Genomic DNA, 50196 nt, shown 5'->3' with positions numbered 1-50196 from the left:
ACCGTTCCTGCCGTCGCGGTGAGGATCAAGGCGTCACCCGCGGCGACCTGGAGGGCCGCCTGGCTCACCCCCCGGCGCGAGCTCAGGATGTCTACCGTGGCGTGCACCCAGGTCGAGATCGCAGCGTCCAACGACTTCGACGTGACCGCGCCCACGTCCTCGTATCGGCCGCTCCGTCGTTCGGCGGGGATCATCGCGAACCGTTCCGTGCGGGCCTTGACAGCAGCCAGCACCGATCGAGGCGCCTGCAGATGGTCCCGGTCCTGCAGGAGTGGCAGGGACACCGTGGCCACGGCGTGAACGATCGAGACGACGTTGGCCTGTAAGCCCTCCAGAGCAGCCCGGTCCACATCGGTGCGCGCCGGTTTCTCGCCAACCAGCAGGTCCGCGATCAGCCCCAATCGGAGCGCCAGCTCGCCCACCGCCGGATCGGGCTTCAGGGACGCTGCTGCGGAACCGTTGTCGGCCGTGGCCTCGAGCACCCCTCGCCCGACTTGGCCCAACACCAACCGGACGGACCCCATGTCGTCCAGCCATGCCGGTTCCACTGGCACCGCGTCCAGGACGCGGAGAGCTGCGGTCGCCAACCTGGGCCATACCGCCAGAACCTCCAGGCCGCGCTCGCCGTAGCGATTCTCGGCACGCCGGTCCTCGAGTTCCGCACACAGGTCCCAGGCGCGGGTGTGGACGTCGTCCAGCAGCATCCCGACCGTGGTGGTCATCGTGCTGCCCTCGCCCGCACCGCCTGTAACGCGGCCCACAAGGCCAGCGGCACCACCTGCCGCGCTGCGACCAACACATTGGACGCGGCGTCCAGCGACGCGATCGCGTCCAAGCCGGGATCGACTTGCTGTGGCACGACCCCGAAGTCACCGAACAGGCCCTCCAGGTCCAGACACTCCGCCGCCAGGAACAGCGATTCCCCGGTTGGGTCGTCCGCCGACACGAACGCGACCACCGCGCTCCGCACGTGACCCAGCGCCAACCCCAGTGCCAACAACTCATCCATGCCGTCCCGCCCTTCCAGTAGCTCTCGCTAACCAGAAGTGCCGAGCAGGGGTGTCGACGGACACCGGGCAGGACACGAGTTCTCGGAGGGCGCGGAACAAGCACCTCCAAGTTCCCCACGAGTTCCCCACCGAGGCATGAAAAAACCCCCTGCCCTAGTGGGAGGGGGTTTTTCGTGGTGGGCCTAACTGGACTTGAACCAGTGACCTCTGCCTTATCAGGGCAGCGCTCTAACCGTCTGAGCTATAGGCCCGCTGTGCGGTGCACCGGAGGATCACTCTAGCGTCCCACCCGGCACGCGCTCAAATCGGGCCGGTACTCGCAGCCAACTCGACGTCAACCACGCGTGGAGCGCACGAAGCGGCGTCCCTTGGCGATGTAGTCCACGGCGGCGATGAGATGCAGGACCACCCCGACGACGAGGAGAGTCTGGCCGATCGCGTTGGCAGGCTCCCAAACGGTGATGCCCATCACGATCAGCACCGCCGCGACGAACAGGACAGCCGTCCGGGTCTTGCCGACCCAGCTCACGCTGAGCTCCCCCGCCCGCGCCACGCGCGCGGCCAGCACGGCGACGAACATGTCGACCACGAAGATCACGATCAGCACCCACCACCCGATCACACCCGACGCGCCGAGGGTCAGGGCCAACCCCCAGATGCCGAGCCGGTCGGCGAACGGGTCCAGCCACGTCCCCAGCTTCGACGTCTGGTTCAGCTTGCGGGCGAGCACGCCGTCCACCCAGTCGGTGGACGCCCACAGCCCCAGCAGGATGACCGGAAGCCAGGATCCCTTGTCGCCGGTCCAGATGAACCAACAGACGGGAACCAGCAGGAGCAACCGGAGGAGCGTGATCGCGTTCGGGATGGTCCAGGGCCGCAGGCCCTCGATCCGCTCAGCGATGGTGCGCTGGTCCACCGGCGGCTCGGTCATGTCAGTCCTCTGCCAGTGTCAGCTCCAAGCCGCCCAGCATGCTGGCGGACAGGTTGTACAGGAACGCGAAGATCGTGCCCAAGGCGGTGAGGATCACCACGTTGACCACGGCGAACAGGGTCGTGAAGCCCATGACCTTGTTGGTGTTGACGAAGTCCTCGACCCGGAAGGGGCTCTGGTCCTGGTCGCTGCTGAGCAACTGGGTGAGGATGCCGTTGATGGCCTCGATCATGCCGGAGGCCCCGATGAGGGTCCACAGGACGTACACGGCGACCCACAGCATGATTCCCGCAGCGATCGCGAAGAGGAACGACGTCTTCATCACCGACCAAGGATCCACGTGCGAGATGCGCAGGCGTGCCCGTCGCGTCCGTGTGCTCACCCGGGTCCGCGGGGTGGCGGCCGGCGTCTTGTCCCGGGCCGGCCCCAGCCGCATGCCGGACGACGTCCGTACCCCCTGCTTCTGCGTGTCAGTCACCGGAGTCCTCCTCGGCCGGGACGCCGTCGGCGACGTCCGGTGAATCAACCGTAGCTGCTGTCGTTGCTCCCGTCGTGTCGGCGGCACCATCGGAACCCGCGTCGGCAGTCTCGGCAGCGTCGGCAGCCCCCTCGGCTTCCTCTGGCTCCTCGGCCTCCGGGTAGAGCGCGATGACGGTGACGGTGTCGTCGCCGGTCAGGCCGACGAACTTCACGCCCATGGTGTCGCGGCCCTTGGCGGGCACGTCCGACACGGACGACCGGATGACCTGGCCGGACTGCTTGATGGCGATCACCTGGTCGTCCTCGCTCACCACGAGCCCGCCGACGAGCGACCCGCGGTCCTCGTTGAGCTTCATCGCCTTGATGCCGAGGCCGCCGCGCCCCTGGAGACGGTACTCGGACACGGCCGTCCGCTTGGCGAAGCCGCCGTCGGTGACGGTGAACACGAAGCGGTCGTCCTCGGGGGTGTCGGCGTCGATGACGGCCATGCTGAGCAGTTCGTCACCGTCGCGGACGTCCCCGGCGACGGAGTTGGCCGGGGCCTGACGGAACCGCATGCCCGTCACGCCGGACGTCGCCCGGCCCATGGGCCGCAACTGCGCGTCGTCGGCGCGGAACCTGATCGCCTGACCCTTCTTCGAGATGAGCAGGACGTCGTCCTCCTCAGAACAGATGGCGGCGCCGATGAGCTCGTCGCCCTCCTCCCGGAAGTTCACCGCGATGAGGCCGGCGGCGCGCGAGCTGTCGTACGCCGTCAGGTCGGTCTTCTTGACCAGGCCGTTCTTGGTCGCGAGCAGCAGGTACGGCTTGTCCTCGTACCCACGGATGGTCAGGACGGACGCGATGCGCTCGTCCGGCAGGAACGACATCAGCCCCGCGACGTGGCCACCCTTCGCGTCCCGGGACGCCTCGGGCAGCTGCCACACCTTGGTGCGGTAGACGCGTCCGAAGTTGGTGAAGAACAGCAGCCAGTCGTGGCTCGACGCGGTGAACAGGTGCTGCACCTCGTCCTCGCTGCGCAGGGACGCCCCGCGCACCCCCTTGCCGCCCCGCTTCTGGACGCGGTACTGGTCCGAGCGCGTCCGCTTCACGTAGCCGCCGTAGGTGATGGTGACGACCATGTCCTCGTCGGGGATGAAGTCCTCGTCGGAGAGGTCGCCGTCGGCCGCGATGATGCGGGTGCGCCGCTCGTCGCCGTACTTGTCGGTGATCTCCTGCAGCTCGGTGGAGACGATCTGGCGCTGGCGCTCCGGCTTGGCGAGGATGTCCTTCAGGTCGGCGATCTGTCGCTCGTAATCGGCGAGGCGGTCGATGATCTTCTGGCGCTCCAGCGCGGCGAGCCGGCGCAGCTGCATCTCGAGGATGGCGCTGGCCTGGACCTCGTCGATGTCGAGGAGCTGCATGAGGCCGGTGCGGGCCTCCTCGGTCGTCCGGGAGGCGCGGATCAGCGCGATGACCTCGTCGAGGGCGTCCAGCGCCTTGACCAGCCCGCGGTAGATGTGGGCGTCCCGCTCGGCCTGGTCCAGGCGGTACTGCGTGCGCCGCTGGATGACCTGCACCTGGTGGCGGATCCAGTACCCGAGGAACTGGTCGAGGCGCAGCGTGCGCGGCACCGAGTCGACCAGGGCCAGCATGTTGCAGCCGAACGTGTCCTGCAGCGGGGTGTGCTTGTACAGGTTGTTCATCACGACGCGCGGCTGGGCGTCCCGCTTCAGGACGATGACCAAGCGCTGGCCGGTACGGGCGGACGAGTCGTCGCGGATGTCGGCGATGCCCGTCAGGCGGCCGGAGTTCACCAGCTCGGCGATCTTGAGCGCCAAGTTGTCCGGGTTGCACATGTGGGGCAGCTCGGTGACGACGAGCGAGGTGCGACCCTTGCTGTCCTCCTCCACCTCGATGACCGCCCGCATGGACACCAGCCCACGACCGGTGCGGTAGGCGTCCTCGATGCCCCGACGGCCCACGATGAGCGCGCCGTTGGGGAAGTCCGGCCCCTTGATGCGCTGCATGCACGCCTCAAGGTTCTCCTCCTTGGACGCCTCGGGGTGCGCCAGCATCCACTGGACGGCGTCGTTGACCTCGAGCAGGTTGTGCGGCGGGATGTTCGTCGCCATGCCGACGGCGATGCCGGTCGAGCCGTTGACCAGCAGGTTCGGGAACCGCGCCGGCAGGACGGTCGGCTCGGTGTCCTTGTTGTCGTAGTTCGGCTGGAAGTCGACGGTGTTCTCGTCGATGTCGCGGACCATCTCCATGGCCAGCGGGTTCATCTTGGACTCGGTGTACCGCATGGCGGCCGCGCCGTCGTTGCCCGGCGAACCGAAGTTGCCCTGCCCGTCGACGAGCTTGTGCCGCATCACCCACGGCTGCGCGAGGCGGACGAGGGTGTCATAGATCGCGGTGTCGCCATGCGGGTGGTACTTGCCCATGACGTCACCGACGATGCGGGAGCACTTGTTCCAGCCGCGGTCGGGGCGGTAGCCACCGTCGTACATCGTGTAGAGCACCCGGCGGTGCACCGGCTTGAGGCCGTCACGGACGTCCGGCAGAGCACGACCCACGATGACGCTCATCGCGTAGTCGAGGTAGCTCCGCTGGATCTCGTCGTTGAGGTCGACCTCTTCGATCTTCCCGTTGAGCTCGACGATGGCATCCTTGTCGGGCGCCACGGCCGCGACCGGCCGCTCCCCCGGGTCGGGGACGAACGCGTCGTGCTTGTCGAGCTGCTCGTTGATCTCCGCGCTCACCTCGGGCGGGGAGTCCGGCGAGACGGGCGTGTCGGGGGTCAGCGGAAGCTCGGGCGTCGTGTCGTCGCCGTCCACCGGCGGCTCGTTGGGTGTGTCACTCATCAGTCAGTCTCTTTCGGTGGATCAGATGTCGAGGAAGCGGACGTCCTTGGCGTTGCGCTGGATGAAGTTCCTGCGCTGCTCGACGTCCTCGCCCATCAGGATGCTGAACATGTCGGACGCCGCCGCCGCGTCCTCGAGGGTCACCAGCGCGAGGGTGCGCTGGTCGGGATCCATGGTGGTGTTCCACAGGTCCTCGGCGTCCATCTCACCCAGGCCCTTGTACCGCTGGATCGGGTTCACGTTCGGCAGCTTCTTGCCCGCGGCGAGACCGGCGTCGCGCATCGCGTCGCGCTCATCGTCGGAGTAGGCCAGCTCGTGGGGCGCGTTCGTCCAACGCAGGCGGAACAGCGGCGGCTGGGCCAGGTAGACGTGGCCGGCCGCGATGAGCGGACGCAGGAACCGGAAAAGCAGGGTCAGCAGCAGCGTCCGGATGTGCGCGCCGTCGACGTCGGCGTCCGCCATCAGGACGATCTTGTGGTAGCGCAGGCGGTCGATGTCGAAGTCGTCGGAGAAGCCCGTGCCGAGCGCGTTGAAGATCGCCTCGACCTCCTTGTTCGCCAGGATGCGGTCCAGGCGGGCCTTCTCGACGTTCAGGATCTTCCCGCGGATCGGCAGGATCGCCTGGGTGCGCGGGTCGCGTCCGCCCTTGGCCGAACCACCGGCGGAGTCACCCTCGACGATGAACACCTCGCACTCGACGGGGTTGCGGCTCGAGCAGTCGGCCAGCTTGCCGGGGAGAGACGTGGAGCCCAACAGGCCCTTGCGGTTGCGGGCCATGTCGCGGGCCTTGCGGGCGGCCATGCGGGCCTGCGCTGCCGCCTGGGACTTGCGGATGATGTCCTTGCCCTCGGCGGGGTTCTTCTCGAACCAGTCCCCCAGCAGGTCGTTGACGACCTTCTGCACGAAGCTCTTGGCCTCGGTGTTGCCGAGCTTCGTCTTGGTTTGACCCTCGAACTGCGGTTCACCGAGCTTGACCGAGATGATGGCCGTCAGGCCCTCGCGGATGTCGTCGCCGGAGGGACGGTCCTCCTTCTTCTTGATCATGCCCCACGTCTCCCCCCACCGGTTGACGGTGTTGGTGAGCGCGGCACGGAAGCCCTCCTCGTGGGTGCCGCCCTCGTGGGTGTTGATCGTGTTCGCGAACGTGTGCACGCTCTCGGAGAACGAGGTGTTCCACTGCATCGCGACCTCGAGCGACAGCTTGTCGGCGGAGTTCTCCGCGTCGATGGCGATGACGGTGGGGTGGATCGTGTCCTTGGTGCCGGTCAGGTACTTGACGTAGTCGATCAGGCCGTCGTCGTACCGGAAGGTGATCTCCTCCTCGTGGCCGTCGACGTCGTCGACGAAGTCGGCCAGCTCGTCCTTCTCATCGGACTGCGTGGGGACGGGGCGGGCGTCGATCAGCCGGATCGTGAGGCCCTTGTTCAGGAACGCCATCTCGCGGAAGCGCGTCGACAGGGTCTGCCAGTTGTAGTGCGTGGTCTCGAAGATGTGCGGCGACGCGTGGAACGTGATCGTGGTGCCGACCTCGTCGTCCTCGGTCAGCGGGTCGAGGCGCTTCAGGTCGTAGTCGGGGACGCCGAGGCTGAACTCCTGGCGCCAGTGGTGGCCGTCACGGCGGACGTCCACCTGGAAGTGGTCGCTCAGCGCGTTCACGACGGATGCGCCCACGCCGTGGAGGCCGCCGGAGACCTTGTACCCGCCGTCGCCGAACTTGCCGCCCGCGTGCAGGACGGTCAGGGCGAGCGTGACGGCCGGGATCTTCTCCTTGGGGTGGAGGTCCACCGGGAAACCACGGCCGTTGTCGGTCACACGGACGCCGTCGCCGGGCAGCAGCTCGACCGTGATGAGGTCGGCGTACCCCGCGAGGGCCTCGTCGACGGAGTTGTCGACGATCTCGTAGACGAGGTGGTGGAGGCCGCGCTCACCGGTCGAACCGATGTACATGCCGGGACGCTTGCGGACCGCCTCCAAGCCCTCGAGGACGGTGATGGCACTGGCGTCGTAGACGCCCGCCTCCACCGAGTGCGAGGAACCGTTGCGGGGCGCGGACTGGTTCTCTGCCGTCACAGGCTTCATCTCTCCTTGCATGCGGACGCCGCCCACGGCGATGGTGCGGGGCGGCGACCCTTGAACTCGTCCATCCTACTAGGAAGGCCCGGACAATCTGCGCTCTGTGAGCGGAGACTTGGCCGTGGGCGGGCCTGTGGGCCGGTTTGGACGCCCGTCCTCCCCCGAATCCGACCCCCGATATGGATCCGGGGGGTGAACGGACGCCCAGCGGCCTGCGACGGGAAGGTGGCGCGCAAGATTTCCACACGCGGAATATGGTTGAAGGATCAACCGTTGAGGAGGCATGACCAGCACGCAGACCTTGCCCACGACCACCCGCATGGGCGGCGTCGCGCTCGACGTCGCCGACCTCGACGGCATGAGTGCCTTCTACCGCGAGGCCCTGCTGCTCGACCACGTCGCCGATCGCGGCGACCAGGTTGACCTCGGCCGCGACGGCGAGACGCTCGTCACCCTGCGCCACCGCCCCGACCTGCCCCGCGGCGAACGTCGCGCGGCCGGGCTGTTCCACACCGCGATCCTCCACGAGACACCCGCCGCGTTGGCGACCACGCTGGCGGCGTTCGCGGTGAGCCCCTACGTCCACCTCTTCACGGGCCCCGGCGACCACCTCGTCTCGCAGGCCTTCTACCTGGACGACCCCGAGGGCAACGGCGTCGAGATCTACTACGACCGCCCCCGCGACCAGTGGACCTGGGTCGACGGCCGCGTCCAGATGGCGACGCTGGGCATCGACCCCAACCAGTTCCTCGCCGAGCACCTGACGCCGACCGCTCGGGACCTGGTGGAGACCGCCCCCGACCGCCGCGGCTCCCTGCCCGACGGCACCACCGTCGGCCACGTCCACCTGAAGGTCGGCAACACCGCCCAGGCGAAGGACTTCTACGTCGACACCCTCGGGTTCGACATCACCGCCGAGATGCCGGGCGCCCTGTTCGTCTCGGCCGGCGGGTACCACCACCACATGGCGATGAACACGTGGGCCTCCGAGGGCGTCGGGCTCCGGACGCCGGGGCTCGGCCTTGGCCGCGTGGACATCGTGCTGCCGACGCCCGCCGACGTGAACGCACTCAGCGAGCGGGCCCGCGGACGCGGCCTCCAGGTGCGCGAGACCGGGGCGTCCGTCGAGTTGTACGACCCGTGGGGCAACCTCATGCTGGTCTCCGCCTGACGAAGGTCGGTGTCTCGGACCCCGCGGGCGGGTTCCCCGCGGGGTCGTCCGAGCGGTGTTCCCGCCCGAGCGCCTGCTCCGCTAGCGTCGGCAGCGCCGCAACGACGCCCCGGACGGACCCCCCATGCCCCCACCCACGTCCACGGACACCGAAGCCCTCAGGTTCGCGCTCGCCCACGAGGGCGTCCGTTTCCATGTCCTCCAACCGATGCTCGGGCTCGCCGTGGGCGACGTGGCCGCGTCCGTGAACCGGCTGGCGCGCCACGGCCTGGTCCAGCTGCGCTGCACACCCCGGGGCGAGACGGTCGTGCTGCCGGGCCGTCCCCCCTGCGCAAGCTGTTGGCGCGCGACGACCTGCCCCAGGAGCTGCGGCGCCTGCTGGTGGTCCGGACGTGCCTCCAAGCGCTGGGCGAGCGGGATCTGCCGGGCTCGGTGCGCCTGCGGGACGCGGTGGAGATCTCCTCGCGCATGGACGCGTGGCGGCGTGGCGCGCGCCGCCGGTTGGTAGCCATCCACGACCTCGTCGGGGGACCCCACTTTCGGACCCCTCCCTCGTCGGCGCCACCATGAACGAGGTGCTGCGCTACCACGCGCCCTTCCCCGTCGCCGGGCGGGGTGTGACGCGCGACGTCGAGGTGGGCGGCGTCACGGTCCCCGCGGGGGCGCAGGCGGCCGTGATGATCGCCTCCGGCAACCGCGACGAGCGCCACTACGACGACCCGGGCTCCTTCCGCATCGAACGCAACCCGATCGACCACCTGGGCTTCGGGTACGGCATCCACGGGTGCGCGGGCCAGGGCCTCGCCCGGCTCGAGGTCCAGGCGGCCCTGACCGCCCTGGCCAGGCACGTGAAGTCGTTCCGCATCGGCTCCCGGACGCCGCGTCTCACCAACATGACCCGCGGCTGGGAGAGCATCGAGGTCCTGGACGTGGTCCCGGCCTGACCCTGTGCTGCACGGCTCAGCCGTACGTGTCCCGCGGTCCGCGCCCCTTCACGGTGCGCGGGCCGTGCCGCCAACTGGGTGCCTCGGGCCCCAGGATCCGGACGGCCTTGACCGTGCCGTCACCCAGGGTCGCGTTCATCTTCGCGACGATCTGGGGGGCCATCAGCCGCAGCTGGGCGGCCCAGTTCGTCGATGTCGTCCGGACGACCACGACCCGCTTGTCGTAGGCCTCCGGGTGGGAGTGCTCGGCGACGGCGTCCCCGACCAGTTCGGGCCATCGCCCGAGCAGCAGGTGGACGTTCACCTGCGTGCCCCAGCCGCGGCGCTCGATCATGCCCTCCAGCGCCTCGCCAAGGCTGAGCGGGTCGGCCTTCTCCCGGCCGGACGCCCTGCGCCCGCCCCCGGCCTTCTTCCGCGGCGTGGGCTGGCGCGCCGGCTGGGTCGGCACCGCACGGCCGGCCGCCGCCGCGATCCGGCGGGCCAGGTCGAGGCCCGTGGGATCGAACGGGATGGGGTCCAGGCCCTCCTCGTCGTCCTCACTCGGCGTCATCGGCGTCCACCCCCTCGCTCCGATCACCGGCCCCCGCGTCGGCGCCTGGATCGCTGTCCTCCTCGTGCACGTCCAGCGTGACGGTTCCATCGGCGATGATCCAGCGTTTGCCGGCCAGGGATTCGGGGACGTCCGAGGCGACCGCGGCCGTGATGAGCACCTGTTCGGCGCCGGCGATCCGGTCCGCGAGTCGCGAACGGCGCACCTCGTCCAGTTCGGCGAACACGTCGTCCAGGACCAGGACGGGCTCCACCCCGTCCGCTCGGAGCAGCGCGTAGGCGCCCAGGCGCAACGACAGCGCGAAGGACCAGGACTCGCCGTGGCTCGCGTAGCCCTTGGCGGGCAAGGGGCCCAGCGAGAGCACCAGGTCGTCACGGTGCGGGCCGACCAGCGTGACACCGCGGGCGATCTCGTCGTGGCGGCGCTCGGTCATCCGCTCCCTCAGCCGTGCTGTGAGTTCGTCCGGCGTGGCGTCCAACGTGACGACCTCACCGGGCGCGGGGTCGAGCCCGAGCGAGCTCGACCGGTAGGCCACCGTCGCCACGTTGTTGCTCGGCGCGATCGCGAGGTAGGCGTCCGCGACGTACGGAGCCATGTCGGCGAGGGTCTGCAGCCGGGCCGCGACGATGTCGGCGCCGAGCCGGGCCAGCGAGTCGTCCCAGACGTCCAACGTGGCCGCGGCGTCCGGCTGGACGGGGCCGCGGCGTCCGGACAGGGACTTCAACAGCATCGACCGCTGCCGCAGCACCCGGTCGTAGTCGGCACGGACGCCCGCCAGGCGGGGCCAGCGCTGGGTGATGAGGTCGTCCAGGAAGCGCCGGCGGTCGGACGGGTCGCCCTTGACCAGGGCGAGGTCCTCGGGCGAGAAGAGCACGACGCGCAGGGCGCCGAGGATGTCCCGCACCCGCCGCAGCGGACCTCGGTTGATCGACGCCCGGTTGGGCTTGCCCGCGTGCAACTCGACCTCGAGCGCAAGCGCGCGGGGATCGTCCACGCCGGCCTGGACGCGCGCCCGCACGATGGCGCGCGAAGCCCCGAACCGGATCAAGGGCGCCTCGGACGCCACGCGGTGCGACCCCAGCGTGGCCAAGTACTCGACCGCCTCGACGAGGTTGGTCTTTCCCTGCCCGTTGCGCCCGGTCAGCTTGGTGACGCCGGGTTCCAGCGAGAGTTCGGCGAACTCCCAGGACCGGAAGTCCGCCAGGCTCAGGTGGGTGACGAACAACCTACTGGGGGAGGCGCATCAGCATGATGACGTGCTTGTAGTCGGGCGACGGGTCACCGTCGATCTCGAGCAGCGGCGTCAGCAGGCAGGGCTTGCCCGGGGCGGTGAAGGAGAAGTTCACGTACGGGGTGTCGAGGGCGTTGAGCGCGTCGAGCAGGTAGTGCGGGTTGAAGCCGGCGGCCGTCATGGACAGCCCGCCGCCGGTCTCGTCGACGACGGTCGCCTCGACGGCCTCCACGGCCTGGGCCTGGTCACCGGTGGCCGCCTCGAGGGTGATGTGGTCCTCGGCGATCACCATGCGCAGCGACGTGTTGCGCTCGGCGACCAACGCGACGCGCTTCACGGCCGCCACGATCTCGGAGGTGTTCGCCCGGACGGTCACCGTGGGCTGCACGTTCATCAGGTGCCGGACCTTCGGGAACTCACCGTCCAACAGGCGGGTGGTGATCTGGCGGACGCCGTTGGTGCCCTCGCCCTCGAAACCGATCAGGCCGTCGCCGCCGTCGCCGGCCGACAGGGACAGCGAGATCCTGTCACCGGCCGTCATCGACTTGGACGACTCCGCGAGCACCTTGGCGGGGACGAGCGCGGCGGCCTCGGTGTTGCGCGAGGTCGGGTTCCAGGGCAGTTCCTTGAGCGCCATGCGGTAGCGGTCGGTCGCCAGCAGCGAAAGCGTGTCGCCCTCGATCTCGACGCGGACGCCGGTGAACACCGGGAGCAGTTCGTCCCTGCCGGCGGCCACCACGACCTGGGAGACGGCCTGGGCGAACGTCTCCGGGGTGACGGTGCCGGTCGACACGGGCATGTCGGGCAGGTTGGGGTACTCCCCCACCGGCAGCAACTGCAGCGTGAAGCGCGCCGAGCCACACACGATCTCCATCTTGGAGTCGTCGGACGTGAGGTCCACCGGCTTGGCCGGCAGGCTGCGTGCGATGTCGGCCAGCAGGCGGCCGGAGACGAGCGCGAGGCCGTCGTCGTGCACCTCGGCGGAGATGGTCACCTTGGCGGAGGTCTCGTAGTCGAAGCTCGACAGGACGACCTGGTCACCCGACGCCTCGATGCGAAGGCCCGCCAGGATCGGCACGCTCGGCCGGTTGGGCAGGCTGCGCGCCACCCACTGGACGGCGTCGGCCAGGACGTCACGCTCGACACGAATCTTCACTGATGGCTCCCAGGTCGGTTTCGCACCCGGACGGACACGGGTGGCTGCGTTGCTGATCCTATCGCGCTGCCCGGGTGTGTCCGGCTACCCACACATGGGCGGGGTCGTGAGGTTTAAGGGATTGAGTTGTATCTCCACTCTTCATCGTCTTAACGGGTGTGGATCTCGTGGACAACGGACGTCGGTGCTTGTGACCTCGGCGATTCGCGGGCCGGGATGTTGTGGGCAAACCGAAATGACACGGGGAGGATTTGTGGACCAGCGACGGCCTCCCAACACTGTCCACAGCCAACCCCACTTGTCCACAGGGTGTTTGGGGAGAACCTGCCGAGCGATTGGACGGAGCAGCGGGGCGCGCGGGACAGGCCTCCCGGCGATTGGACCGGAGAGGGGCGACCAGGAGTGGCGGGGGCTCGGGTCAGCGCGCGGCCGCGGACTGCTTGATGCGGTTGGTGAGCTCGGTGACCTGGTTGTAGATCGTCCGTCGCTCGGCCATCAACTGCCGGATCTTCTTGTTGGCGTGCATGACCGTGGTGTGGTCGCGGCCGCCGAAGAGGCGTCCGATGGCGGGCAGGGAGAAGTCGGTCAGCTCCCGGCACAGGTACATGGCGATCTGCCGAGCCGTGACCAGGACGTGGGTGCGGGCCGGGCCGCACAGGTCGTCGACCGTGATGTTGAAGTAGTTGGCCGTCTGGCTCATGATCAGGGCCGGCGTGATCTGGGCGTCCACCCCTTCGGGGATGAGGTCCTTCAGCACCTCCTCGGCGAGGCGGAGGTCGACGGGCTGGTGGTTCAGCGAGGCGAACGCGGTGACGCGGATCAGGGCGCCCTCCAGTTCGCGGATGTTCGTCGCAATCTTGCCCGCGATGTACTCGAGCACCTCCGGCGTCGCGGTGAGGTGCTCGGACGTCGCCTTCTTCCGGAGGATGGCGATCCGGGTCTCCAGGTCGGGCGGCTGGATGTCGGTGAGCAGCCCCCACTCGAAGCGCGAACGCAGCCGCGGCTCGAGCGCCTCGAGCGCCTTCGGCGGACGGTCGGACGTCAGCACGATCTGCTTCTGTGCGTTGTGCAGCGTGTTGAACGTGTGGAAGAACTCCTCCTGCGTCTGGATCTTGCTCTCCAGGAACTGGATGTCGTCGATCAGCAGGACGTCGATCTCGCGGTAGGTGCGACGGAACTCGACGGTCCGGTTCTCCGAGATCGCGTTGATGAAGTCGTTCGTCAGCTCCTCGGTGGAGACGTACTTGACCTTCACCTGCGGGAAGTACTGCCGCACGTAGTGGCCGATCCCGTGCAGCAGGTGGGTCTTCCCCAGGCCGGAGGGCCCGTAGATCATCAGCGGGTTGTACGACTTCCCCGGCGCCTCGGCGACGGCGACGGCTGCCGCGTGCGCGAAGCGGTTGGACGAGCCGATGACGAAGTTCTCGAAGGTGTACTTCGGGTTGAGGCGGTCACCGTTGGTCGATCCCGGCACCAGGGAGGCTCCCGCGCCCAGGCTAGAGACCTCGAGGGGCAGCACGGGAGAGGCGGTGGTGTCCTCGAGGTCGGTCTCCAGGGACGGGTCGACGGACACGGCCAGGTGGATCGGGCGTCCGAAGTGCCCGGCGAGCGTCGACTCGATCCAGTCGCGGTGCTTGACCGCGACGCGCTCCCTGGAGAAGTCGTTGGGAACGGCGATCACCAGGGTGGACTCGTGGAGCGCCAGTGGCTTGGCGGCCTTCACCCATGGCTTGATCGGGGTGCCGGCCAACTCACAGACCTGGTTCCATGCCCCCCTCAGGGCGTCGATGCCGTCCTGGGTCATGGATCACTTCCCTCGGTTGTCCGTCCATCCACATCTCTGTCCACACAGTGTGGACAACTATGCATGATGTGCGACGCCTGCGACAGGCGAGGCGCTCTGTGGCGGTTCGTGTGGAGAGACACGCTAGCCCGAAGCCGCCGCGGCGGGCAAATGTTTCGGACGCCGTATTGACCACCGACCGGCGTGTCGGCTCGACTTGGGACGGGAGAGCGGTCAGTTTGCCCCGGTCCGGGTTCTCCGCGTATCGTTGGACAGTCGCCGACCCTGGCGACGCCTGTGTCCATGTGGGCACAGCCGATCCGCACCCGTGGTCACAAGTTAAAGGGAGATTGGCGTGAGCAAGCGCACTTTCCAGCCGAGCAACCGGCGTCGCAGCCGCACCCATGGCTTCCGCCTCCGCATGCGCACCCGCGCCGGACGCGCCATCCTGGCGGCTCGCCGCCGCAAGGGCCGCGTCGAGCTCGCCGGCTGACGTATTCGACCGTCGCGGTGTTGCCCGCTCCGCATCGACTGCGCGCCTCGGACGAGTTCCGTTCCGTGGTGCGCAGCGGCATCCGGGTGGGCAGACCGACGCTGGTGTTGCACGCTCGTCCCACGCCCAGCCCGCCGTCACGGGCGGGCTTTGTGGTGTCCAAGGCCGTCGGCAACGCGGTGACGCGCAACCGCGTCAAGCGACGCCTGCGCCACTTGGTGGCCGCTGCGCTCCCGGCGTCCCCGATCTCGCTGGACGTCGTGGTGCGCGCGCTCGCACCCGCGGCGTCCGGCCCGTTGGACCAGGACTTCGCGTCGGCCTGGGCGTCCGCCCTGGGCAAGCTCGGGCGGACCGCATGAGGGGTGGTCTCTTGTGAGATACGTGCTCATCGGCCTCCTGAAGGCCTACCGTGCCGTCATCAGTCCGCTGTACGGCGACGTGTGCAAGTTCCACCCGACCTGCTCCGCTTACGCGCTGGACGCGGTCCGAGTCCACGGCTCCATCAAGGGATCGTGGCTCACCCTCAAGCGCCTCGTGCGCTGCCATCCCTGGTCGCTCGGCGGTTACGACCCCGTGCCGGCCTCTGAAGCACAGAAGGTGCATCGTGCTTGAATTCCTCGACACGCTCATGCAGCCCATCTACTGGGTCATGTCGGGCATCCTCGTCGGCGCCCACTCCTTGTGGAGCACCGTCCTCGACCCCAACTCCGGTTGGACGTGGGTGCTGGCGATCGTCTCCCTGACGGTGGTCGTGCGGACGCTGATGATCCCGCTGTTCGTCCGGCAGATCAACAGCTCGCGCGCCATGCAGCTCATCGCTCCCAAGACGCGCGCCCTCCAGGAGAAGTACGGCTCCGACCGTGAGCGCTACGGCCAGGAGGTCATGAAGCTGTACAAGGAGGAGGGCGTGAACCCGGCGGCCTCCTGCCTGCCGCTCCTGTTGCAGATGCCGGTGTTCCTGGGTCTGTTCTACGTGCTGAACGGCGCCGCGACCGGCCAGCCGAAGGGTTTCTGGTTCGAGACGAACCTCCCATTGGTCGATTCGCTGCGGGAGTCGACGATCTTCGGTGCCAAGATCTCCGCGACACTGGCTCAGAACGGCTTCACGGTCGGTCCGACGATGTTTGTCGCCGGCTTCCTGGTGATCGCCATGGTCGTTTCGCTGTTCTTCATGCAGCTGATGCTCATGCGCAAGAACATGCCGCCGGAGGCGCTCGAGGGCCCGTTCGCCCAGCAGCAGAAGATGATGCTCTACCTCTTCCCGGCCATCTACCTGTTCACCGGCTACGCCTTCCCCATCGGCGTGATGATCTACTGGCTGGCCTCGAACCTCTGGACGATCGGGCAGCAGACGCTCCTCATCCGGAACAACCCCACGCCCAACACCCCGGCCTTCATCGAGTGGGAGGAGCGGATGCGCGCCAAGGGCAAGGACCCGGCCGAGATCATCCGCTCGCGCACGTCCAAGGTCCGGCGCAAGCGTGGCACCCCCGTCGCAGAGACCGCCGACCCCACCAAGGTCGCCCGGCAGGGATCGGGCGGAAGCACCGCCGTGGCGTCCGCCGAGACGGCCCAGGCGGGCGATACGGACACGTCGCGCGTCCGTCGGCAGCAGCCGACGCGCAACACGCGCGCCAACCGCAAGCAAGCACGCCCGCGCCAGTCGGGCGGCGGCACGAAGGAGTGACACATGAGTGACGACATGCAGGTCCCGGCGCCCGACGACGTCGCCGTGGACGATGTGGACGATGCGGAGGATTCCGAGGCGCCGCGCGTCAGCAAGCGCGAGGAAGCCCTCAACAACGAGGGTGAGATCGCCGCGGACTACCTGGAGGAGCTGCTCGACATCGCCGACCTCGACGGTGACATCGACACCTTCAACGAGGGGGGTCGCGCCCACATCTCGATCATCACCGACTCCGAGGCGCTCGTCGGCAAGGACGGCGAGGTGCTGGACGCGCTGCAGGAGTTGGCGCGCCTCGCTGTCATGACCGAGACGGGCCACCGCTCCCGCCTGATGCTGGATGTCGCCGGGTTCCGGGATCGCCAGCGCGCGACGCTGCAGGACCTGGCGGGCGACGCCATCGCCGAGGTGCGCGAGACCGGTGAGGCGGTGCGCCTCGCCCCGATGAACCCCTACCAGCGCAAGATCGTCCACGACGCGGTCGCGGCGGCCGGACTGGTGAGCGAGTCCGAGGGCGAGGAACCCCACCGCCGCGTGGTCGTCCTGCCCAAGGCCTGACGCCGATGGGTCTGCAGGGCCCCGACACGCCTGACGCCGCGGTCCCTCCGGCCGCGGCGTCCGTGTTCGGTGACGAGGCCGGACGCGCTGCGCTCTACGCCCGACTGCTCGCCACCAAGGGAATCGAGTGGGGCCTGATGGGCCCCCGTGAGGTGGATCGCATCTGGGACCGCCACGTCCTGAACAGCGTCGCGGTCGGCGCTGCGATCGACCCGGGCGCCTCGGTCGTGGACGTCGGCAGCGGCGCCGGGCTGCCCGGCATCCCCCTGGCGCTGGCCCGTCCCGACCTGCGCGTGACGCTGCTGGAGCCGCTCCTGCGCCGGGCGACGTTCCTGACCGAGGTGGTGGACGAGCTGGGCCTCGGCGACCGCGTCACCGTCATCCGTGGACGGGCGGTCCCCGCCGGCGACAGGGATCCGCTGGGCCACCACCACCTGTATGACGTGGTGACGAGCCGGGCCGTGGCGCCGCTGCCCCGGCTTCTCGAGTGGTGCCTCCCGCTGCTGTCCCCCACCGGCAGGCTCGTGGCGCTCAAGGGCAGCTCGGCCGAGGCCGAGGTGGAGGAGGCGGGCGATGCCCTGCGCCGCAGCCGCCTCCGGGCCGAGGTCCGGACGGTGGTGACACACTCCGGAGCCGACCCGACGCGCCTCATCGTGTGCGAGAGGATTCGGTGATGGTCACCAGGAGCTTGCACACGCGTGTCGTGGACGCGCTGGGCGAGAGGATTGTCGCCGGCCGGCTGGCGTCCGGCTCCACCTTCACCACGGCGGACGTGGAGCAGGAGTTCCAGGTGTCCCGGTCGGTGGCCCGCGAGGCCATCCGCGTGTTGGAGAGCCTCGGCCTCGTCCGGGCGAGCACCCGGGTGGGCTCGACAGTCCTGCCGAGCGAGAACTGGAACGTGCTCGCGCCGCAGGTCATCCGGTGGCGTGTCGCGGGGCCGGAGAGCCGCGTCCAACTCCAGGCCCTCACCGAACTGCGGTCGGCGATCGAGCCGGTGGCGGCGCGCTTCGCCGCCCGGCGTGCGTCGTCGGGCCAGGTGCGCGAGATGGTGCGCGCCGCCGAGGAGATGGCGGAGCTCGGCCGGAGCGGACGCGGGGACCGCCCCGAGTTCCTGGCGGCCGACGTGATCTTCCACAGCACGATGCTGCACGCGACGGGCAACGACGCGTTCAGCGCGCTGGTGGAGAGCATCACCGCCTGCCTCGAGGGTCGCAATGCGGTGGGACTCACCCCGGCCGACCCGGCGCCCATCAACCTCGAGCGGCACCTCGATCTCGCGACGGCGATCGGCCGACGCGATGAGGACGCCGCCGAGGGCTTCGCGCGGGGCATCGTGTCCGTGGTGAGCCTGGAGATCGACTGAGCCTCGAGATCGACTGAGCCTCATCACCAACTGAGCCTCGTGACCGACAGAGCCTCGTGACCGACAGAGCATGTGAGAAGGCCCCCGCCGAATGGCGGGGGCCTTCGCGACTCGCGTCAGGACAGCTTCAGCATCACCTTGGACGACCCGGTCGAGCGATCGCCGGCGACGGCGAAGGCCTCGACGGCGTCCTCGAGCTCGTACTCGTGGGTCATCAGCGGGGAGACGTCCACCGTGCCGTCCATCAGGGCCACGGCTTCGCTGATCTCGTCGACGAAGCGGTAGGACCCCTTGAAGTCGATCTCGCGCGTGATGATGTTCCCCAGCACGGCCTTGACCTCGCCGCCGGGCAGGTTGCCCACCTGGACGAGGGTTCCACCGCGCCGCACGGAGGAGATGACGCCGCCCAGCGCGCCGGGAGCCCCGGAGGCCTCGATGGCGATGTCGACGTCCACGGGCAGCCCCTCGCCGTCGGCGACGCGGACCACCCGGTCCGCGCCCATGGCGGCCGCGATGTCGAGGGCCGCGTTCGAGAGGTCGGACGCGTACACCGTCTTGGCACCCTTGGCCTTCGCGGCCGCCACGGCGAGGGCGCCGATGGGCCCGGCCCCGTTGACGAGGACCGTGCGTCCGGCGACGTCACCCGCGCGGTTGACCGCGTGGAGGGCGACCCCGAAGGGTTCGGCCAGGGCGCCCCCCTTGGTGGAGACACCGGCGGGCAGGAGGCGGATTTGGTCCGGGCGCACCGCGCGCAGGCGGGAGAAGCCTCCCTGCTCGTGCGGCTGGAACGCCGCCGAGCCGAAGTAGCGGACCTGGGGCCAGAGGTTGGTGCGGTGGGCCACGTCCTCGGGCATGTCGAACTCGCCGACCTGGGTGGCGGGGTGGATGGTCACCCGGTCCCCCACCTGGACGCCGCTGACCCGCTCTCCGACCTCGGCCACCGTTCCGTCGACCTCGTGGCCGAGGACCAGGGGATCGCGCAGGACGGCCGTCCCCGAGGTGCCCGACCGGACGTACGCCACATCGGAGCCGCAGACGCCGCCCCACTCCATGGCGACCAGGACCTGGTCGGGCCCGCAGGTCGGGTCCGCGATCTCGTCGACGCGGAGGTCACCCGCCGCATGCACCACTACTGCCTTCATGGTCAGCCTCCTCAGAGCATCTTCTGGATCTGGTCCCACAGGCCGAGCGCACCCACGGCGAACACGGCGACGGCGGAGATCCACAGGTACACGTACCAGGCGCCGTGGCCCTTGATGCGCGGGTCGGTCTCGGTCTTGTTCAGGTAGAGGACGGCGACGACGACAGCCATGAGGAAGAGCGCGTTGCCGATGCCTGCGATGATCAGGAGCTCGAGCGGCGACTTGAAGACGACGGCGAACAGGCCCCAAGCGATGGGCAGGGCGACGACGAGGCCCCGCATCCACTTGTCGCGGGCGACGAGGTCGGTCCAGTCGAAGACACCGAAGACGGCGAGGGTGTTGCTCACCTGGCGGGAGAAGCCGGGGGCGTTGGCGAGGATCGTCTTGAACAGGGCGACCGCGGCACCGACGAGGAACACGACGCCGGCCCAGCCGCCCATCGAGTCGGTGAAGATGCGGGAGATGGTCTCGAGGACGGCGTTGCCCTTGGGCAGGAGGCCCTGCGGGTTGAGGACCGTGGCACCGAGGATGTAGGAGGAGGCGGTCGAGATCGTGTAGATCACCCAGGAGACCCAGGCGTCCAGCTGCATGACCTTGACCCAGCCGCGGGCGCGGGCCGCCCACGCCTCCGAGCCGTCGTTCTTCCCGGTCCAGGCGGCGTAGCCCTTCTCGACGCACCAGTAGGTGTAGGCGGTGATCTCGCCGGCGCCGACGCCGGTCAGGCCGAACATGGCGAGGGCGACGCCCATGGAGCCGGCCGCGATCTGGAAGGTCAGGCCGGTGCCGAGGTCGCTGGCGGTCCAGTTGAAGGGCGTGAACTGGACGCCGAAGAGCATCGCGACCACGAGCACGGTCACGAGGACGACGAGGACGGTGGAGACCTTCTCGACGATGTCGTACTTGTTTGCCGCGTGGATCACGATGGAGAGGACCACCATGAGTGCGATCCAGAAGCCCAAGGAGACCGTGGACAGTGGGTCCCCGCCGATCGGCAGGATCATCGACATCGCCAGGGCGGCGGCACCGAGGACGCCCGCCTGGCCGATGAGGATCTGGAGGAACATGAGCAGGCCGATGTAGGAGATCCAGCCGCGCTTGCCGATCTTCGGCGGCACCTGGTCATAGCCGGTCATGGCCACCTTGCCGGTCGAGATGGACCAGCGGGCGAGCTCGATCTGGACCGCGACCTTGACGAAGGTGGAGATCAGCACGATCCACAGCAGGATGAAGCCGACCTGGGCTCCCAGCGTGGTCGCGGTGATGAGCTCTCCGGAGCCGACGACGGCGGCGCTGGTCACCATGCCGGGGCCGAGGTACTTCAGGCTCGAGCGCCACCCTGTGGGCGGCTCCTGGACCTTGGCAGGATCCAGGACGTACGGGTCGTTCTTGAGGGCGAGGTCCTTCTCGCCTGTGACGGTTGTCGTCATAAGTTCTGCTATCTCATGAGCCCGAGGCGCGCCGATGCGGTCTCGGGATGGGGCCTACCTGCACCTTCCCCGGGCGACATATTATGTCGGACGACTGAGACGTAATAAGCATACGAAGGGATGGGGTGTTGTGCAAATCGAGCCACGGTGTCGGTGCGCGGTAGGCTCCGGGCATGCGACCGGTTGACCACGTGCTGCGCGTCTTCACTGATGAAGAGGACCGCTTCGGCAACTTCTTGGGGGCCTTCGTCGACACCGCCGACTGGACGGACGACGCCTGCCAGGCGCGGGCGAGCGACCTGGGGTTCAGCGAGACGATGTTCATCGACGATGTGGCGCAAGGACGCATGCGTATCTTCTCCCCCACCGTGAAGCTGCCGTTCGCCGGCCACCCGACCGTCGGTGCTGCGTGGCTGATCGATCACCTCGGGCACGAGGTGCACTCCCTCCAGTGTGATGCCGGCTTGGTGTACTGCGTGGCCACGCGCGAAGGTGCCACCGTGCTGGCGGATCCGGCGTGGAGCCCGGCGATCGACTTGACCCAGGTCGAGTCCTCTGAGGTCGTCGACTCCTACCGGCCGTGGGAGGGGTCCCATGAATACGTCTGGGCCTGGATCGACGAGCTGAACGGCCAGGTGAGGGCTCGTGCCTTCGTCGATGAGATCGGCGTGAGTGAGGACGAGGCCACCGGGTCCGCGGCGATGCTGTTGGCCCACCACTTGGGGCGTTCGGTGCGGATCTGGCAAGGGTTGGGCTCCCGGATCGCGGCCGGTCCGACGCACACGGGCAAGGTGGCGCTGAGCGGCAACGTGTCGTTGGATCGCTAAGCAATAGAGTGACGTAGATCTTTATCGACATAAGGCTTTGTTGTTTCGCATCGTCTACGTGTGGGGCCGCTATTTCCGTAGTGGCGTGTCCTGGTTGACCCACGATTCCTCGCCTTGCATCCACGGGCCTTTTCACGCCCCGGCTCAGCGTCGCATGAGCAGCGGCGCGAGGAGCCCGTTGCTCTAACTGCACTACGCCCGTGGGCCTGCGCGGGTGTGCGCGTGGGACTCCGGTAGATTGTCACGCGTCCCCTGCGAGCCCTGAAAGGTAGGCCAGTAGTGACCAGCTCCCCCACCACACCCCGGCGCGTCGCCTTCGATGAACCTGAGGAGCCGTCCACCCACAGCTTGGCCCCCGATGACCTGGCCGTCGGTGTTTCACGTGAAACGCCGACACTCCCGCCGCCGGCCTCACCGCGCGTGATGGTGGTGGCGAACCAAAAGGGCGGCGTCGGCAAGACCACGACTTCCGTCAATATCGCCGCCGGCCTCGCGGCTGGCGGACTCAAGGTGCTGGTGGTGGACATCGATCCACAAGGCAACGCCTCGACGGCGCTGGGCGTGGACCACGGTGAGGGCACGATGGGGACCTACGAGGTGTTGATCGATCAATTCCCCCTGGTGGACGCCCTCCAGCGGAGCCCAGAGCTTCCCAACGTGTGGGTACTTCCGGCCACGATCGACCTCGCCGGGGCTGAGATCGGCTTGGTGGACACTGTTTCACGTGAAACACGCTTGAAGTCCGCCTTGGGAGCATTCTTCGATCGCTACCACGTGGACTACGTCCTCATCGACTGTCCCCCGTCTCTGGGTCTGCTCACCCTCAATGCCTTGGTCGCGGCTCATGAGATCCTGATCCCGATCCAGTGCGAGTACTACGCCCTCGAGGGCGTAACGCAACTGTTGAAGACGATCGACTTGGTGAAGGGCCGCCTGAACGACAAGCTGGTGCTTTCGACCGTCCTCCTCACCATGTACGACGCCCGCACCAACCTGTCGACGCAAGTCGCGGATGAGGTCCGGCGACACTTCGCGCGAGAGACGCTCGACACGGTGATCCCCCGCTCGGTCCGCATCGCCGAGGCCCCCTCGTACGGACAGACGGTCATCACGTACCAACTCCAATCCGTGGGCGCCCGGGCTTACCTCGCCGCAGCGAGAGAACTTGCCGAACGCGGAGCCAGCGGCTTCTGACCGAAAGGAACATTCATGGCAGCACCCCGTCAGCGCACGGGCTTGGGTCGCGGACTGGGCGACCTCATCCGCACGACCGCTCCCGAAGCGGAAACGACCACACAGACGCAGGAACGCGACCACGACGTCGATCTGGTCGAAGCGCCCGCCGGCGCCGCGTTCATGGAGGTGCCCGTGGACCGGGTCACCGCCAACCCGCGTCAGCCGCGCCAGGTCTTCGATGAGGACGACCTGCACGAACTCGTGGAGTCGATCCGCGAGGTGGGCCTCCTCCAGCCCGTCGTCGTACGGCGTGTCGGCGACGACTACGAACTCGTCATGGGCGAGCGCCGCCTCCGCGCGACGCGCAGGGCGGGTTTGGCGACCATTCCCGCCATCGTCCGAGACACGGCAGACCACGACCTGCTGCGTGACGCCCTCCTGGAGAACCTCCACCGCGTTCAGCTGAACCCCTTGGAGGAGGCCGCCGCCTACCAGCAGATGCTGGATGACTTCGGCTGCACCCAGGAGGAGCTGGCGTCCCGGATCAAGCGGTCGCGCCCCCAGATCTCCAACACGATCCGGCTCCTACGCTTGCCGGCACCCGTGCAGCGCCGGGTCGCCGCCGGCGTCCTGTCCGCGGGCCACGCCCGGGCTCTCCTGACCCTGTCGGATCCAGCCGCACAGGAACGCCTGGCCCAGCGAATCGTGGCCGAGGGCCTGAGCGTCCGCAGCGTGGAGGAGATCGTCGCCATGGGGGAGCGCCCGGAGCGCCCGCGGCGTTCCCCGCTGACCCGGGCGCAGTCGCCGCGGGCGGTCCATCTCGCGGAGAGCCTCACGGACTCCCTCGACACGAGGGTCAACGTTCAAATCGGCCGGAACAAGGGGAAGATCACCATCGAGTTCGCCGGCGAGGAAGACCTGGATCGCATCTTGACCGTCATGCGCGCCGGTGTGACGACTGAACGATAAATCGACAAAGCGATGTAAAGTCTGACCGACAAAAAACCGATCCCCCAGCCCGTGGGCTGGGGGATCAAGGCTCGATCGATCAAGCCAAGCGGCGAAACTCACGCAGCGAGACTCAGGCAACGAGACTCAGGCGGCGTCCTTGGAGGAGGCCGGGCCGTTGCCGACCGCAGCGAGCCGCGCGCGGACGTCCTTCGTGGCGTGGTGCTCGGCGACGAACGACAAGAACGGAATCGTGCCGGCGAGCGCGATCAGGATGAGCCGCAACCAGGGCCAGCGGACACGACGCCCGAGGTCGTAGGCGGTGATGAGCAGCACCATGTAGAGCCATCCGTGGGGGACGCCGGTCGCCACGACGACCGCATCGTTGCCGCCGAAGTACTTCAGGGGCATGCCCACCAGGACGAGTACGGCGAGCAGGATGCCGACGACCCAGGCCATCACCCGGTAGCGCGTCAACGCTCCCCGGATTCCGGGCACCTCGTCGGCCTCGATGGGGCTGGTGTCGAGCGACATGCTCATGAAGGGTCCTCCTCGTTGCGGCGCGCCCCGGCTTCAGCGGCGCGTCGTTCCTTGACGCCCATGCTGTGGGCGATCTTGATGGCCATGCCGAGCCCGAAGGCGGCGAACACCCACCACTGGAGGGCGTACCCGCTGTTGCGGGCCGACCCCTCACCGGTGGGGAGACTGACGGGTGCGGGGGCGAGGCCGTGGGCCGCGGCGTCCGCCTCGTCGAGCGTCACGAAGCCGGGCACGAGCCGCTGGGGCCACAGTTGCGCCAGTGCGGGCATGCGCACCGAGGCCAACTGACCCTCCGGGACCTCGACGGCGACGTTGCGCTCGTCCTTCACGTCGCCCTCACCGGGCAGGAAGATCCCGGTCTCCACCCGTTCGCCCGCCGGCGGGGGGCTGATCGGCGCCCCGTCCGCCGCGACGCCCCGGACGACCGGCAGAGTCCGCCCGTCACGCACCTGGAAGGCGGCCAGGACACGGTGACCGTCCTGGGCGGGGATCAGCACCTGCTGGTCGAGGTAGTGACCTGAGATGGTCACGCGCTTGCCGTAGATGTCGCCCACGGCGCCATCCGAATCCATGTGCTCGTCCAAGGGTACCGGGGCCTGCGTGGCCCGGTCCTGGACCGTCTTGTTGCCCTGGTCCACGAACACCTGCATCTGCCACAGACCCAGGAACACCATCACCAGCGCCACGACCGCGGCGACAGCGACGATGAGGAACTGCTTCAGGCGGGTGCTCATGCCCGGTCGGCGCCTCCGGCACGCGCCCGAGCGCGCCGGACGAGAGAGGAGCAGACGGCGGCGAACGTGTCGTCCGACGCCTCGATCGCCAGGGGCAACGTCGACGTCTCGGTCATGCCCGGGGCCACGTTGACCTCCAGGAAATAGGGCAGGCCGTCGCGGACGATGATGTCGGTGCGCGAGAGGTCACGCAGCCCGAGCACCTGGTGGGCGGTCAACGCCATCGCGGCGCAGGCCGCGGCCACGTCGGCGGGGAGCTCGGCGGGGGCGAGGAAGCGGGTCTCACCGGCCGTGTAGCGCGCCCGGTAGTCGTAGATGCCCGAACGCGGCCGGATCTCCACCACGGGCAGGGCGCGCAGCGTCTCGCCGTCGTCGATGACCGACACGGCGACCTCCGTGCCCTCGATGAACTCCTCGACGATCGCCACCTCGCCATAGCTGAACGCCGCGACGACCGCGGCGGGCAACTCGTGCGCACTGTTGACGCGCGTGCAGCCCAGCGCGGAGCCGCTGCGGGCGGGCTTGACCATCATCGGGAAGCCGATGCGCTCGCCCAGCGCGGCCACCAGGTTGGCGGCGCCGAGCTCGCGGAACATGTCGTGGGGCAGGGCTGACTGCCGCGGCGTCCGGAGGCCGGCCTGGGCCACGATGGGGGAGGCCACCGACTTGTCGTACCCGATGCGGGACGCCGGACCCGTGGAGCCGACGTAGGCCGTCCCCAGCAGGTCGAACACCGAGCGGAGGGCACCGTCCTCGCCCGCTCCGCCGTGGAGCACGGGGAAGACCACCGGATCGGCCACCGAGGCCAGGGTCGTCAGGAGGTCGGCGTTCACGTCCGCCTCGAGGACGGTGTGGCCCGACTCGCGCAGCGCCTGGGCCACCCGCCGGCCCGATCGGAGGGAGACGTCGCGCTCGTGGGAGAGCCCACCGGCCAGGACGATCACGTTGTCGGTCAAGGGAACTCCTCAGGAGACGTCCGGCGCGGGGCCGAGGTTGCGGTCGGTGTGGACCTGGGTGGCGGCGCCCAGGCCGAAGGTCCTGTGCATCTCGAGCTCGTCCGCGACGGCCTTGCCGAGCCGGCGCGTGCCCTCGTAGATGCGCTCGGGCGTCGGGAAGCAGTAGGACAGGCGCATGTTGCGGCTGCCGAAGCCGTCCGCGTAGAAGGCCGTGCCGGGGACGTACGCGACGCGCTCGTTGACGGCCCGGGGGAGCAGGGCCTGGGAGTCCAGCCCCTCGGGAAGCGTGACCCAGACGAAGAAGCCACCGTTCGGCGTGGTCCACGTCGTGCCGGGCGGCATGTGGGCGGCGAGGCCGTCCAGCATGGCGTCGCGGCGGGCCTGGTACATGCCTCGGAAGGAGTCGATCTGGCCGCGCCAGTCGAAGTTCTCCAGGTAGGTCGCGATCGCGTACTGGCTGAACACCGGCGGCGACAACACGGCCGCCTCCTGGGCGATGGTGAGTCGCTCGCGGACGGCGTGGGGCGCGAGCACCCAGCCGACCCGGAACCCGGGAGCGAACGTCTTGGAGAACGAGCCGAGGTAGATCACCTCGGGGTCCATCGCGCGCATCGCGTCGATGGGCTCACCCTCGATGGTGAGCAGGCCGTACGGGTTGTCCTCCACGACGAGGACGCCGAGCTCGCGGGCCACCGCGAGCAGTTCCCGGCGCCGCTCGAGCGGCTGGGTGATGCCGGTCGGGTTGTTGAAGTTCGGGATCGTGTACAGGAACTTGACTGCCTTGCCCGCGGCCCGCAGCGCCACGACGGCGTCCCGCAGCGCGCCGGGGACCAGGCCGTGCTCATCCATCCCCACGTGGTGGATCTCGGCCTGGTAGGCGTTGAACGTACCCAGCGCGCCGACGTAGGAGGGCGCCTCACAGAGGATGATGTCGCCCGGGTTGATGAAGATGCGGGTCACGAGGTCCAGGGCCTGCTGGGAGCCACACGTGATGACGACGTCGTCGGGGTTGGCCTGGATCGACTCCTCGGCCATGACCTCGACGATCTTCTCGCGCATGAACAGCTCACCCTGGCCCGACCCGTACTGCATGGCCTGGGCACCGCGGCTCTGGACCAGCTGGTCGAAGCTGGCCCCGAGCCGGGTGAGCGGGAGGTCGGCGATGTTCGGCATGCCGCCGGCCAGCGAGACGACCTCGGGACGGTTGGCGACTGCGAAGAGAGCTCGTACGGCAGACACGGTCATCGATCCTGTGCGATCGGCATACTGGTCGATGTACGGGTCCAGCCGCGTGTCGCGGCGGGACGGTTCGAGTGAGCTCACCCGTCCATTGTCTCACCGGATGGAGGGGAGTCCCAAAGGAGGCGACGGTGCGGTCCTTGGTGGCGCTGGACAGTCGTGACCTGCGGGAATTGGCGTGTCCCTGGTGCGGTCGGACGCCGCGAGGTGCGTCCGCGGGCTTCAAGGCGGTGCGGGACGACCGCGTGGTGGGGGTCATCGCCTTCGCGCCGGCGTCCGACCTCGGGGGGATGTACCCCGTCAACAGTGTCGTCGTCCTGCAGCTCTGGGTCCGCCGTGAGGACCTCGGTGAGTTGATCGGGACCCAGCTCGTCCAGAGGCTCGCGGCGGCGGCCCCGCGGCGCGTCCGGTTCGTCGTCGCGCCCGGCACGCACGGTGCGGGCGACTGCCGCCACCTGCCCGCCGCCTGGCTCGAGGGTCGAGGCTTCGTGGAGTCCGTGGCGGGCGTCCAGTGGAAGCTCGACCTGCGCCGCACCCTGCGCGTCCCTGATGCCGTGCGAGGCGTGACCGGCGCCCTCGGTCGGCTGCTGCGCCCAGCGCGTCCGGCCCCGGCGAGCCGCAGCGGACGCCTCGGGCGCTGACCCGGGTCCGGGCCGGGGTGGGGGAGGGCGGACCCCCGAGTGCAACCTCTACACCGTAGAAATAGCGTTGACCTCGTGACCTACACCGTAGAAAAGCGCTTGTCCCACGTCGCCCCCATCGTGTCGCGCTACCGCCACCCCTTCCTGTTCTTCTTCCTCGCCACGGCCATCCCGTGGGTCCTGTGGTTCACCGCGGGTGCGATCTCACGGCAACCGGCGGTCACGCCCACCGGCTGGGTGGTGATCCTCGTCCTGGCCCTGGCCGGGCTCTCCGCGCCGATGGTCGTCGCCGGCGTGCTCATCAACCGCGACCCCGTCCTGCGCCGCGACGTCCTCCACCGCCTGACCAACGTGGGCGAGGTGCCGTGGTGGGCCTGGGTGCTGGCCGTCGCCCTGCTGCCGGGAGCCCTGCTCCTCGCCACCACCCTCTCGATCCCCCTCGGCTACCCGGCCGACCAGTTCCTGCCGCGCGAGGGCTTCTCGTTCACCTCGGGCCTCGCGCCCGCCTGGCTGACCCTCGGGCTGGCGTCCATCCTCGAGGAACTCGGCTGGAAGACCTACGGGACCGATTCCCTGGCCTCCCGCTGGACGATCTGGCGCACCTCCCTCGTCTTCGGCGTCGTGTGGTTCCTGTGGCACGTGCCGCTGTCGACCATCCAGGGCATGTACCAGGCGGAGGTCGTCGAGACCGGCGTGCTGGCCACCCTCAACTTCGGGCTGTCGATGTTCCCGTTCATCATCCTGATGAACTGGCTCTACTACCGCAGCGGCCGGAGCATCCTCGTGCCGATCCTGTTCCACCTGGCGGCGAACTTCGGCAACGAACTCCTCAACACCCACCCCGACACCAAGGCGATCCAGACAGCGATCCTGCTGGTAGTTTCGGGAATCGTGGTGTGGCGCGAGCGCGAGTTGTTCTTCACGAAGCCGGCGAGGTCGCTGGCATGACCCCGAGCCGTCCCACCCTGGGCAGGACCGAAATCGTGGACGCCGCGATCGCGCTGCTCGACCGGGACGGCCTCGAGGCATTCTCCATGCGCAGGCTTGGCGCGGAACTGGGTGTCGACCCCATGTCGGTCTACCACTACCTGCCCAGCAAGGACGCGCTGTTCGACGCCATCGTCGACGACATCTGGGTGCGGACCAAGCCGGCACCCCCGGCGTCCGACCTGGGCTGGCGGCAGGTCGCGGCCCAGACCTTCCACGCCCTGCGCCACCAACTGCTCGCCCACCCGGGGGTCACCCCGATCCTGGGCACCCGTCCGATCGTCACCCCCCACATGCTCGACCTGACCGACCGCGCACTCGGCTGGCTGGACGCCGCGGGCCTGCCCCCGGCGTCCGCCATGCAGCTGCTGGACTGCCTGATGGGCTACACCGTGGGAAAGGTGTTGGCCGAGGTCCGCGGAGGGGACGACCGGGCCGGCGAGGCGGGCGCCGCCTTCGAGGGGCTCTCACCGGAGACGCACCCCTGGCTGGCGGGCGCCTTGCTCGGCGGCTACGGCTGGCAGCCCGAGGAGGAGTTCTCCCGCGGCTTGGACGCCATGCTGGCCGGCTGGGCGGACTCCTAGTCGAGGAGCGCGGCCATCTGGTCGGCAATGATCGCCGGGTCGTTGAACGAAAGCAGAAGGGGGCCGACCCTCGCGGATCGACCCCCTACCGGACGTGGTGTCAGCGCTCGTCCATCGGGGTGTAGTCGCGCTCGGTGGCGCCGACGTAGATCTGCCGCGGGCGGCCGATCTTGGTGCTCGGGTCCTTGATCATCTCGCGCCACTGGGCGATCCAGCCCGGGAGGCGGCCGATGGCGAACAGCACGGTGAACATGTCCGTCGGGAAGCCCATCGCGCGGTAGATGAGGCCCGTGTAGAAGTCCACGTTCGGGTAGAGCTTGCGCTCGACGAAGTACGGATCGCTGAGCGCCGCCTCCTCGAGCTCCAGGGCGATGTCGAGCAGCCTGTCGTTGCCGCCCGCGCGGTTGCGCAGGATCGCGTCGGCGTGCTTCTTGATGATGGCGGCGCGCGGGTCGTAGTTCTTGTACACCCGGTGCCCGAAGCCCATGAGGCGCTCGTTGGAGGACTTGTCCTTGACCTTGTTGACGTAGTCCTTGACGGAGATGCCGCGGGCGGCGATGTCGTCCAGCATCTCGAGGACGGCCTGGTTGGCGCCGCCGTGGAGCGGGCCGTAGAGGGCGTTCACGCCGGAGGAGATCGACTGGTAGATGTTGGTCTGGGCGGAGCCGACCAGGCGGACGGTCGACGTCGAACAGTTCTGCTCGTGGTCGGCGTGCAGGATCAGCAGCACCTCCATGGCCTTGACGATCTCCTCATCCAGTTCGTACGGCTGGGTGACGGTGCCGAAGGACATGCGGAGGAAGTTCTCGACGTAGGAGAGCGAGTAGTCCGGGAAGAGGGTCGGCGAGCCGATCGAGTTCTTGTAGGAGTACGCCGCGATCGTCGGCACCTTCGCCAGGAGGCGGTGGGTGGCGGCGTCGATGCGCTCGTCGTCGAAGCCGATGGTGTCGGTGGAGAAGAGGCCCAGGGCCGTGATGCCGGCGGACAGCACGGGCATCGGGTGCGAACGCCGCGGGAAGATGCGGAACATCTCGCGGATGCGCTCGTCGATCACCATGTGGTTGGCGACCTTCTCGGTGAACTCGGCCAGCTGCTCCTTCGTCGGGAGCTCGCCGTAGAGCACGAGGTAGGAGGTCTCGAGGAAGGTCGACTTCTCGGCCAGCTGCTCGATCGGGTAGCCGCGGTACTGCAGCACGCCCGCGTCACCGTCGATGTAGGTGATCGCCGACTTGCAGACGGCGGTGTTCGCGAACCCGATGTCGAAGGTCGTGTCCCCGGTCTGGGCCATCAGCTTGCCGATGTCGTAGCCGTTGTTGCCCTGGGTGGCCTGGACGAACGGAAGTTCCAGGTTCTTGTCGCCGTGAGTGAGGCTGGCAGGGGTCGTCATTGAACTCCTCCTTGAGGCAGTGTTGTAGCTCGATCGTCACACTACATGTACCTCTCGACATGGAGGTAAAAGCGGTCGCCGAGCAAGTAGTTGACACTTCAAGCAAGTTCCCGTAAGGTTGCTCCTGCAACCAACTTACGAGAGGACACACACATGTCGCAGCTCAACGAGCTCCAGGGGACCTACGTCCTCGACGCTTCGCACTCCACCATCGGTTTCGTCACCCGCCACGCGATGGTCACCAAGGTCCGTGGCTCCTTCGACGAGTACACCGGCACCGCCACGATCGACGGCAGCAACCCCGCCGCCTCGACCCTGAATGTCGACATCAAGGCCGCTTCGATCAACACCCGCAGCGCCGACCGTGACGCGCACGTCCGCTCCGGTGACTTCCTCGACACCGAGACCTACCCCTCGATCACGTTCCGTGGCACCGACTTCGCCGTCAAGGGCGACACCGTCGACGTGACCGGCGACCTGACGATCCGCGACACGACCAAGACCATCACCATCCCCTTCGACTTCCAGGGCGCGGCCACCGATCCCTTCGGCAACCAGCGCATCGGCTTCGAGGGCCAGACCGCCATCTCCCGCGCCGACTACGGCCTGACCTGGAACGCCGCGCTCGAGACCGGCGGCTTCCTCGTCGCCGACAAGGTCGTCCTCGAGTTCGAGGTGTCGGCGATCAAGCAGGCCTGATCCTGCACTGAGTTTCCGGTCCGACGCCCTGGGGGTGGGTGCTGTTGGATCGGACGCCGCGGGCCCCGTCCTTCTCGGACGGGGCCCACGTGCGTCCGGACGTTCTGCACAGGGTTGTCCACAGCTGGGGAAAACTACAGCGCTGTGATTCCGGTGGTCTCCACCCGAGTCAGCATGAGCCAGCGCCGCGCCGGGCGACGAAGCCAGATCAGGCGTCGATCTCCGCGGCGACGTCCGCATGGACGTGGCCGACGTGACCCGCGGCGTCCGCGAACGCCGCCAGCGTGTGGTCGATCACCGCGTCCAGGTCGCGCTCGCTGATCACCAGCGGGGGAGCGAACCGGATGGTGTGGCCGTGGGTGTCCTTCGCCAGGACCTCCATGACCATGAGCCGGTAGCAGATGTCCTTCGCGGTGCCGAGCTCGGGGTTCACGTCCACACCGAGCCACAGCCCGGCCTGCCGGATCGCGGTGGCCCAGCCCCGGTCGAGCAGCGGCTGCAGCCCGGCGGCGAAGCGCTCGCCGAGGACGCGGGAGCGTTCCTGCATCTCGCCCGTGCGCAGCAGGTCGACGACCGCCGATCCGATCGCGCAGGCCAGCGGGTTCCCGCCGAACGTCGAGCCGTGCTGTCCGGGCTGGAACAGGCCCAGGATGTCCCGGTTCGCGACCACTGCGGACAGGGGCACGATGCCGCCGCCGAGGGCCTTGCCCAGCACGTACATGTCGGGGACCACGCCCTCACGGTCGCAGGCGAACGTCGTCCCCGAGCGGGCGAGGCCGGCCTGGATCTCGTCGGCGATCATCAGGACGCCGCGGCGGGCCGTGATCTCGCGCACTTGTGTGAGGAAGCCCACCGGCGGGACGATGACGCCGGCCTCGCCCTGGATCGGCTCGAGCAGCACGGCAACGGTGTTCTCGTCGATGGCGTCCTCGATGGCCCGGGCGTCACCGAACGGGACGTGCACGAAGCCGGGCGTGTACGGCGAGTACGAGCGACGGGCCTCCTCGTCGTTGCTGAACGAGATGATCGTCGTCGTCCGGCCGTGGAAGTTGCCCTCCATGACGATGATCCTGGCCTCGCCCTCGGGGACGCCCTTGCTCTCGTAGCCCCACTTGCGAGCCGACTTGATCGCGGTCTCGACCGCCTCGGCTCCGGTGTTCATGGGCAGGACCATGTCCTTGCCGCACAGGTCGGCGAGCGCGTGGACGAACGGACCGAAGGGCTCGGAGTAGAACGCGCGCGAGGTGAGCGTGAGCTTGGACAGCTGCTCCTGGGCGGCCGCGACCAAGGCCGGGTTGCCGTGGCCGAAGTTGACCGCCGAGTACGCCGAGAGGCAGTCGATGTACCGGTTCCCGTCCACGTCGGTGACGTGGGCCCCCTCGCCCGCAGCGATCACGACCGGCAGCGGCGCGTAGTTGTGGGCGCTGAACGTCTCAACCTCAGCAATGGCGGCGCGCTGACGCTCACTCCGGGGTTCCAGGGCCATGGCTTGCACCTCTCGGACGGTCGGGCCGACGGCCCGGATGCCTGATGCTATCAAGGCGGATAGCGCCCCGCGGCGATACAAAGTTCGGTCGTCAGCGGGAGGAGCGCAAGGCTTTTCCGATCGAGAGGCGCTTGTCGTAGGAAATTGAGCCCTGCCTGAAGAGCCGGACGCCGAACCACAGGAAGCCGGCGGCGCACGCCAGCAGGACGACCACGACCGCGAGCGCCTGCCAGATCGGCAGGACACCCAGGGCGTTGCGGAGCAACGCCGTGATGGGGGCGGTGAGGGGGAACCACGTCAGGAACTCCGACAGGGGACTCGTCGGCTCGTTGACCACCAGTGCTCCCGTGTAGAGCGGGAGGAACATGCCCAGCAGGACCGCGCCGAAGGCCGCACCGGCGTCCTTGGCGGTCGGCATGACCGCCCCGATGGCGACCAGCAGGCCCGTGAACAGCAGGAACCCGCCGGTGAACAGCCCGGCCGCGAGGGCGATCCGCACCGGGTCGAGGGCGATCCCGCCGGCCAGCCCGAGCTCCACCATGCCGCCGGCGGAGGCGTCCGCCCCGGAGGCGTCGGCACCAGAGGCGTCCGCGCCCGGCAGCAGACCCGGGAACAGGAGCGCCAGCGCCACCAGCGGCACCAGGAGCACCAAGCCCTGCACGATCCCCGCCAGGATGACGGCGACCACCTTGCCGAGGATCAGGACGCGTGGGTCCAGCATGGTCAGGATCATCTCGGTGACGCGGTTCTCCTTCTCCTCGACGGTGATGTTGAGCATCTGCTGGCCCAGCATCAGAACGGTCATGTAGAGCAGGACGAGGAACAGCCCCGGCACCACGGCCGCCGCGATGCCGAGGGCCCGTTGGCCGTCCTTCCAGAGCTCGTCGGTGGTGCGCACCCCGTCCAGCACGCCGGTCAGGACCGGGTCCCCGATCCGTTCGGCCGCCGAACGCTGCAGCAACTCACGCGCCAGCGCGTGCCACCTGCCGGACTGCACGATGCCCAGGTCCGTACCGACGATGCGGAGCGGTTCGGCGGTGGGATCGGCGGGGATGTCCACGTGCATCTGCGAGCGCCCCTCGCGCACCGCCGTCGCCGCGGCCGCGGGATCCTGTGCGACGGTGCCGCCCAGCTGCCGCGCCACGTCCTCCTCGACGATGCCCGAGGCGTCGGTGTAGGTGAAGGGGGTGGACTCGCGGTACTGCTGGTCCACCGACGCCATCGCGCTCGCGTTGGAGAACCACAGCAAGGCGGCGACCACGGCCATCAGCGCCGGGACGGACAGCGAGGTCACCCAGAAGGACGGCTTGGCCAGGGTGCGCCGCACGTCGAAGCCGACGACGGTGCCGAAGTTGTGGAAGGTCATGCTGCCGCTCCCTCGGGGGAGGGCGTGCCGTAGATCCTCAGGAAGACCTGCTCCATGGACGTCCGTGCCGCGTCGAAGCTACGGACCTCGACGCCGGCGGCCACCAGCTGGCGCAGCAGCGCCTGGGCGTCGCTCCCGGGGAGCAGCTCGATCTCGGCGTAGTTCCGCTCCGCGGTGAGCGGACGCCAACCCCGCGGCTCGGGCAGGTCGCCGGAGAAGCTCAGCCGGACGATGCCCGTCCCGTACGCGTCCTGGATGTCGGGGACCGTGCCGTACGCCTCGGCCCGACCGTCCTTCAGCAGCAGGACCCGATCACAGAGGCGCTCCACCTCGTCCATCTGGTGGGTGATGATGACGACGGTCGCCCCGGCCGCGCGTTGGGCGTCCACGAGGTCGAGCAGGAGGCGACGGTTGACGGGGTCGAAGCCCTTGGTCGGTTCGTCGAGGATGAGCAGGCTCGGGTTGTCCATGATGGTGACCCCGAGTTGCACCTTCTGTTGCTGGCCGCCCGAGAGCGTGCTCAGCTTCGCGTTCCCCTTGTCGGCCAGCCCCACCCGATCGAGGAACGCGAGGCTCCAGAGGGCCGCCCGCTGGCGCTCCATGCCCTTGAGCTGCCCGAAGTAGGTCATCACGTCCAGCACGCGCTCCTTGCGGTACAGGCCGCGCTCCTCGGGGAGGTAGCCCAGTGAGTAGTCGCCGGCCGGGTCGAAGGGTGCGCCGTGCACGAGGAGCCGGCCCCTGGTGGGGGAGTAGATGCCGAGGAGCGCGCGGATCGTCGTCGTCTTGCCAGATCCGTTGGCGCCCAGCAGTCCGAAGGTCTCGCCGGGCCGGACGTCGAAGCTGAGCTGGTCGATGACGGTCCTGTCGCCGAACCTCATGCTGAAGTCGTCGACCTCGATGACGGGGGTGGAGGTGGTCATGGGACCCATCCCATCACGGGACCGCCGGAGGTGGGGAACCCCGGGTGGGCGTCGTTGGATACCGTTCAGCGGTGAACCCACGCCGCCTGATCCGACCTGCCGAGCCTCGGGACGTCCCCGCCCTCCACCAGCTCATCATCGACCTCGCGGTCTACGAACGCGAGCCGGACGCCGTGCGCGCCACGGCGTCCGACCTTGAGCAGGCGCTGTTCGCGGGCGCCCCGGCGTTGTTCGCGGACGTGGCCGAGGTCGATGGCCGGGTGGTGGGCATGGCGATCTGGTTCCTGAACTACTCCACGTGGGACGGTCGCCACGGCATCCACCTGGAGGACCTGTACGTCGACCCGGCATTCCGCGGGTCGGGGCTGGGGCGCGACCTTCTGGTCACCTTGGCCCGTCGGTGCGTGGAGCGCGGCTACACGCGGTTCCAATGGTGGGTGCTCGACTGGAACACTCCCTCGATCGACTTCTACCGCGCCATGGGGGCCGTTCCCATGGACGAGTGGACGACCTACCGGACGTCCGGCGACGCGCTGGCCGCGATGGCGGCCCTGCCCTTGCGAACGACTCCGCCCTTGCGGACGACCCATGTCGCGGAGGCGCCCGCGGACTAGGCTGAATCCCGCGCAAGAAAGGTGGACCCCATGTCCTTGTTCTCCGATGTCCAGCAGGCAGCCCCCGACGCCATCCTCGGCCTGACCGAGCAGTTCAAGGCCGACACCAACCCCAAGAAGGTCAACCTCGGGGTGGGCGTCTACCAGGACGAGACCGGCAAGCTCCCGCTCCTGCGTTGCATCGAGGCAGCCGAGAAGAGGCTGGCCGAAAAGGCCGCCGCCAAGGGGTACCTGCCCATCGACGGGCTGGCCACCTATGACGACGACGTGAAGGAACTCGTCTTCGGTGCGGGCTCCGAGGTCGTGGAGTCGGGCCGCGTGGTGACCGTGCAGGCCCTGGGTGGCACGGGTGCCCTCAAGGTCGGCGCCGACTTCCTGCGCCAGGTGTCCCCGGACGCCAAGGTGCTCATCTCGAACCCGAGCTGGGAGAACCACCAGGCGCTGTTCACCCGCGCCGGGTTCACCGTCGAGAAGTACGCCTACTACGACGCCGCCAACAAGGCCGTCGACTTCGAGGGCATGATCGCCGACCTCAAGGCCGCGGCGCCCGGCACGATCGTCGTCCTGCACGCCTGCTGCCACAACCCGACCGGCTACGACCTGACCGCCGACCAGTGGGACCAGGTCATCGAGGTCGTCCTCGCCGGCGGGCTCGTGGCCTTCCTGGACATGGCCTACCAGGGCTTCAGCGAGGGCCTCGAGGAGGACGGCGCGGTCGTCCGGAAGTTCGCCGAGAAGGTGCCGTCGTTCTTCGTGTCGACCTCCTTCAGCAAGAGCCTGTCGCTGTACGGCGAGCGCGTCGGCGCCCTGTCGATCGTGTGCGCGGACGCCGAGGAGGCCAAGCGCGTCCTCTCGCAGGTGAAGATCGTCATCCGCACCAACTACTCCAACCCGCCGACCCACGGCGCGCTGCTCGCGGCGACCGTGCTGTCGGACGCCGACCTGCGGGCCCAGTGGGTGAGCGAACTCGGCGAGATGCGCGACCGGATCAAGGCGATGCGCTCCGCGCTCGTGGCCGGACTGGAGCGGGCCGGTGTCGAGGGCGACTTCAGCTACATCACCGACCAGGTGGGCATGTTCTCCTTCTCGGGCCTGACCAAGGACCAGATGGTGCGCCTCCGCAACGAGTTCGGCGTGTACGGCACCGACACGGGTCGCATCTGCGTCGCCGCCCTGAACAACGGCAACGTGGACTACGTCAGCGAGTCGATCGCTGCGGTTGTGAAGGGCTGACCGGAGCGACGGCCTCCGGGTTCGGCCGGAGGCCGTGGCGGCGCACCCACCCCAGGTAGGCCAGCGCCAGGAGTACGCCGATCGTCCCGTAGAGGGCGTCGACGGGATCCCGGGGGTTGCCCAGGGGCAGCCAGAGTTCGTAGACGAGATTGCCGGCGACCGTGAGCAGCGCCACCACGGGGATGCCGCGCAGCGACCCTCCGTACTGCAGCCGCGTGATGCCGAACCCGAGCAGGAAGAACGCTGAGAACAGCAGGTTCGACGCGTGGCTGTAGAAGTCGGGCACCAGCACGGTCACCGCGGGAATCTGGAAGATCGGCTGATAGGCGCCCAGCCCGGCCGCCGCGATCGCGGCGAACAGGGCGGAGAACACCGCCGACGCCCCCCGCGTGAGGCGGTGGGGCGCGGGGGCGAGCAGGGGCTTCATGGCTCGACCGTAGGCCGGAATCGGCGGGTCCGCCCGCGTTTCACACCCATGGCCCGTGGTGCATGCTGGGGCCATGACGCGTGAACCAGGCTCCCCGCTGACCCGCCCCTCGGCCGACCTCGTGGCCGAGGCGCGGGCGTCCATCGAGAACATCGAGGTGGCGGACGCCGCCGCGCTGCTCGAGCGCGACGACGTCCTGTTCGTCGACATCCGCGATCCGCGCGAACTCTCGCGCCTGGGCACCATCCCCGGCGCGTTCCGCGCGCCGCGGGGCATGCTCGAGTTCTGGGTCGACCCGGCCAGCCCGTACTACAAGCCGGCGCTGGATTCCGGACAGAAGCTGGTCCTGTTCTGCGGCTCGGGGTGGCGGTCGGCGTTGAGCGCGCAGACACTGCAGGAGATGGGCTTCGACAACGTCGCCCACCTCGACGGTGGGTTCACCGCGTGGCAGGAGGCCGGTCAGCCGGTCGAGAAGCTCTGAGGCCCTCGGCGTCCGGAAGGGGAGCCCTCGGCGCTGGGAAGCCGAGCCCTCGGCGGGTTGTCCTAGGCCGGGTGGTGCTGGGCCAGCCAGTCGACGGTGACCTCCCAGGCCTGGCGGGAGACCTCCGGGTGGTGGAAGGGCAGGGCCGGGGACGGGTTGTCGAACGCGTGGTTCGCGCCCTCCCACAGGTGGAACTCGGCGCCGTCGGCCTCCACGACCTCACGGATGTGAGCGACGGCCTCGGCGGGGATGAAGGCGTCGGAGTCCCCGAAGTGGTGCAGGCTGGCGACGTTCGGACGGGCGCCGTCCACCAGGTTCGGCAGGGCGGAGCCGTAGTAGCTCACCAGGGCGTCCGCGCGCGACGCGCGCGGGGCGTCCTGCGCGGCGGCGTACGCCAGGCCGCCGCCGAAGCAGAAGCCCACGAGCGCCACTGACTCCTCGGATTCCTCATCGGCGCGCAGCCAGGCGACGGCGTCCCGGATGTCGGAGACGGCCGTGTCCCAGTCGACCTTGCCGGTGACCTGGATGGCCACGTCGAGGGCGTTGGGGGTGTCCTCGGGGATCGCGTCCTCACCGACACGCCAGAACACCTGGGGCAGCACGAACGTGTAGCCGATCTCGGCGAGGTCGCGGGCGCGGGAACGCATGTAGTCGCTGCGTCCGAAGATCTCCTGCACGAGCACGATGCCGCCGCCCCGGCCCGAGTCGGGCCTCAGCAGCAGCACCGGCATCTGGGACCCGTCTGGGCCGGGGATCGTCACGGGAATGGTGGTCTCGGTGATTGTGGGCATCGTGGCCTTCCTTGCCGTGGGGCTTTCGCCGAGCCTAGCGGGCACGTCGCAGAGCACGGGGGCGAAGTCGTCGGGTTGTCGCCGTAGAGTCCGTTTCATGCCACGGGTCGTCTTCATGTGCGGACCGGCGGGCTCCGGCAAGTCCACCATCGCAAGGCAGTTCGAAGAACAGGGCATGTCCAGGCTTTCGTTCGACCAAGAGGCTTGGGCGCGGGGCCTCCACGCCATGCCTCTGGCCGAGGAGGACCAAGCTGTCATCGACGGCGTGCTGCGCAGCAAACTCGTCGCACTCCTCGGCCAAGGCCACGACGTTGTGCTCGACTTCTCGTTCTGGTCCCGTCGGATGCGCGAAGAATGGCGCGCACTGGTGGCACCGTTCGGTGTCATCCCCGAGATGTTCTACCTGGCGACGGACCGAACGACCTGCCTGGCCCGCGTCGCGGCTCGCCGACATGCCCACGGCGACGACTTCGCCTTGCCTCCGGACGTGGCCGCCGCCTACTTCGACCACTTCGAGGCACCGACCGCCGACGAAGGTCCGCTGACCGTCATCACCTCTGATCGGACACCCTGACCCAGTGGCAGAGCGCGGCGTGAGAGTGAGCGTGGCCAACTGCCGGGAAGGGCCGGAGAGCGGGCTGATGTGAAGATGTCTGCAGGCCAACCCGCCTCTCGCGGACGTCGCTTGGCAGGTGCTCATCCCGCTCGCCGTTGTGATCGCGGCGTGGCGCGGAGTCCTTCGCTTCCGCGAAGCGCGCCCAAGCCACTGACGGGACCAGGCACACTGAGGCCCAACCCCCCGGGCCGCGATCTGAAGTGGCGGCCGCCTCTGTTCTGCCTTCTTGCCGGTGGGGATTCCGCTGAAGGCGCCCCTGGCCAGCCCACGTGAACAAGGCGGCCATCAATGCGAAGGTGATGACGATGGCGCCTGAGCGAGGCGTCCGTCCGCGCCATGACGAGCGGGCAGGTGCCGGACGCCGCCAAGTCGTCGGAGTCGCTGGGCGCCGGCTTCTGGGAGGACGCCACGTGGGGCTTCGGCGTCTCGATCGACACGGGCCCGCGGCACCCCGGTCGCTTCGGATGGGCCGGCGGCCAGGGCACGCACTACACCGTCGAGCCGGCGACCGGGCGGATCACGATCCTGCTGACGCAGGCCGAGCTGGTCCCGTTGACCTGGGGGCCGGTCTTCGAGTTCCAGGACCTCAGCCTGCGACCTTGACCCGGAACCAGCGGTACCCGTAGCCCTCCAGGGGCACCTCGAGGGAGCCGTCGTGGGGCACGACAGCCGCACCGTCGAGGAGGTCCTCCAAAGTGTCGGCGTCGCTGAGCAGGTCGGACAAGGTGACGGTCACCGGGTCGGCCCCCAAGTTGTGCACCGCCACGACGAAGGAACCGTCCAGGCTGACCCGGTGCGCGAAGACCTGCCGCTGGGGCTGCTCGAGCACCTCGAACGAGCCCCAACCGAACTCCGGCCGCTGCCGCCGGACGCCGATCAGCTCACGAATGAAGGACCACAACGAATCCGGGTCGTGCTGCTGTGCCGCGAGGTTGACGTGCTCGGGACCGTAGCCGTCCGGGGTGACCCGCTGGATCAGCTTGCGCGGCTCGGCGTCCGAGAAGCCGCCGTTGCGGCCCGGCTCCCACTGCATGGGCGTCCGGACCGCCATCCGGCCGTCGGAGCGGAGGTCCTCACCCATGCCGATCTCCTCGCCGTAGTAGAGCGTCGGCGTCCCGGGAAGGGAGAACAGCAGGCTGTACGCCATCCGGATCCGGCGCGGGTCGCCGCCGAGCATCGGCGGGAGCCGACGCTTGAGGCCGCGGCCGAAGACCTGCATGTCCTCCTCGGGGCCGAAGGCATTGAAGACCTCCTGCCGCTCGGCGTCCGACAGCTTGTCGAGGGTGAGCTCGTCATGGTTGCGCAGGAAGGTGGCCCACTGGCAGGTCGGGTGGATCGCCGGGCGCGCGAGCAGGGCCTTGGCCAGCGGACCGGCGTCGCCGCGGGCCAGGGAGAGGTAGGTCGCCTGCATGCCGATGAAGTCGAACATCATGTGCAGCTCGTCGCCGGCGTCCCCGCCGAAGTACTTCACCTGCTCAGCGTGCGGGACGTTGACCTCGCCGAGCATCATCGCGTTGCCCTTGCGGCGGCTCATGAACCCGCGGATCCGCTTCATGACGTCGTGGGGATCGACCGCCTGCGTCTTCGTTCCCGTCTCCCCCTTGCCCTGAGCCAGGAACGGGACGGCGTCCACCCGGAACCCGTCCACGCCCAGCTCGAGCCAGAAGCCGACGACCCGCAGGATCTCGTCCATGACCTGGGGGTTGGCCATGTTGAGGTCCGGCTGGTGGCGGTAGAAGTGGTGCAGGTACCACTCGCCGGTCGCGTCGTCCTTCGTCCAGATGCCGTCCTCCTGGTCGGGGAACACGACCTGGTCGGAGGTGTCGCCCGGGTCGGTGTCCCGCCACACGTAGTAGTCGCGGAAGGGATTGTCGATGCTCTTGCGGGACTCCTTGAACCACGGGTGCCGGTCGGAGGTGTGGTTCACGACGAGGTCGACGATCACGCGGATGCCCCGGTCGTGCGCCGTCCGGACCACCTCGACGAAGTCCCCGTGGTTCCCCAGACGGGGGTCGACCCCGTAGAAGTCCATCACGTCGTAGCCGTCGTCCCGGTCCGGGCTCGGGTAGAACGGCATCAGCCACAGGGTGTTGACGCCGAGTTGGGCGAGGTAGTCGATGCGCTGGGAGAGGCCCGCCAGGTCGCCCACGCCGTCGCCGTTGGCGTCCAGGTAGGTCTCGATGTCGAGGCAGTAGATGATGGCGCTCTTCCACCACAGGTCGCTGGTGTCGGTGATACGCATGGGCGTCGTTGCTCCTCGGTGGTCGTCAGCGGAGGGCCGGCAGCAGGTGGTCACCCGCGGCGTCCAGCCAGGGGCGTTGGTCCTGGCCGACGAAGTGCAGGTAGATGTCGTCGAAGCCGAGCTCGGCGTACTCGTGGATCCACTCGGCGTGCCGCCCCAGGTCGGACGCCGTACGCACGGCGCCCGCGACGGCCTCGCGGGAGGCGTGCTGGGAGAGGTCGTCGAAGACGGAGACGTGCGTCACCTCACCGAGGACAGCCGCGCTGAAGACGTTGGAGCGCCACTGGTCCCAGGCGATGGCCTCGGCCTCGGCCTGGGTCGGCGCCCAGGACAGGTGGAGTTGCAGGATGCGGGGACCGCGCCCGCCCGCCTCCCCGTAACGGTCGAGCACCTGGCGCAGCTTGTCGTGGCTCTGGTTCACGGTGATCAGGCCGTCGGCCCAGCCGGCGACGCGGGCCGCGGACTCCGGCGAGATCGCGGGGCCGATGAGCGGGGGCACCTCGTCGGGGCGGTCCCAGACGCGGGCGTACTGGACGTCGACCAGGCCCGACTGCGTGACCTCCTCACCCGACAGGAGGCGGCGGATGATGTCGACCGACTCCTCCAGACGGGCGACCCGGACCTCCTTGCGCGGCCAGGGTTCCCCGGTCACGACCTCGTTGACGGCCTCGCCACTGGCCGGCGCCGCCCAGAACCGTCCGGGGAACATGGACGCCAGCGTCCCGATCTTCTGCGCCATGATCGCGGGGTGGTACCGCTGCCCCGGGGCGGTGACACACCCGAAGGTGAGGTCCGTGGTGGCCAGCGCGGCCCCCAGCCAGCTCCAGGTGTAGCCCGCGTGGCCCTGTCGTTCGGACCAGGGGTGCAGGTGGTCGGAGCACATCGCCATCTGAAAGCCGACGCGCTCGGCGTGCTGCACGTCGGTCAGCAGCTGTCGGGGGGAGATCTGTTCGTGGTTGGCGTGGAAACCGATCCTCGTCATGCCCCCACCCTAGAGGCCGACCCCACCGGCGAGGTGGTGGAGGGTCAGGCGAGGCCGAGGTACTCCTCGAGCGTCAGGCTCGAGGGGGGTCCGAACTGGGACGACACCTCGGTGCCGACCCAGCGCAGGTGCCACGATTCCCAGGCGTAGCCGGTGATGTGGGTCTTGCCCTGCGGGTAGCGGACGATGAAGCCGTACTCGTGGGCGTGCTCGGCGAGCCACCGGGCGTGCTCGGTCCGCGCGAACGCGGTGCCGCGGTTCTTGCCGTCCCAGGCGTCGAGGGCGAGGCCCAGTTGGTGCTCGGACGCCCCGGCCTCGGCGAAGTAGAGGCGCGCAGTCTTCTCGGGGTACTGCTTCAGGGCGTTGGCGAAGCTGGCCTTCTGGGTGGCGTGGCTCCGGTAGCCCGAGCGGATCGTCAGCGTCAGGCCGTCCGCCTTCGCCCCGGACTGAAGCCGCTTGAAGGCAGCGGTGACGTCCGGGTGCAGCCCGTTCGGCTGCCCGGCCCACGGCGGCACGTAGGACGCCGACAGGCGGTGGTCCTTGCTCACGACGGGAATGCCGTTCACCTCGAAGGGGGTGTCGGTGACCGGGCCGGTCGCCCTGCCGGCCTTGGGTGAGTCGGTGGGTGCGACGCTCGGCCGGGGCTCGGCCACGGGCTCGGTGGTGGGCGGGGGAGTCGGGGTGGTGGTCGGGGTGGGCGCGATGGACGGACGCGCTTGCACGGCGCCGCGGCCGGGGGGCTGGGTGGCGGTGGGAACGGTGGAGCTGGACGCGGGCGACGGGGCCGGAGCGGCGGTGTGGGGGGCGGTGCAGCCGGTGACCACCACGGCGGTGGCCACGAGGCCCACCAGGCCGGGGATCAGGCGAGACACGCTCCCAGCGTAGGTCGGTTGGCTCAGCCGAACCAACCGAGCATGACGCAGCCCACCGCGAACACCACCATGGTGAGGAAGAGCAGGATGGTGAGGACGGCGCTCTCGGCCTCGCTCGGCTGCTTGTGTTGCGCCGTGTACTCCTCGACGTCGAACTCCTGGTTCGTGGTCATTGGATTCCTCCCAGTCGGCTGAGGTCGGACACGAGGGCGATCGCCAGGACGACGAAGACGACCACCATGAAACCGGTGTAGAGCCAGCGGTGGGGGTGGTCCGACCCCCAGAACCGTCGGAGGCTGACGATGCCGTTGACGACGGCGTAGGTGCACAACGCGATACCGATCGGGGCCGCCACCCACCCGGCGAGGCTGAGCAGGGGAACCGCGATGGGCACCACCAGGTAGGTGATGAGGCAGCGGACGGCGGAGATCGCAACCGAGATCCGGAAGGCGCGGTGCGCGGCGGCGCTGGAGGCGGTTCCTCGCGTGCTGACGCCGAGCAGGCGTCGCATGAGGCGGTCGCCGGCGGCGTCGGAACGGAAGGCGGCGCGCGTGGTGGGGACGGTGTCCGTGGACATGGTCACGACCTCGGATGGTAGTGGCGCCACAACCGGACGCCGCCCAGCACGGCCAGCGCCACGCCCAGGCCGCCGATCACGACGCCGGTGAACAGGCCCCAGTAGACGGGACCGAGGATGGTGTCTCCCTGGGGGCGTCCGTTCATCACGCCGACGAGGAAGCCGAACAGCGGCGCCAGGGCCGCGATGCAGACGCCCAGGGTGGTCATCCAGAAGCCGGGGGCGACCGGGACGAGGCGGACGGGGCGCCCGGGCGCGGGGGCCGTGTCGCGGGTTGCTGCTTCACTCATCGGGATTCACCTTCCAGGGAGCGGTCGACCACGGACAGGCCGGGTCTCTTCGGTGTGGTGGTGGGGGCCGGGGCGGTCTGGGGAGTCGTTGCGGGCGGGACGTCGCTGGAGCGCTGGACGGCCTGCACGATCGGGCCGATGATGTCCATCGGCAGGGGGAAGACGACGGTGGAGTTCTGGTCCGCGCCCAGCTCCAGGAGCGTCTGCAGGTAGCGCAGTTGCAGCGAGGCCGGGGCCTCGCTGAGCGTGATGGCGGCGTCCCGGAGTTCCTGCGAGGCCTGCAACTCGCCGCGGGCGCTGATGACCTTCGCACGACGCTCGCGCTCGGCCTCCGCCTCGCGCGCCATGGCGCGCTGCATCATCTCGGGGATCTCGACGTCCTTGATCTCGACGACGGACGCCTCGACGCCCCATTCCTTGGTCTGGCGGGCGATGGAGTGGGCGAGGTCCTCGTTCAGGTCGGCGCGGTGGGCCAGCAGCGTGTCGAGGTCGGCGCGCCCGACGACCGAGCGGAGGGTCGTCTGGGCGAACTGGGACGTGGCGATCGCGTGGTTCTCCACCGACATGACCGACAGCACGGGGTCAGTGACCCGGAACATCACCACGGCGTTGACCCGGGCGGTCACGTTGTCGCGGGTGATGACCTCCTGCGGCGGGATGGTCAGCGTGACCGTGCGGAGGTCGACGCGGACCAGCTTGTCCAGGAGGGGGAGCATGAGGACGAGCCCGGGGCCGAGCGCGCCGCGCAGGCGGCCCAGACGGAAGGCGACGACGCGCTCGTACTCCCGGACCACGCGGATGGAGGCGAACAGGAACGCCACCACCAGCAGGATGAGGAGGATGACCAGGACGATCTCAGCGGGCATCGTTCACCTTCCTGTCCGAGGCGTAGCGGCTCCGCGCCCGGGTGAGCGACGCGGCGGCCGCCGAGCGGTCCTCGAGCGTCTGGTCGAGCGTGCGGACGACCGCCCCCATCGGGTCGGCCGGGGTGTGGCGCAGGTGCGACCACAGCGGGATGGACCCGAGCGCGAGCAGCACCGCCGTGACCAGGGACATCACCTGGCTCGTCCAGCCCTGGACGGTCAGGGCGGTCAGCGCCGGCCAGGCGACGGCCAGGACCGTCACCGAGCAGGCGATGCCGCGGTGGAAGCGGGCGGACTCGGACGCCGGCCACGGGTCCACGTGGCGCTGCACTTCGCGCCCGTCGTCCGACGACGTGCACGTGTCCTTGACCGGGCACGCGTTGCACACCAGGGGGAGCCCCCGGTACCGCATGACCCGGTTGTCGGGGTCGAAGGACTTCGGGTACAACCACTGGTCCTCCGGGCAGAGCCACGCGTCGTGGTTCTCGTGGTAGACGAAGCCGCCGGCGCGGTCGCCCAGCAGCCGGTTCTGCGCCCGCCGGGCGAGCCGGTCGATCCCGTAGGCGATCGCCAACAGCACGGCGCCGTAGCCCACGCCGAGCCAGGCCCACGGCTCGATGGCGGTCATGGCGCCTCGTCCGGGTCGTGGCGCTCGTCACGCTCGTCACGCCGGTCGGACGCGTACCGGCTCGCCGGGCGCTCGGTGCCCGTCCGGTCGGCGTGGGCCACGTCGGTCTCGAGGACGAACAGCGTCTCGGGTTCCATGGCGGTGACGGTGGCCGGGATCGCGTGCCGGACGCCGCGCCAGGTCAACCACAGGAACGGCAGGATGCCGCCCACCAGGAAGAGCACGTCACCCGGCATGCGGAGCCACTCGAGGATCACGTTGCCCGGCTGGGCGATGTAACCCAGGGTCCGCGCCTCGTAGTAGCCGTCGCTGACCGAATACCACAGCTGCAGGACGCCCAGCGGCAGCAACGTCGCGAACACCATCCACGCCAGCCCGATGTTGAGGCTCCAGAACGAGATCTTGGCCATCCTGTCCGACCACATGTCGGGCTTGATGATGTACCGCAGCGCGAACAGCGCCATGCCGACGGCCATCATGCCGTACACGCCCATCATCGAACCGTGGGCGTGGTTCGCCGTCAGGGCGGTGCCGATCTGGAAGTAGGACACGATCGGCAGGTTGATCAGGAAGCCGAACACGCCGGCGCCGACGAAGTTCCAGAAGCCGACCGCCACGAGGAACATCACCGCCCACCGGTGGGGGAACGGCGCGCTGCTGCGCGACTCCTGCCGCGAGCCGAGCTGGAGGAACGTCCAGGCCTCCACCGTGAGGAACGTCAGCGGGATCACCTCCAGCGCCGAGAAGAACGCGCCCAGGGCCATGTGCTCCACCGGCGTGCCGGAGAAGTAGAGGTGGTGCATCGTGCCGATGACGCCGCCGGCCGAGTAGAGGATGACGTCCAGGAAGATGAGCTGGATGGCGATCTTGCGGCGGACGACGCCCAGCATCACGAAGATGTAGGCGACCATCACGGTGGTGAACAGCTCCAGGAAGTCCTCCACCCAGAGGTGGACGACCCAGAAGCGCCAGAACTCGGCGACCGTGAGGTGGGTCCCGTTCGTGGCGAGCAGGCCCACGGCGTAGAAGGCCGGGATCGCCAGGCCCGCGTAGAAGAACAGCCACGGCATGTTGAACTTCGACTCGCTGCGCAGGCGGGAGCGGATCGCGCGGTAGATGATCGCCATCCACAGGAACAGGCCGACCACCAGCAGGATCTGCCAGAAGCGCGGGAGGTCCAGGTACTCCCACTGCTGGTCGAAGAAGGGCGACCCGGCCGCCCACTCGGGACCGAAGGTGCTGATCGCGGTGCCACCCAACGTTCCGGCCACCACGATGGCCAGCGCACCGAGCAGGCCGTACGCCAACCAGTGCTGGCGCTTCGGTTCACGCCCGGAGATGATCGGGGCCAGGAAGATCGCGGCGGCGAGGAAGGCGGCGGCGGTCCACAGCAGCGACAGCTGGACGTGCCAGGTGCGCGACAGGTTGAACGGCAGCAGCCGCGCCAGGTCGAGGCCGAAGAAGCTGGAGAGCTCGGCCCGGTAGTGCTCGACCGCCGCGCCGAGGGTGGACTGGATTCCGAAGAGCAGCGCGACCACCAGGAAGAACCAGGCCGTGGCCCTCTGCGCCTTGGTGATGCCGACCTTGCCCGGCTGCAGGAAGGACAGGCTGGGCGTCTCGGCGCTGTGCCAGCCGATGTTGCGGCTCCAGCGCCCGTAGATCGCGAAGAGGGCACCCAGGCCCGCCAGGAGCGCGATCAGCGACATGGCCGACCAGACGAGGATGTCCGCGGTCGGCTGGTTGTCGACCCGGGGTTCGGCGGGCCAGTTGTTCGTGTAGGAGTAGTCGTGGCCCGGGCGCTCGGCGGCGCTCGCCCACGCGGTCCAGCTGAAGAAGGCCGTCAGGTCGTGGATCTGGTCGGCGTCGGTGATGACGCTCGGCAGGAGGCCGAACTCGGTCGTCGGCGTCCCGAAGAATTCGGTGTAGTGCTGCTTGATCGCGTCGAACGCGCTCGCCTGCTCGGGGGTGAAGGTCAGGACGCCGGTGGCCTCGTCCAAGCGGTTGGTGCGCATGAGCTCGACGGTGGCGGCGGCGGGATCCTGCGTGCCGGCGGCGCTGAGTCGTTCGGCCACGTGCTCCGCGGAGAGGCGCAGGTACTCCGCGGTGTAGTCCGGTCCGAGGTAGGCGCCGTGGCCCATGATCGAGCCGTACTGCTGCAGGCCGCGGCGCAGGAAGATCTGCTGGCCCTCGGTGATGTCGGCCTCGGTGTAGATCACCTGCCCGCCCTGGGCGACGACCTGCTTGGGGAGCGGCATGCTGTCGGAATAGGTCCGATAGGCGAGGAAGCCCATCACGAAGAAACCGAAGACGAACACGAGGGCGACGCCCTGGACCCAGCCCTTCGAGATGACCAGTTCGGTTCTCGAGGGGTTCAGGTCCGGATTCTGGTCGATGACGCTCACATCCCACCACCTTGTCGGTCGAGAGTGCTGCCGGGGGTACGTTGCGCAGGACCCTAGTGCGAGGGTGTGAATTGTCACAATAGGTTGGGAGAAAATCGCCCGAAAGGCTGAACGCGTTGTCAACACGCAATTCGTTCTCCGCCGAGGCCGATTCATCTCCTACTCTGTGTCGTAGTAGTCTGACCGCATGACGCAGACGGCAGCGCAGCCCACCGGCGACTTCGCGGGATTCCACGGGCACCCGGGCGGGCACCCCGGAGGGCATCCGGGTGGTCATCCCGGCGGCCATGCGGGTAGTCATCCCGGCGGTCATCCCCACAGCGCCCCGTCGCGGCGCAACCTCGACTTCGACTCAGCGCCGTTCATCGCGATCTGGGAGACCACCCAGGCCTGCGACCTGGCCTGCCAGCACTGCCGGGCGATGGCCCAACCGCTGCGCAATGCCGGTGAGCTGACGACCGAGGAGGCGAAGGCGATGATGCGCCGCTTCCGCGAGTTCGGACCGATCGTGTTCGTGTTCTCGGGCGGCGACTGCTTCAAGCGGCCCGACATCGTCGAACTCGTCGGCTACGGCGCCGACCTCGGACTGCGCATGGGCATCACGCCCGCCACGACCTCGCTGGCCACCAAGGAGCTGGTGCAGCAGCTCAAGGACGTCGGCCTGACCCGCCTCGCCATCTCCCTGGACGGCTCCAACGCCGACATCCACGACGAGTTCCGCCGCGTCAAGGGGTCGTTCGACCACGGCCTCCGCATCCTGAAGGAGGCCCAGGAGGTCGGGCTGTCGACGCAGGTGAATACGGTGATCCGCAAGGCCAACATCGACGACATGGACGCCATGACCGAGCTCATGACCACCCTCGGCGTGGTGTTCTGGGAGGTCTTCTTCCTCGTCCCGATGGGCCGCGCCAAGGCCGACGACGTGGCGTCCGCCGAGGAGTTCGAGCAGGTCTTCCACCAGCTCTACGACCTGAGCAAGACCGCTCCCTTCGACATCAAGGCCACGGCCGCGCCGCAGTACTCACGCGTGGTCATGCAGCGCAAGCGCGCCGAGGTGCGGGCGGGGGAGTCGGACGAGGACGTCCGCGATGTCATGACCCGCGGCATGCACTACAGCCAGAGCGACGGGATCGGGCGCGCCCGCAACGTCAACGACGGCGACGGATTCGTCTTCATCAGCCACACCGGCGACGTCATGCCGTCCGGTTTCCTGCCGATCAAGGCGGGGAACATCCGCGACGACGACATCATCGAGATCTACCGCAACGCCCCGGTGTTCAAGGAACTCCGCGACCGCACCCTGCTCAAGGGCAAGTGCGGCGTCTGCGCCTACCGGGACGCCTGTGGCGGCAGCCGGGCCCGGGCGTACGCCATGACCGGGGACCACCTCGCCGAGGAGCCGTTCTGCGCCCACGAGCCGCCGCAGCTGCGCGATCGCTGACGGACCGGGCGCGTCCACGCTCGGCCGAGCGGTCAGGGGATGGTGACCCGGTCCGTGGGCGCGGAGAACGGGAACGGCGCCGACTTCGGGAAGCGCGCCCGGGCGTCCTGCAGGTACGCGACCAGCTCGGGGTGGTCGCGCAGGGCGTCCGACAGCACCGTCCACTTGCGGTCCTGGACGCCGAGGGTGGGGATGCCCGTGATCGCCAGGGCGACGCCCACCCCCGCAAGGGCGATGGGGACGACCAGGCTGCTCGTCGGGGATGCCACCCACATCACGACGCCCATGACGAGGCCGAACAGGAGGAGTCCGGCGGCGAGGCCGAAGACGGTGCCCGGCGTGACGAGTCCGCGGTTCGGGGCCGGTTCGAAGGCGAGGTCGAGCGGCTCGGCGCGGAGTTGCCTG

Annotated in this window: 55 protein-coding genes and 1 tRNA gene (1 of these 56 cut by a window edge); 22 read left to right on the top strand and 34 right to left on the bottom strand. The window is 69.0% G+C overall.

The features are described 5' to 3' along the window. The 7 genes from AC5YDV_RS11705 to gyrB form a co-directional block, all read right to left on the bottom strand. Positions 1–722: hypothetical protein (locus AC5YDV_RS11705; RefSeq protein WP_496184223.1), on the bottom strand; the 722-nt coding region annotated here is incomplete at its 3' end. Then, positions 719–1009, bottom strand: coding sequence for a hypothetical protein (locus AC5YDV_RS11700; RefSeq protein ID WP_232549221.1), 291 nt, complete (start codon positions 1007–1009; stop codon positions 719–721). The genes AC5YDV_RS11700 and AC5YDV_RS11705, both read right to left, overlap by 4 nt. Positions 1010–1184: 175 nt before the next feature. Then, positions 1185–1261, bottom strand: a tRNA-Ile gene (locus tag AC5YDV_RS11695). An 83-nt stretch (positions 1262–1344) separates the two neighbouring features. Continuing rightward, positions 1345–1941 (bottom strand): CDP-alcohol phosphatidyltransferase family protein, encoded by a 597-nt coding sequence (locus tag AC5YDV_RS11690; protein WP_496183499.1) that lies wholly within the window; start codon positions 1939–1941, stop codon positions 1345–1347. Between the two features lies 1 nt (position 1942). After that, on the bottom strand, positions 1943–2419 hold the full coding sequence (locus AC5YDV_RS11685) for a DUF3566 domain-containing protein (protein WP_496183498.1): 477 nt from the start codon (positions 2417–2419) through the stop codon (positions 1943–1945). After that, the gene (gyrA, locus tag AC5YDV_RS11680) at positions 2412–5267 is read right to left on the bottom strand and encodes a DNA gyrase subunit A (RefSeq protein ID WP_496183497.1); all 2856 of its coding nucleotides are present in this window, start codon (positions 5265–5267) and stop codon (positions 2412–2414) included. The genes AC5YDV_RS11685 and gyrA overlap by 8 nt, the downstream gene beginning before the upstream one ends. 21 nt (positions 5268–5288) lie before the next feature. After that, the gene (gene gyrB / locus AC5YDV_RS11675; RefSeq protein ID WP_496183505.1) at positions 5289–7358 is read right to left on the bottom strand and encodes a DNA topoisomerase (ATP-hydrolyzing) subunit B; all 2070 of its coding nucleotides are present in this window, start codon (positions 7356–7358) and stop codon (positions 5289–5291) included. Positions 7359–7623: 265 nt separating this feature from the next. Between gyrB and AC5YDV_RS11670 the strand changes: the two genes are divergently transcribed. Then, positions 7624–8511, top strand: coding sequence for a VOC family protein (locus AC5YDV_RS11670; protein WP_496183496.1), 888 nt, complete (start codon positions 7624–7626; stop codon positions 8509–8511). Positions 8512–8592: 81 nt separating this feature from the next. Here AC5YDV_RS11670 and AC5YDV_RS11665 read toward each other — a convergent pair whose 3' ends face one another. Next, positions 8593–9048, bottom strand: coding sequence for a hypothetical protein (locus AC5YDV_RS11665; RefSeq protein ID WP_496183506.1), 456 nt, complete (start codon positions 9046–9048; stop codon positions 8593–8595). On the opposite strand from AC5YDV_RS11665, the gene AC5YDV_RS11660 reads away from it, so the two are divergent. Further along, positions 8988–9455, top strand: coding sequence for a cytochrome P450 (locus AC5YDV_RS11660; protein ID WP_496183495.1), 468 nt, complete (start codon positions 8988–8990; stop codon positions 9453–9455). The two genes, AC5YDV_RS11665 and AC5YDV_RS11660, sit on opposite strands and share 61 nt — an antisense overlap. Before the next feature lie 16 nt (positions 9456–9471). Here the strand turns inward: AC5YDV_RS11660 and AC5YDV_RS11655 are convergent, their stop codons facing one another. The 4 genes from AC5YDV_RS11655 to dnaA form a co-directional block, all read right to left on the bottom strand. Then, positions 9472–10005, bottom strand: a complete 534-nt coding sequence (locus tag AC5YDV_RS11655; RefSeq protein ID WP_496183494.1) for a DciA family protein — start codon at positions 10003–10005, stop codon at positions 9472–9474. Further along, positions 9992–11230 carry a DNA replication/repair protein RecF gene (gene recF, locus AC5YDV_RS11650; RefSeq protein ID WP_496183493.1) on the bottom strand — a complete coding sequence of 413 codons (1239 nt, stop codon included), beginning with the start codon at positions 11228–11230 and terminating at the stop codon, positions 9992–9994. The genes AC5YDV_RS11655 and recF overlap by 14 nt, the downstream gene beginning before the upstream one ends. 1 nt (position 11231) lies before the next feature. Then, the gene (gene dnaN, locus AC5YDV_RS11645; protein ID WP_496183492.1) at positions 11232–12392 is read right to left on the bottom strand and encodes a DNA polymerase III subunit beta; all 1161 of its coding nucleotides are present in this window, start codon (positions 12390–12392) and stop codon (positions 11232–11234) included. 418 nt (positions 12393–12810) lie between these two features. Then, positions 12811–14196 (bottom strand): chromosomal replication initiator protein DnaA, encoded by a 1386-nt coding sequence (dnaA, locus tag AC5YDV_RS11640; protein ID WP_496183491.1) that lies wholly within the window; start codon positions 14194–14196, stop codon positions 12811–12813. Positions 14197–14530: 334 nt separating this feature from the next. Here dnaA and rpmH point away from each other — a divergent pair, with 334 nt between their 5' ends. Genes rpmH through AC5YDV_RS11605 form a run of 7 tightly spaced genes read left to right on the top strand, consistent with a single transcriptional unit; the run spans position 14531 to position 18273 of the window. After that, entirely contained in the window at positions 14531–14668 is a 138-nt protein-coding gene (gene rpmH, locus AC5YDV_RS11635; protein WP_131168899.1) for a 50S ribosomal protein L34, read from the top strand. Between the two features lie 17 nt (positions 14669–14685). After that, positions 14686–15027, top strand: a complete 342-nt coding sequence (gene rnpA / locus AC5YDV_RS11630) for a ribonuclease P protein component (protein ID WP_496183490.1) — start codon at positions 14686–14688, stop codon at positions 15025–15027. Positions 15028–15040: 13 nt separating this feature from the next. After that, complete coding sequence (yidD, locus tag AC5YDV_RS11625; RefSeq protein WP_496183489.1) at positions 15041–15280, top strand: membrane protein insertion efficiency factor YidD; 240 nt, start codon at positions 15041–15043, stop codon at positions 15278–15280. Positions 15281–15296: 16 nt separating this feature from the next. After that, positions 15297–16355, top strand: coding sequence for a membrane protein insertase YidC (gene yidC / locus AC5YDV_RS11620; RefSeq protein WP_496183504.1), 1059 nt, complete (start codon positions 15297–15299; stop codon positions 16353–16355). 3 nt (positions 16356–16358) lie between these two features. Continuing rightward, positions 16359–16910 carry a Jag family protein gene (locus tag AC5YDV_RS11615; protein ID WP_496183488.1) on the top strand — a complete coding sequence of 184 codons (552 nt, stop codon included), beginning with the start codon at positions 16359–16361 and terminating at the stop codon, positions 16908–16910. A 5-nt stretch (positions 16911–16915) separates the two neighbouring features. Next, positions 16916–17584, top strand: a complete 669-nt coding sequence (gene rsmG, locus AC5YDV_RS11610) for a 16S rRNA (guanine(527)-N(7))-methyltransferase RsmG (RefSeq protein WP_496183487.1) — start codon at positions 16916–16918, stop codon at positions 17582–17584. Beyond that, positions 17584–18273, top strand: a complete 690-nt coding sequence (locus tag AC5YDV_RS11605) for a FadR/GntR family transcriptional regulator (protein WP_496183486.1) — start codon at positions 17584–17586, stop codon at positions 18271–18273. The genes rsmG and AC5YDV_RS11605 overlap by 1 nt, the downstream gene beginning before the upstream one ends. Positions 18274–18389: 116 nt before the next feature. Here the strand turns inward: AC5YDV_RS11605 and AC5YDV_RS11600 are convergent, their stop codons facing one another. Next, complete coding sequence (locus AC5YDV_RS11600) at positions 18390–19415, bottom strand: L-idonate 5-dehydrogenase (RefSeq protein WP_496192493.1); 1026 nt, start codon at positions 19413–19415, stop codon at positions 18390–18392. Between the two features lie 11 nt (positions 19416–19426). After that, positions 19427–20842 carry an Nramp family divalent metal transporter gene (locus AC5YDV_RS11595; protein WP_496183484.1) on the bottom strand — a complete coding sequence of 472 codons (1416 nt, stop codon included), beginning with the start codon at positions 20840–20842 and terminating at the stop codon, positions 19427–19429. A gap of 173 nt (positions 20843–21015) precedes the next feature. Here AC5YDV_RS11595 and AC5YDV_RS11590 point away from each other — a divergent pair, with 173 nt between their 5' ends. From AC5YDV_RS11590 to AC5YDV_RS11580, 3 genes are all read left to right on the top strand, one after another. Then, positions 21016–21669: a PhzF family phenazine biosynthesis protein gene (locus AC5YDV_RS11590; RefSeq protein WP_496183483.1), complete on the top strand. Its 654-nt coding sequence runs from the start codon at positions 21016–21018 to the stop codon at positions 21667–21669. A gap of 279 nt (positions 21670–21948) precedes the next feature. Continuing rightward, positions 21949–22863 carry a ParA family protein gene (locus AC5YDV_RS11585; RefSeq protein ID WP_496183482.1) on the top strand — a complete coding sequence of 305 codons (915 nt, stop codon included), beginning with the start codon at positions 21949–21951 and terminating at the stop codon, positions 22861–22863. Positions 22864–22878: 15 nt separating this feature from the next. Beyond that, a complete protein-coding gene (locus tag AC5YDV_RS11580) occupies positions 22879–23814 on the top strand; it encodes a ParB/RepB/Spo0J family partition protein (protein WP_496183481.1) in 936 nt (311 codons plus the stop codon). Positions 23815–23940: 126 nt separating this feature from the next. On the opposite strand, the gene AC5YDV_RS11575 is transcribed toward AC5YDV_RS11580, so the two are convergent. Genes AC5YDV_RS11575 through AC5YDV_RS11560 form a run of 4 tightly spaced genes read right to left on the bottom strand, consistent with a single transcriptional unit; the run spans position 23941 to position 27346 of the window. Next, complete coding sequence (locus AC5YDV_RS11575; RefSeq protein ID WP_496183480.1) at positions 23941–24333, bottom strand: DUF3817 domain-containing protein; 393 nt, start codon at positions 24331–24333, stop codon at positions 23941–23943. Next, a complete protein-coding gene (locus AC5YDV_RS11570) occupies positions 24330–25067 on the bottom strand; it encodes an SURF1 family protein (protein WP_496183479.1) in 738 nt (245 codons plus the stop codon). Before AC5YDV_RS11570 ends, AC5YDV_RS11575 begins: the two co-directional genes overlap by 4 nt. Then, a complete protein-coding gene (locus AC5YDV_RS11565) occupies positions 25064–26023 on the bottom strand; it encodes a D-alanine--D-alanine ligase family protein (RefSeq protein WP_496183478.1) in 960 nt (319 codons plus the stop codon). The genes AC5YDV_RS11570 and AC5YDV_RS11565 overlap by 4 nt, the downstream gene beginning before the upstream one ends. A gap of 9 nt (positions 26024–26032) precedes the next feature. Next, a complete protein-coding gene (locus tag AC5YDV_RS11560; RefSeq protein WP_496183477.1) occupies positions 26033–27346 on the bottom strand; it encodes an aminotransferase-like domain-containing protein in 1314 nt (437 codons plus the stop codon). A 47-nt stretch (positions 27347–27393) separates the two neighbouring features. On the opposite strand from AC5YDV_RS11560, the gene AC5YDV_RS11555 reads away from it, so the two are divergent. The 3 genes from AC5YDV_RS11555 to AC5YDV_RS11545 all read left to right on the top strand — a co-directional run bounded on the left by AC5YDV_RS11555 (position 27394) and on the right by AC5YDV_RS11545 (position 29474). After that, positions 27394–27903, top strand: coding sequence for a hypothetical protein (locus tag AC5YDV_RS11555; protein WP_496183476.1), 510 nt, complete (start codon positions 27394–27396; stop codon positions 27901–27903). 75 nt (positions 27904–27978) lie between these two features. After that, entirely contained in the window at positions 27979–28851 is an 873-nt protein-coding gene (locus tag AC5YDV_RS11550; RefSeq protein WP_496183475.1) for a CPBP family glutamic-type intramembrane protease, read from the top strand. Further along, positions 28848–29474 (top strand): TetR/AcrR family transcriptional regulator, encoded by a 627-nt coding sequence (locus AC5YDV_RS11545; RefSeq protein ID WP_496183474.1) that lies wholly within the window; start codon positions 28848–28850, stop codon positions 29472–29474. Before AC5YDV_RS11550 ends, AC5YDV_RS11545 begins: the two co-directional genes overlap by 4 nt. Before the next feature lie 100 nt (positions 29475–29574). Here AC5YDV_RS11545 and AC5YDV_RS11540 read toward each other — a convergent pair whose 3' ends face one another. Then, complete coding sequence (locus tag AC5YDV_RS11540; RefSeq protein ID WP_496183473.1) at positions 29575–30861, bottom strand: citrate synthase; 1287 nt, start codon at positions 30859–30861, stop codon at positions 29575–29577. 153 nt (positions 30862–31014) lie between these two features. On the opposite strand from AC5YDV_RS11540, the gene AC5YDV_RS11535 reads away from it, so the two are divergent. Then, positions 31015–31560 (top strand): YceI family protein, encoded by a 546-nt coding sequence (locus AC5YDV_RS11535; RefSeq protein WP_496183472.1) that lies wholly within the window; start codon positions 31015–31017, stop codon positions 31558–31560. A 208-nt stretch (positions 31561–31768) separates the two neighbouring features. Here AC5YDV_RS11535 and rocD read toward each other — a convergent pair whose 3' ends face one another. From rocD to AC5YDV_RS11520, 3 genes are all read right to left on the bottom strand, one after another. Beyond that, a complete protein-coding gene (gene rocD, locus AC5YDV_RS11530) occupies positions 31769–33046 on the bottom strand; it encodes an ornithine--oxo-acid transaminase (protein WP_496183471.1) in 1278 nt (425 codons plus the stop codon). A 91-nt stretch (positions 33047–33137) separates the two neighbouring features. Beyond that, on the bottom strand, positions 33138–34412 hold the full coding sequence (locus AC5YDV_RS11525; protein ID WP_496183470.1) for an ABC transporter permease: 1275 nt from the start codon (positions 34410–34412) through the stop codon (positions 33138–33140). After that, on the bottom strand, positions 34409–35332 hold the full coding sequence (locus AC5YDV_RS11520; protein WP_496183469.1) for an ABC transporter ATP-binding protein: 924 nt from the start codon (positions 35330–35332) through the stop codon (positions 34409–34411). The genes AC5YDV_RS11525 and AC5YDV_RS11520 overlap by 4 nt, the downstream gene beginning before the upstream one ends. Before the next feature lie 71 nt (positions 35333–35403). On the opposite strand from AC5YDV_RS11520, the gene AC5YDV_RS11515 reads away from it, so the two are divergent. After that, entirely contained in the window at positions 35404–35946 is a 543-nt protein-coding gene (locus AC5YDV_RS11515) for a GNAT family N-acetyltransferase (protein WP_496183468.1), read from the top strand. 30 nt (positions 35947–35976) lie between these two features. Continuing rightward, a complete protein-coding gene (locus tag AC5YDV_RS11510; RefSeq protein ID WP_496183467.1) occupies positions 35977–37179 on the top strand; it encodes an amino acid aminotransferase in 1203 nt (400 codons plus the stop codon). Here the strand turns inward: AC5YDV_RS11510 and AC5YDV_RS11505 are convergent. Next, positions 37145–37606 (bottom strand): hypothetical protein, encoded by a 462-nt coding sequence (locus tag AC5YDV_RS11505; protein WP_496183466.1) that lies wholly within the window; start codon positions 37604–37606, stop codon positions 37145–37147. The two genes, AC5YDV_RS11510 and AC5YDV_RS11505, sit on opposite strands and share 35 nt — an antisense overlap. 73 nt (positions 37607–37679) lie before the next feature. Between AC5YDV_RS11505 and AC5YDV_RS11500 the strand changes: the two genes are divergently transcribed. Next, the gene (locus tag AC5YDV_RS11500; protein ID WP_496183465.1) at positions 37680–38087 is read left to right on the top strand and encodes a rhodanese-like domain-containing protein; all 408 of its coding nucleotides are present in this window, start codon (positions 37680–37682) and stop codon (positions 38085–38087) included. A gap of 62 nt (positions 38088–38149) precedes the next feature. On the opposite strand, the gene AC5YDV_RS11495 is transcribed toward AC5YDV_RS11500, so the two are convergent. Continuing rightward, positions 38150–38878 (bottom strand): dienelactone hydrolase family protein, encoded by a 729-nt coding sequence (locus AC5YDV_RS11495; RefSeq protein ID WP_496183464.1) that lies wholly within the window; start codon positions 38876–38878, stop codon positions 38150–38152. A gap of 97 nt (positions 38879–38975) precedes the next feature. Between AC5YDV_RS11495 and AC5YDV_RS11490 the strand changes: the two genes are divergently transcribed. Together AC5YDV_RS11490 and AC5YDV_RS11485 are read left to right on the top strand one after the other, a co-directional pair. Then, a complete protein-coding gene (locus AC5YDV_RS11490) occupies positions 38976–39452 on the top strand; it encodes a P-loop nucleotide/nucleoside kinase family protein (RefSeq protein ID WP_496183463.1) in 477 nt (158 codons plus the stop codon). Between the two features lie 378 nt (positions 39453–39830). Further along, positions 39831–40097: a hypothetical protein gene (locus AC5YDV_RS11485; RefSeq protein WP_496183462.1), complete on the top strand. Its 267-nt coding sequence runs from the start codon at positions 39831–39833 to the stop codon at positions 40095–40097. Here the strand turns inward: AC5YDV_RS11485 and AC5YDV_RS11480 are convergent. The 9 genes from AC5YDV_RS11480 to AC5YDV_RS11440 are packed head-to-tail and all read right to left on the bottom strand — an operon-like array spanning position 40081 to position 48239. Next, positions 40081–41736, bottom strand: a complete 1656-nt coding sequence (locus AC5YDV_RS11480) for an alpha-amylase family protein (protein ID WP_496183461.1) — start codon at positions 41734–41736, stop codon at positions 40081–40083. The genes AC5YDV_RS11485 and AC5YDV_RS11480 overlap by 17 nt on opposite strands. Before the next feature lie 25 nt (positions 41737–41761). Beyond that, a complete protein-coding gene (locus AC5YDV_RS11475; protein WP_496183460.1) occupies positions 41762–42718 on the bottom strand; it encodes a TIGR03885 family FMN-dependent LLM class oxidoreductase in 957 nt (318 codons plus the stop codon). A gap of 44 nt (positions 42719–42762) precedes the next feature. Continuing rightward, positions 42763–43590 carry a M15 family metallopeptidase gene (locus AC5YDV_RS11470; RefSeq protein ID WP_496183459.1) on the bottom strand — a complete coding sequence of 276 codons (828 nt, stop codon included), beginning with the start codon at positions 43588–43590 and terminating at the stop codon, positions 42763–42765. A gap of 23 nt (positions 43591–43613) precedes the next feature. Continuing rightward, entirely contained in the window at positions 43614–43763 is a 150-nt protein-coding gene (locus tag AC5YDV_RS11465) for a hypothetical protein (RefSeq protein WP_496183458.1), read from the bottom strand. After that, on the bottom strand, positions 43760–44173 hold the full coding sequence (locus tag AC5YDV_RS11460; protein WP_496183457.1) for a hypothetical protein: 414 nt from the start codon (positions 44171–44173) through the stop codon (positions 43760–43762). The genes AC5YDV_RS11465 and AC5YDV_RS11460 overlap by 4 nt, the downstream gene beginning before the upstream one ends. Next, the gene (locus tag AC5YDV_RS11455; RefSeq protein WP_496183456.1) at positions 44170–44457 is read right to left on the bottom strand and encodes a hypothetical protein; all 288 of its coding nucleotides are present in this window, start codon (positions 44455–44457) and stop codon (positions 44170–44172) included. The genes AC5YDV_RS11460 and AC5YDV_RS11455 overlap by 4 nt, the downstream gene beginning before the upstream one ends. Next, positions 44454–45323, bottom strand: coding sequence for an SPFH domain-containing protein (locus tag AC5YDV_RS11450; RefSeq protein WP_496183455.1), 870 nt, complete (start codon positions 45321–45323; stop codon positions 44454–44456). Before AC5YDV_RS11450 ends, AC5YDV_RS11455 begins: the two co-directional genes overlap by 4 nt. Then, on the bottom strand, positions 45313–45948 hold the full coding sequence (locus tag AC5YDV_RS11445) for a hypothetical protein (protein WP_496183454.1): 636 nt from the start codon (positions 45946–45948) through the stop codon (positions 45313–45315). The genes AC5YDV_RS11450 and AC5YDV_RS11445 overlap by 11 nt, the downstream gene beginning before the upstream one ends. Beyond that, on the bottom strand, positions 45945–48239 hold the full coding sequence (locus AC5YDV_RS11440; protein WP_496183503.1) for a nitric-oxide reductase large subunit: 2295 nt from the start codon (positions 48237–48239) through the stop codon (positions 45945–45947). Before AC5YDV_RS11440 ends, AC5YDV_RS11445 begins: the two co-directional genes overlap by 4 nt. A gap of 298 nt (positions 48240–48537) precedes the next feature. Here AC5YDV_RS11440 and AC5YDV_RS11435 point away from each other — a divergent pair, with 298 nt between their 5' ends. Beyond that, positions 48538–49791, top strand: coding sequence for a TIGR04053 family radical SAM/SPASM domain-containing protein (locus AC5YDV_RS11435; protein ID WP_496183453.1), 1254 nt, complete (start codon positions 48538–48540; stop codon positions 49789–49791). A gap of 32 nt (positions 49792–49823) precedes the next feature. Here AC5YDV_RS11435 and AC5YDV_RS11430 read toward each other — a convergent pair whose 3' ends face one another. Continuing rightward, a protein-coding gene (locus tag AC5YDV_RS11430; protein WP_496183452.1) for a hypothetical protein crosses the window boundary here: on the bottom strand, positions 49824–50196 show its 3' portion. The gene runs 209 nt beyond the window's last position; only the last 373 of its 582 coding nucleotides appear in the window; the start codon falls outside the window, past its right edge; the stop codon is at positions 49824–49826.

The organism is Propioniciclava sp. LT432, assembly GCF_059515965.1.
Note: the sequence above shows the minus strand (reverse complement) of the source record. Positions and strands in the feature narration are given on the sequence as shown.

Bases quoted from the DNA above. Each gene is read 5' to 3' on its own strand.
- AC5YDV_RS11480 (WP_496183461.1), bottom strand. From the start codon at position 41,736: ATGCGTATCACCGACACCAGCGACCTGTGGTGGAAGAGCGCCATCATC.
- AC5YDV_RS11525 (WP_496183470.1), bottom strand. From the start codon at position 34,412: ATGACCTTCCACAACTTCGGCACCGTCGTCGGCTTCGACGTGCGGCGC.
- AC5YDV_RS11450 (WP_496183455.1), bottom strand. From the start codon at position 45,323: ATGCCCGCTGAGATCGTCCTGGTCATCCTCCTCATCCTGCTGGTGGTG.
- AC5YDV_RS11655 (WP_496183494.1), bottom strand. From the start codon at position 10,005: ATGACGCCGAGTGAGGACGACGAGGAGGGCCTGGACCCCATCCCGTTC.
- AC5YDV_RS11615 (WP_496183488.1), top strand. From the start codon at position 16,359: ATGAGTGACGACATGCAGGTCCCGGCGCCCGACGACGTCGCCGTGGAC.
- AC5YDV_RS11445 (WP_496183454.1), bottom strand. From the start codon at position 45,948: ATGACCGCCATCGAGCCGTGGGCCTGGCTCGGCGTGGGCTACGGCGCC.
- AC5YDV_RS11495 (WP_496183464.1), bottom strand. From the start codon at position 38,878: ATGCCCACAATCACCGAGACCACCATTCCCGTGACGATCCCCGGCCCA.
- AC5YDV_RS11455 (WP_496183456.1), bottom strand. From the start codon at position 44,457: ATGAGTGAAGCAGCAACCCGCGACACGGCCCCCGCGCCCGGGCGCCCC.
- AC5YDV_RS11570 (WP_496183479.1), bottom strand. From the start codon at position 25,067: ATGAGCACCCGCCTGAAGCAGTTCCTCATCGTCGCTGTCGCCGCGGTC.
- AC5YDV_RS11435 (WP_496183453.1), top strand. From the start codon at position 48,538: ATGACGCAGACGGCAGCGCAGCCCACCGGCGACTTCGCGGGATTCCAC.
- AC5YDV_RS11690 (WP_496183499.1), bottom strand. From the start codon at position 1,941: ATGACCGAGCCGCCGGTGGACCAGCGCACCATCGCTGAGCGGATCGAG.
- AC5YDV_RS11490 (WP_496183463.1), top strand. From the start codon at position 38,976: ATGCCACGGGTCGTCTTCATGTGCGGACCGGCGGGCTCCGGCAAGTCC.
- rocD (WP_496183471.1), bottom strand. From the start codon at position 33,046: ATGGCCCTGGAACCCCGGAGTGAGCGTCAGCGCGCCGCCATTGCTGAG.
- AC5YDV_RS11700 (WP_232549221.1), bottom strand. From the start codon at position 1,009: ATGGATGAGTTGTTGGCACTGGGGTTGGCGCTGGGTCACGTGCGGAGC.
- yidC (WP_496183504.1), top strand. From the start codon at position 15,297: ATGCAGCCCATCTACTGGGTCATGTCGGGCATCCTCGTCGGCGCCCAC.
- AC5YDV_RS11535 (WP_496183472.1), top strand. From the start codon at position 31,015: ATGTCGCAGCTCAACGAGCTCCAGGGGACCTACGTCCTCGACGCTTCG.
- AC5YDV_RS11540 (WP_496183473.1), bottom strand. From the start codon at position 30,861: ATGACGACCCCTGCCAGCCTCACTCACGGCGACAAGAACCTGGAACTT.
- AC5YDV_RS11590 (WP_496183483.1), top strand. From the start codon at position 21,016: ATGCGACCGGTTGACCACGTGCTGCGCGTCTTCACTGATGAAGAGGAC.
- AC5YDV_RS11600 (WP_496192493.1), bottom strand. From the start codon at position 19,415: ATGAAGGCAGTAGTGGTGCATGCGGCGGGTGACCTCCGCGTCGACGAG.
- AC5YDV_RS11605 (WP_496183486.1), top strand. From the start codon at position 17,584: ATGGTCACCAGGAGCTTGCACACGCGTGTCGTGGACGCGCTGGGCGAG.
- AC5YDV_RS11465 (WP_496183458.1), bottom strand. From the start codon at position 43,763: ATGACCACGAACCAGGAGTTCGACGTCGAGGAGTACACGGCGCAACAC.
- dnaA (WP_496183491.1), bottom strand. From the start codon at position 14,196: ATGACCCAGGACGGCATCGACGCCCTGAGGGGGGCATGGAACCAGGTC.
- gyrB (WP_496183505.1), bottom strand. From the start codon at position 7,358: ATGCAAGGAGAGATGAAGCCTGTGACGGCAGAGAACCAGTCCGCGCCC.
- AC5YDV_RS11505 (WP_496183466.1), bottom strand. From the start codon at position 37,606: ATGAAGCCCCTGCTCGCCCCCGCGCCCCACCGCCTCACGCGGGGGGCG.
- gyrA (WP_496183497.1), bottom strand. From the start codon at position 5,267: ATGAGTGACACACCCAACGAGCCGCCGGTGGACGGCGACGACACGACG.
- AC5YDV_RS11595 (WP_496183484.1), bottom strand. From the start codon at position 20,842: ATGACGACAACCGTCACAGGCGAGAAGGACCTCGCCCTCAAGAACGAC.
- rsmG (WP_496183487.1), top strand. From the start codon at position 16,916: ATGGGTCTGCAGGGCCCCGACACGCCTGACGCCGCGGTCCCTCCGGCC.
- AC5YDV_RS11510 (WP_496183467.1), top strand. From the start codon at position 35,977: ATGTCCTTGTTCTCCGATGTCCAGCAGGCAGCCCCCGACGCCATCCTC.
- AC5YDV_RS11545 (WP_496183474.1), top strand. From the start codon at position 28,848: ATGACCCCGAGCCGTCCCACCCTGGGCAGGACCGAAATCGTGGACGCC.
- AC5YDV_RS11520 (WP_496183469.1), bottom strand. From the start codon at position 35,332: ATGACCACCTCCACCCCCGTCATCGAGGTCGACGACTTCAGCATGAGG.
- AC5YDV_RS11670 (WP_496183496.1), top strand. From the start codon at position 7,624: ATGACCAGCACGCAGACCTTGCCCACGACCACCCGCATGGGCGGCGTC.
- AC5YDV_RS11575 (WP_496183480.1), bottom strand. From the start codon at position 24,333: ATGAGCATGTCGCTCGACACCAGCCCCATCGAGGCCGACGAGGTGCCC.
- AC5YDV_RS11580 (WP_496183481.1), top strand. From the start codon at position 22,879: ATGGCAGCACCCCGTCAGCGCACGGGCTTGGGTCGCGGACTGGGCGAC.
- AC5YDV_RS11500 (WP_496183465.1), top strand. From the start codon at position 37,680: ATGACGCGTGAACCAGGCTCCCCGCTGACCCGCCCCTCGGCCGACCTC.
- AC5YDV_RS11485 (WP_496183462.1), top strand. From the start codon at position 39,831: ATGACGAGCGGGCAGGTGCCGGACGCCGCCAAGTCGTCGGAGTCGCTG.
- AC5YDV_RS11440 (WP_496183503.1), bottom strand. From the start codon at position 48,239: ATGGGCTTCCTCGCCTATCGGACCTATTCCGACAGCATGCCGCTCCCC.
- AC5YDV_RS11475 (WP_496183460.1), bottom strand. From the start codon at position 42,718: ATGACGAGGATCGGTTTCCACGCCAACCACGAACAGATCTCCCCCCGA.